The 44,334-nt window shown below is 65.9% G+C and carries 35 protein-coding genes; 20 read left to right on the forward strand and 15 right to left on the reverse strand.

What is annotated here, in order from left to right:
• Window positions 1–74: 74 nt before the first annotated feature.
• Window positions 75–326, forward strand: a complete 252-nt coding sequence (locus tag EII35_RS09980; protein WP_125228325.1) for a Txe/YoeB family addiction module toxin — start codon at window positions 75–77, stop codon at window positions 324–326.
• Between the two features lie 178 nt (window positions 327–504).
• On the opposite strand, the gene EII35_RS09985 is transcribed toward EII35_RS09980, so the two are convergent.
• Window positions 505–2,895 carry a glycogen debranching protein gene (locus tag EII35_RS09985; protein ID WP_125228326.1) on the reverse strand — a complete coding sequence of 797 codons (2,391 nt, stop codon included), beginning with the start codon at window positions 2,893–2,895 and terminating at the stop codon, window positions 505–507.
• 233 nt (window positions 2,896–3,128) lie between these two features.
• Here EII35_RS09985 and EII35_RS09990 point away from each other — a divergent pair, with 233 nt between their 5' ends.
• The 3 genes from EII35_RS09990 (at window position 3,129) to EII35_RS10000 (ending at window position 5,722) form a co-directional block, all read left to right on the forward strand.
• Window positions 3,129–4,391 carry a Mur ligase family protein gene (locus EII35_RS09990; RefSeq protein WP_221739728.1) on the forward strand — a complete coding sequence of 421 codons (1,263 nt, stop codon included), beginning with the start codon at window positions 3,129–3,131 and terminating at the stop codon, window positions 4,389–4,391.
• The gene (locus tag EII35_RS09995) at window positions 4,388–5,110 is read left to right on the forward strand and encodes a type 1 glutamine amidotransferase (protein ID WP_125228328.1); all 723 of its coding nucleotides are present in this window, start codon (window positions 4,388–4,390) and stop codon (window positions 5,108–5,110) included. Before EII35_RS09990 ends, EII35_RS09995 begins: the two co-directional genes overlap by 4 nt.
• 261 nt (window positions 5,111–5,371) lie before the next feature.
• Entirely contained in the window at window positions 5,372–5,722 is a 351-nt protein-coding gene (locus EII35_RS10000; RefSeq protein ID WP_125228329.1) for a Fe-S protein, read from the forward strand.
• Here EII35_RS10000 and EII35_RS10005 read toward each other — a convergent pair.
• Window positions 5,694–7,433 (reverse strand): WD40 repeat domain-containing protein, encoded by a 1,740-nt coding sequence (locus tag EII35_RS10005; protein WP_125228330.1) that lies wholly within the window; start codon window positions 7,431–7,433, stop codon window positions 5,694–5,696. The two genes, EII35_RS10000 and EII35_RS10005, sit on opposite strands and share 29 nt — an antisense overlap.
• A gap of 266 nt (window positions 7,434–7,699) precedes the next feature.
• Between EII35_RS10005 and EII35_RS10010 the strand changes: the two genes are divergently transcribed.
• Window positions 7,700–8,998, forward strand: a complete 1,299-nt coding sequence (locus tag EII35_RS10010; protein WP_125228331.1) for a nucleotide sugar dehydrogenase — start codon at window positions 7,700–7,702, stop codon at window positions 8,996–8,998.
• Complete coding sequence (locus EII35_RS10015) at window positions 8,998–10,092, forward strand: glycosyltransferase family 4 protein (RefSeq protein WP_125228332.1); 1,095 nt, start codon at window positions 8,998–9,000, stop codon at window positions 10,090–10,092. Before EII35_RS10010 ends, EII35_RS10015 begins: the two co-directional genes overlap by 1 nt.
• A gap of 4 nt (window positions 10,093–10,096) precedes the next feature.
• Here EII35_RS10015 and EII35_RS10020 read toward each other — a convergent pair whose 3' ends face one another.
• From EII35_RS10020 to EII35_RS15940, 3 genes are all read right to left on the reverse strand, one after another.
• Entirely contained in the window at window positions 10,097–10,366 is a 270-nt protein-coding gene (locus tag EII35_RS10020) for a ribbon-helix-helix domain-containing protein (RefSeq protein ID WP_221739729.1), read from the reverse strand.
• Between the two features lie 34 nt (window positions 10,367–10,400).
• Window positions 10,401–11,036, reverse strand: a complete 636-nt coding sequence (locus EII35_RS10025) for a class I SAM-dependent methyltransferase (RefSeq protein WP_260465087.1) — start codon at window positions 11,034–11,036, stop codon at window positions 10,401–10,403.
• A gap of 72 nt (window positions 11,037–11,108) precedes the next feature.
• A complete protein-coding gene (locus EII35_RS15940; RefSeq protein WP_185744266.1) occupies window positions 11,109–11,276 on the reverse strand; it encodes a hypothetical protein in 168 nt (55 codons plus the stop codon).
• Window positions 11,277–11,373: 97 nt separating this feature from the next.
• Here EII35_RS15940 and EII35_RS10030 point away from each other — a divergent pair, with 97 nt between their 5' ends.
• Together EII35_RS10030 and EII35_RS10035 are read left to right on the forward strand one after the other, a co-directional pair.
• Complete coding sequence (locus tag EII35_RS10030) at window positions 11,374–12,012, forward strand: PIG-L deacetylase family protein (protein WP_125228334.1); 639 nt, start codon at window positions 11,374–11,376, stop codon at window positions 12,010–12,012.
• Window positions 12,009–12,683, forward strand: coding sequence for a WbqC family protein (locus EII35_RS10035; RefSeq protein WP_185744267.1), 675 nt, complete (start codon window positions 12,009–12,011; stop codon window positions 12,681–12,683). Before EII35_RS10030 ends, EII35_RS10035 begins: the two co-directional genes overlap by 4 nt.
• A gap of 35 nt (window positions 12,684–12,718) precedes the next feature.
• On the opposite strand, the gene EII35_RS10040 is transcribed toward EII35_RS10035, so the two are convergent.
• Window positions 12,719–13,729 (reverse strand): hypothetical protein, encoded by a 1,011-nt coding sequence (locus EII35_RS10040; RefSeq protein WP_125228336.1) that lies wholly within the window; start codon window positions 13,727–13,729, stop codon window positions 12,719–12,721.
• A gap of 480 nt (window positions 13,730–14,209) precedes the next feature.
• On the opposite strand from EII35_RS10040, the gene EII35_RS10045 reads away from it, so the two are divergent.
• Together EII35_RS10045 and EII35_RS10050 are read left to right on the forward strand one after the other, a co-directional pair.
• Complete coding sequence (locus EII35_RS10045) at window positions 14,210–15,463, forward strand: glycosyltransferase (RefSeq protein ID WP_125228337.1); 1,254 nt, start codon at window positions 14,210–14,212, stop codon at window positions 15,461–15,463.
• Complete coding sequence (locus tag EII35_RS10050) at window positions 15,460–16,797, forward strand: O-antigen ligase family protein (RefSeq protein ID WP_125228338.1); 1,338 nt, start codon at window positions 15,460–15,462, stop codon at window positions 16,795–16,797. Before EII35_RS10045 ends, EII35_RS10050 begins: the two co-directional genes overlap by 4 nt.
• A gap of 1,148 nt (window positions 16,798–17,945) precedes the next feature.
• Here EII35_RS10050 and EII35_RS10055 read toward each other — a convergent pair.
• Complete coding sequence (locus tag EII35_RS10055; protein ID WP_125228339.1) at window positions 17,946–19,349, reverse strand: O-antigen ligase family protein; 1,404 nt, start codon at window positions 19,347–19,349, stop codon at window positions 17,946–17,948.
• 9 nt (window positions 19,350–19,358) lie between these two features.
• The gene (locus EII35_RS10060) at window positions 19,359–20,579 is read right to left on the reverse strand and encodes a lipopolysaccharide biosynthesis protein (RefSeq protein ID WP_185744268.1); all 1,221 of its coding nucleotides are present in this window, start codon (window positions 20,577–20,579) and stop codon (window positions 19,359–19,361) included.
• Between the two features lie 325 nt (window positions 20,580–20,904).
• Between EII35_RS10060 and EII35_RS10065 the strand changes: the two genes are divergently transcribed.
• Both EII35_RS10065 and EII35_RS10070 read left to right on the forward strand, forming a co-directional pair.
• Window positions 20,905–22,053: a DegT/DnrJ/EryC1/StrS family aminotransferase gene (locus EII35_RS10065; RefSeq protein ID WP_125228341.1), complete on the forward strand. Its 1,149-nt coding sequence runs from the start codon at window positions 20,905–20,907 to the stop codon at window positions 22,051–22,053.
• Complete coding sequence (locus EII35_RS10070) at window positions 22,050–22,646, forward strand: sugar transferase (RefSeq protein ID WP_125228342.1); 597 nt, start codon at window positions 22,050–22,052, stop codon at window positions 22,644–22,646. Before EII35_RS10065 ends, EII35_RS10070 begins: the two co-directional genes overlap by 4 nt.
• 70 nt (window positions 22,647–22,716) lie before the next feature.
• Here EII35_RS10070 and EII35_RS10075 read toward each other — a convergent pair whose 3' ends face one another.
• The 6 genes from EII35_RS10075 to EII35_RS10100 all read right to left on the reverse strand — a co-directional run bounded on the left by EII35_RS10075 (window position 22,717) and on the right by EII35_RS10100 (window position 29,814).
• The gene (locus EII35_RS10075; protein ID WP_125228343.1) at window positions 22,717–23,805 is read right to left on the reverse strand and encodes a glycosyltransferase; all 1,089 of its coding nucleotides are present in this window, start codon (window positions 23,803–23,805) and stop codon (window positions 22,717–22,719) included.
• A gap of 29 nt (window positions 23,806–23,834) precedes the next feature.
• On the reverse strand, window positions 23,835–24,956 hold the full coding sequence (locus EII35_RS10080) for an N-acetyl sugar amidotransferase (protein WP_125228344.1): 1,122 nt from the start codon (window positions 24,954–24,956) through the stop codon (window positions 23,835–23,837).
• A gap of 341 nt (window positions 24,957–25,297) precedes the next feature.
• Entirely contained in the window at window positions 25,298–26,056 is a 759-nt protein-coding gene (locus EII35_RS10085; protein WP_125228345.1) for a HisA/HisF-related TIM barrel protein, read from the reverse strand.
• A complete protein-coding gene (gene hisH / locus EII35_RS10090) occupies window positions 26,053–26,682 on the reverse strand; it encodes an imidazole glycerol phosphate synthase subunit HisH (RefSeq protein ID WP_125228346.1) in 630 nt (209 codons plus the stop codon). The genes EII35_RS10085 and hisH overlap by 4 nt, the downstream gene beginning before the upstream one ends.
• Before the next feature lie 65 nt (window positions 26,683–26,747).
• The gene (locus EII35_RS10095; protein WP_125228347.1) at window positions 26,748–28,049 is read right to left on the reverse strand and encodes a glycosyltransferase family 4 protein; all 1,302 of its coding nucleotides are present in this window, start codon (window positions 28,047–28,049) and stop codon (window positions 26,748–26,750) included.
• Window positions 27,967–29,814 (reverse strand): polysaccharide biosynthesis protein, encoded by a 1,848-nt coding sequence (locus EII35_RS10100; RefSeq protein ID WP_260465088.1) that lies wholly within the window; start codon window positions 29,812–29,814, stop codon window positions 27,967–27,969. Before EII35_RS10100 ends, EII35_RS10095 begins: the two co-directional genes overlap by 83 nt.
• 227 nt (window positions 29,815–30,041) lie before the next feature.
• On the opposite strand from EII35_RS10100, the gene EII35_RS10105 reads away from it, so the two are divergent.
• The 4 genes from EII35_RS10105 to EII35_RS10120 are packed head-to-tail and all read left to right on the forward strand — an operon-like array spanning window position 30,042 to window position 35,018.
• A complete protein-coding gene (locus EII35_RS10105; RefSeq protein WP_125228349.1) occupies window positions 30,042–31,571 on the forward strand; it encodes a sodium-dependent transporter in 1,530 nt (509 codons plus the stop codon).
• Window positions 31,568–31,723 carry a methionine/alanine import family NSS transporter small subunit gene (locus EII35_RS10110; protein WP_125228350.1) on the forward strand — a complete coding sequence of 52 codons (156 nt, stop codon included), beginning with the start codon at window positions 31,568–31,570 and terminating at the stop codon, window positions 31,721–31,723. The genes EII35_RS10105 and EII35_RS10110 overlap by 4 nt, the downstream gene beginning before the upstream one ends.
• Window positions 31,720–34,119: a transglycosylase domain-containing protein gene (locus EII35_RS10115; RefSeq protein WP_260465089.1), complete on the forward strand. Its 2,400-nt coding sequence runs from the start codon at window positions 31,720–31,722 to the stop codon at window positions 34,117–34,119. The genes EII35_RS10110 and EII35_RS10115 overlap by 4 nt, the downstream gene beginning before the upstream one ends.
• Entirely contained in the window at window positions 34,116–35,018 is a 903-nt protein-coding gene (locus EII35_RS10120; RefSeq protein ID WP_260465090.1) for a metallophosphoesterase, read from the forward strand. Before EII35_RS10115 ends, EII35_RS10120 begins: the two co-directional genes overlap by 4 nt.
• Window positions 35,019–35,173: 155 nt before the next feature.
• On the opposite strand, the gene EII35_RS10125 is transcribed toward EII35_RS10120, so the two are convergent.
• On the reverse strand, window positions 35,174–36,892 hold the full coding sequence (locus tag EII35_RS10125) for a glycoside hydrolase family 3 N-terminal domain-containing protein (protein WP_185744270.1): 1,719 nt from the start codon (window positions 36,890–36,892) through the stop codon (window positions 35,174–35,176).
• Between the two features lie 416 nt (window positions 36,893–37,308).
• Here EII35_RS10125 and EII35_RS10130 point away from each other — a divergent pair, with 416 nt between their 5' ends.
• The 4 genes from EII35_RS10130 to EII35_RS10145 all read left to right on the forward strand — a co-directional run.
• Window positions 37,309–38,340: a LacI family DNA-binding transcriptional regulator gene (locus EII35_RS10130; protein WP_260465091.1), complete on the forward strand. Its 1,032-nt coding sequence runs from the start codon at window positions 37,309–37,311 to the stop codon at window positions 38,338–38,340.
• 104 nt (window positions 38,341–38,444) lie between these two features.
• Window positions 38,445–39,608 (forward strand): L-rhamnose isomerase, encoded by a 1,164-nt coding sequence (gene rhaI, locus EII35_RS10135; protein ID WP_125228352.1) that lies wholly within the window; start codon window positions 38,445–38,447, stop codon window positions 39,606–39,608.
• Entirely contained in the window at window positions 39,601–42,063 is a 2,463-nt protein-coding gene (locus tag EII35_RS15945; protein ID WP_185744271.1) for an FGGY-family carbohydrate kinase, read from the forward strand. Before rhaI ends, EII35_RS15945 begins: the two co-directional genes overlap by 8 nt.
• 295 nt (window positions 42,064–42,358) lie before the next feature.
• A partial coding sequence (locus EII35_RS10145; protein WP_148098940.1) for an Ig-like domain-containing protein occupies window positions 42,359–44,334 on the forward strand: 1,976 nt, incomplete at its 3' end.

Raw genomic sequence — 44,334 nt, forward strand, 5'->3', positions numbered from 1 at the left:
ACACCCACTCCGTCACCGATGTCCTGACACAAGAAACGTCACCGATGTCCTGAGGCAGAACTGTCACCGATCTCCTGAGACATCACACGGCCTGGGAGGACTACACGCACTGGCAGATCGCAGACCGGAGGGTCCTGAAGCGGATCAACACCTTGATCGAGGCCTGCCTGAGGGATCCGTACACCGGTATCGGCAAACCGGAGCAGCTCAAGTTCGGAGCCCAAGGAGCATGGTCCCGTCGCATCACCGAGGAACACCGACTGGTGTACCTGGTGATGGGCGACGACCTGGTGATCCTGCAGGCCAGATACCATTACGAACGGTGACGCCCCGGGCTGTGGACCTTCCCGGTTGCCACGCTCCAGTGCACTCCTCGTACCGTGACGATCCTCATCACGATCCCCCGATCCGCGCCCTCTCGGCGGACTGAGAGGGGTCGGGGATCACTCCTCGGGGGCGTGGATCAGGTCAGTCGGTCCAGGCTCGGGTCCGATCCTGCTTGGATCACTCCTCGGGGGCGTGGATCAGGTCCGTCCAGACGGGGATCTCGCGGCTGCCATCGGGGGCCGGGGTGTCGTGGAGCACCACGATCGACCACGGCTGCACGGTGATGGTCCCGTCGAGGATCATCCCGGTTCCCTCCTCCCAGTGGTTGCACGACGGCTCCGCCCACGAGGCCGTGTCGATGAGTCGACGCCAGACCCGACCCTCCCCCGCACCGACGGGCTGGAACTCCACCGGCACGTCGGCCATGTTGAACATGGCGAAGAAGTTGTCACACGGGGAGTTGATGTGGACGCTGAGGGCCCGATCCCCCTCCTGCGGGTGGCCGCCCAGCATCGGGGTGTGGAAGAGATAGCTGACATCCGTGTCGTCGGGGATGAAATCGCCGTACTGCTTCGAGCGGAGGGCCTCATGACGCTGCCTCAGGTTGGCCAGGAAGGTCGTGAAGCGGAACTGACCATTGACATGCGGCTCCGTCTCATAGGTGCCCAGATTGTCGTGGTAGTGGGCGTCATCCATGCCCGGGGCGACGGGCACCCGCTGCGGTGCATTCGTCGGGATCATCTCGTAGTTGTTCCACATCGCGAGTGAGTGGAGCTCCCACGGGTTGTTGTTGCCGTTCTGCGTGCGGGCGAACTCGTCCCCGGCCACGAACATCGGCAAACCCCGCGACAGGTACAACGTCGTCATGAAGTTCCGCAGCCGCTGGCGACGCAACGCCTGATCCCCACCGGAGTTCCAGGACAGGTTGTCGTCCGAGCCGCCGTCGGAGGGGCCGAACGGGTAGGGCTGATCGTTGACCTTCTCCTGATAGCTCACCAGGTCGGCGAGGTTGAAACCGTCGTGGGCGTCGATGAAGTTGATGGTCTTCTGCGGCCCGCCGTTGTCGGCGAAGTGGTGGTGATCGCCGTTGACCATGTCGAGGAAGACCGACGTGTTGCCGTCGCCCTTGCAGAACCGACGCACCGCGTCGCGGTAACGGCCGTTCCACTCACCCCAGCCGCGGGGAAAGTTGCCGACCTCGTAGCCCCACAGGTCCCAGGCCTCCGCGATGACCTCGATGTGCTCCCGCTCCGCGAACTCGGCGATGGCGACGAGCAGCGGATGGTCGTTGAAGAAACGTTTCTGGTTGGCCCAGTCGTCGCGATCGGCCTCGTTGGGCTTGCGTCCGAGCACCGTCGCGAGGTCGAACCGGAACCCGTCCACCCCCATCTCCTGGGTCCAGTGCCGCAGCGAGTCGAGCACCATCTGCTGCGCCGCCGGGGAGGAGTAGTTGAGCTGGTTCGAGGTGCCCGTCGCCCCGTCGACCATGGCGTGTGAGGAGGTCATCACGTAGTAGTCGGCCGCCGCGAACCCACCCAGCGAGGTGAATCCGACGGTGTTCGGGTCGCCGTTCCAGTTGCCACCCTCGGCGGTGTGGTTGTAGACGACGTCGAGATAGACCTCCATGCCAGCGGCGTGGAAGGCGCTCACCATTTCCTGGAACTCGGCGGTGGGGCCGCCCGGGGACTTGTCATGGGAGTAGTTCCTGTTGGGGGCGAAGAACGACAGGGTCATGTAACCCCAGGAATTCGTGTGCCCCTCACGTGAGGACTCCGAGTTGTTGGTCTCGTGGATCGGCAGGAGTTCGAGTGTGGTCACCCCCAGCGCCTTGAGGTACGGCACCATGAGGCCGACTCCCTTGTAGGTGCCGATGTACTCCTCCGGGATGTCGACGACGTCCTCGAATCCCGGTTCCCGACGCAGCAGGCTGCCGAGGTGGACGATCGACGGGTGCCCGACGAGCTGCGAGACCGACGCCTCATAGATCGCCGCTCCCTCCGGCGCGAGGCGGGGTTTGGCGAAGGTCGGGCTCGTCAGGGCGATGACAATGCCCTTCGGGGCGATCCGGGCCGTGTCCGCCTGGCGACGGGGCAGGCCACGGTAGTCGTCGCCCCCGGTACCGAAGGCGCCACCGTCCAGCCCCGTGGTCAGGATGGAGTCCGAGTACATGGAGTGGGTGACCTCGAGGGCGTAGGGGTCGAAGAGCACCTTGTTCGGGTTGAAGCGGTTGCCGCGCTCGTCGATGTCGGCGACGAACCCGGCGTCGCTTCCCGGCACCCAGTCCTCGGTGTGGGGCCAGTTGGAGCCCCAGACCCGGTAGCCGTACAGGGTGAGCGCCCCGGCGCCGTCAATGTTCGCCCGCCACACCCCGTCGCTCCCCTTGGCGGGCAGGAAGGTCGCGATGGCGTCGGCGCCCACCGCCTGGTCGAAGAACTCCAGTTGGAGCCTCGTGGCGTCGGGTGCGTAGACGGCGAAGGTCGCGCCGGAGCCCGTGACATGGGCGCCGAGCGGCCAGGTGGCCGTGGCCCATGTCTCGGGGGCGACCGGGGTCCAAGGAGTGACGTCCATGCCCACATCCTCCCATGTCCCATCCCCGATGGTCGGTTGTGAAGCGGCCTGTCCATCATGTCGGGTAGGCCCCGGAGGATGAAAAGAATGTCAGCCGAAAAGACAATGTTCGCCTTCCGGTGGCGACGCGTGACACGGGGGTCGGAACCGGGTCCCGGCAGGGATGTCACCTGCAGCCCGGCCCCGTCACACGCATCACTGCGCCCTGTTGGCCAGGGTGTATGGTTGGGGCCGTGCCACGACAGATCCTGACGACACTCATCGGCAAGGCAGTGCGCGCCGGGATGCGCCTGCGTGGGGGCGGTTCAGCGCTGCCCGGACTGGTGGTGGAGAAAATCGACCGCACATTCGTCGCCCGGACCCTGAAGGATCTGCCGTACGGCGTGGTGGTGATCTCCGGGACCAATGGCAAAACCACGACGACGAAAATCGTTTCGGAAATCCTTGAGGCACGGGGCCTCAAGGTGTTCACGAATCGCACGGGAAGCAACTTCTCCCGCGGCGTTGCAGCGGCCCTCCTGGGCGAGATCAGTCTGCGCGGAAAGCTGGACGCCGACATCGCGGTACTGGAAATGGATGAGGCGTGGGCGGTCAAATTCGTCCAGATGGTGCCGCCGCGTTATTCACTGCTGTTGAATGTGATGCGCGATCAGCTGGATCGTTTCGGGCAGATCGACACGACGGCCGGATTCCTGGGGAAGATCGCCGAGGCGACGACCGGGAAAGTGGTGCTCAACCGTGATGATGCCCGGGTGTACCGGCTTCGGGAGCAGACAAGGGCCGAGGTCCACTATTTCGGCCTGACGACGGAACTGCTGCAGGTCATGCCCACCGACGATGCCCTGAAGGCCGGTGGCGCGGTGGCCAACGACGACGTGCCGACTGAGGTCCTGCTGACGCACATCGGCAATCAGGAGGCCGGTTTCCTCATCGATGGCGAGACCCACCACGTGTCGGTCTCCTTGAAGGGCGTGCACAACCTGCTCAACGCGGCGGCGGCGCTGAGCCTGGTCCGCGTCATCACTCCCGAGACCCCGATCGAGACCTTGCTCACAGCGCTCAGCCGCGTCCAACCGGCCTTCGGGCGCGGCGAGAGCATCATGTACCGCGGCACGCCGATCGATCTGCTGTTGGCGAAGAACCCCAGCAGTTTCCGACTCAACCTTCTGTCAGCGGCCCAACGACAGCACGCGACGATGATCGCCATCAATGACAACTACGCCGACGGACGGGACATGAGTTGGCTGTGGGACGTCGACTTCAGCGCCCTGTCGCGGGTGTCGCTGGTCACCGGTGCCCGTGCACACGACATGGCGCTGCGTCTGAAGTACGACGAGGTGCCGCTGGGGGGCGTCGAGGAGGACCTCGAAACGGCTCTGGACAGGTTCCTCAAGGAGCACCCCGCGGAGCCGAAGCAGATTCTCTGCAGCTACACCGCCATGCTGAATCTGCGAAAACTGCTGGCAGCACGGACAGAGGTGGAGCACATCTCATGACACACATCCGGATCATTCAGCTCTATCCCCGTCACATGAATCTGTACGGCGATCAGGGCAATGTGCTGGTACTCAGGAAGCGGCTTGAGTGGCGCGGATTCGACGTCGAGGTCATCGATCACGACCCGGGGGATGAAACGGATTTCGCCACGGGCGAGATCTTCGTCGGCGGCGGCGGACAGGATTCAGGCCAAGAGATCATCCAGGACGATTTGCAGGCACACGGCGAGCAGCTCCGTGAGTTGGTGAACGGCGGCACGCCGATGCTGCTGGTGTGCGGGATGTACCAGCTCTTCGGTCGGCGCTTCGTGACGACGGAGGGCACCGAGCTCCGCGGCATCAACGCCCTGGGGGTTGAAACCCGCGCGGGTGAGGAACGTCTGATCGGGAACATCACGCTGGAGAACGAGCAGTTCGGCCGCATCGTCGGCTACGAGAATCACAGCGGCCAGACCTTCCTGGACGAGGGAGTGACCCCACTCGGAAAAGTGGTGCGAGGTGTGGGGAACAACTCGATCGACGGCCACGAGGGCGTGCTGCAGAACAATGTCATCGCGACGTATCTGCACGGCCCCGTCCTGCCGAAGAATCCCCGGCTGGCCGACTTCCTGATCGAGGCGGCTCTGAAGCGTCGAGGCATGGATTCCGAGCTGGCACCGCTGGACATCGACACCTTGGCCGGCGAGGCACAACGGGTGGCGATGGGCCGGACTCGCTGAGCCCCGGAAGCACCCCCACCCCACAAACCCGGGCCAGCATCCCCAGAAATATCCCGCGCGTTATGTCATTTTAGGCGTTTTCTGGGCTTGGGACCCCAATAATCCATAACTACGGGGCCCGGAGGCGACGCCCCCGGCCCGACCTCCGGCAGGTCGGGCTGCACGCGAGCTTTTGGAGACTGGCTGTCCCTAAGATACGATGGGTGACACCGGGTGCACGGTTCAGGTGTCGCACCCCTGACCAGAACAAGGAACCCGACCATGGAGATCCTCCGCGGCATCGTCATCATCGCCCACTTCGTCGGCTTCGCCCTGCTCTTCGGCGCCTGGGCGGTGGAGGCGTTCAATCGTCGCCTCCGCATCTCGACGATGATGCAGTGGGGCATGGCCCTCGCCCTCCTCACCGGCCTGATCCTGGCCGCCCCGTGGGCGCTCTCCGGGCCCCTCAACTACACCAAGATCGGCATCAAGCTCGTCGTGCTCATCACCATCGGGGCTGCCCTCGGGATCGCAGCCGCCAAGCAGAAGCGCAACCAGGACGTCCCCGCCGCCCTGTTCTGGGCCATCGGCGGCCTCACCCTCGTCAACGCCGCCATCGCGGTGTTGGTCTGACCACGACCAGCCCGTCGAGGAATCCCACCCCCAGGTGACCCTCCGGGAGGGTGGACAGGGCCTCCGGCATCCCGTCGACAGCGATGCTGCCCGCAGGTTCACCCTCCCGGGTCCACAGCCTGACCACCGGCTCGCTCCCCGCCGTCGCGATGAGATCGCCGACGCTGGCCAACAGGGCGACGTCGCCGTCGGGCTCCGGGCGGAACTCGGCCGCGAGACGCCACGGCTGGACGTCCCACAGGCGCAGCCAGCCGTCGTCCCCGACGCTCGCGAGTTGGTCGCCCAGCCGGGCCAGGTCGAGAACCCCACCCTCGTGGGCGTCGAAGGGCTCCCCGGCCGCCCGACCCTGATCGAGGGACCACAGCCGGATACCACCCCATCGTGAGGCCGTCGCGACGAGGTCGCCGGGAAGCGCCACGACGCCGTCGTCCCACTGCCCGACCTCGAACCGTGCGATCTCCTCCAGCCGGGCGTTCCACACCACGGCCTCGCCGTCACCGACGGTGATGATCCCGTTGCCGGACAGGGGCGAACAGTCCTCGATCAGGCTCCCGGTCGGCTCGGAGAACTCATCCGACGGCGCCCCGTCGGCGCCCAACACGACGAGCTGATCCGCCACCGGGACGACGTGACGTCCCGCCGCGACGACGAGTCCGGCATGCCCAAGCGTGGCGCCGACCACCCGGGCGAGCGGCCTGCTCGGATCCCACACCCGCACCACCCCACCGCTGTCGATGGAGGCGAGCCGGGCGCGCGAGTCGGCACCGGTGAAGACCGTGAGCCCACGGACCTCCCGGTCGTTCCAGGAACGACGACGACCCCGCAGCACCTGCGGCGACTGCTCGGTGAGCGCTGGATCCCAGATGCGGATGTCGGCGGCATCGCTGCCGGTGGCCAGCCGCAACGCCCCGTCGTCGGCGTGGAAGAAGGCCGCCGAGCACAGCCCGTCGGGGACGTCGAGGAGACCGAGCCCCGCGTCCTCCAGCTCCCGGGAGACCCCCGATGCGAGGTCGTGGACGGCGACGGTGCCGTTGCGGCTCACCGACGCCACCTGGACCCGACCCTCGGCGTCGGTGTGGACGGCGGTGGCGGTGATGAGGTCCTCGTGGTCGAAGTCGGGGAGCGGGAGTTCCTCACCGGTGAGCGGGTCCCACAGCCGAAGGGTCGAGAAGTCGCGGGTGAGGATCCGAGGTCGGTCCCCGTCGAGGAACACCGACGGCTCCCCCAACCAGTGTCCCGGCGTCTCGATGACCCGGAGCTGTTCCCCGGTCCCTGGGTCCCAGATCCTCATCGTGTGGTCGTCGCTGACGGAGGCCAGCCGCGGCCCGTCGGGGCTGGGGAAGGCAACGACGTCCGAGACGTAGTACCCGTGCCCCGCGAGCGGTGCGCTGACCGGTTGGCCGGTCATGGGGTCCCAGAGCCACACCCCATTGCCGCCATCGTCGCCGACGGTGGCGATCCGCGGCTCACCGTCCGCAGTCAGCCACGCGGTGATGCCCCGCATCGTCTCGCCGTACCCGGTGATCGGCTGGCCGACGGCACCACCCAGAGGGTTCCAGAGACGGATCACCTCGTCGTCGCCGCAGGTCGCCAGCAGCAGTCGGCCGTCGGGGGTGGTGAAGTGCGTGATGGCCCGCCCCGAGCCGTCGTGGGAGCCGACGACGGTGTGGGGCGAGACGGGTAGGCGGTACCCGATGACCTCCTCAGGCATGCGGGGAGTCTACCGCCCGGTCCACGGCAGGGTTCGCCTGCCCTGGGTGCGGTTCGCCTGCCTTTTCGGCGGCTCGCCTGTCAAACGAGACAGGCGAAGTGAAACAGGGCAGGCGTTCTCGACCCAAGGCAGGCGAATCCGCGGTGAGGCGGGGCCTCGGGGCCGGACGGGGGCGTCCACGACAGAGGGACCCGGCCACGTCAAGGAACGACGACGGGCGCGCATGGGTAGACTCAGGCCAGCATCACGTAGGGAAGGAAACAGTCGTGAAGATCGCTGTCATCGCGATGGGGAAGATCGGCCTGCCGCTGGCCGTCCAGTTCGCCGACATGGGCCACGAGGTCGTCGGCGTCGACGTGCAGCAGAGCGTCGTTGACAAGGTCAACGCTGGTCAGGAGCCCTTCCCCGGCGAGGCCCATCTGCAGGAGAAGCTCTCCGAGCTGGTGCCCGCCGGCAGGCTTCGCGCCACCACCGACTACTCGGAGGCCATTCCCGGCGTCGATGCGATCGTCATCGTCGTGCCGCTGTTCGTCAACGACGAGACCTGGCAGCCCGACTTCGGCTGGATGGAAGCCGCCACCCGTTCCTTCTCCGAGCACCTCACCCCCGGCACCCTCGTCTCCTACGAGACGACGCTGCCCGTCGGCACCACCCGCAACCGCTGGAAGCCGATGATCGAGGAGATCTCGGGACTGACGGAGGGCAAGGACTTCCACCTCGTGTTCTCCCCCGAGCGGGTCCTCACCGGGCGCGTCTTCGAGGACCTCAAGAAGTACCCGAAGCTCGTCGGCGGCCTCAGCCCCGAGGGTACCCGCAAGGGCATCGAGTTCTACGAGCAGGTGCTGACCTTCATCGACCGCCCCGACCTCCCGCAGGGCAACGGGGTCTGGGACATGGGCACCGCGGAGGCCGCCGAGATGGCCAAGCTCGCCGAGACCACCTACCGGGACGTCAACATCGGGCTCGCCAACCAGTTCGGCAAGTTCGCCGCCGCCCACGGCATCGACGTGCACAAGGTCATCGACGCCTCCAACTCGCAGCCCTACAGCCACATCCACCGGCCCGGCATCGCCGTCGGCGGCCACTGCATCCCCGTCTACCCGCGGCTCTACCTGTACACCGACCCCGAGGCCACCATCGTCCGCACCGCCCGCGAGGCCAACATGACGATGCCCCAGTACTCCATCGGCCTCGCCGAGGGCGCCATCGGCGACCTCACCGGCAAGCGGGTCGTGGTGCTGGGCGCCTCCTACCGCGGCCGTGTCAAGGAGACCGCGTTCTCCGGGGTCTTCCCCACCGTCGAGGGCCTCAAGGCGCGCGGCGCCGAGGTGCTCGTCCACGACCCGATGTTCACCGACGAGGAACTCGCCGGGTACGGCTTCACCCCCCACCACCTGGGTGAGCCCGTCGACGTCGCCATCCTGCAGGCCGACCACCCCGAGTACCTGGAGCTCACCCCCGCCGACCTGCCGGGCGTGCAGGTCATCGTCGACGGCCGTGGCTGCCTCGACGCCGCCAAGTGGGAAGGCGTGACCTACCACGCCATCGGCAACGGCCAGCGTTGATGAGTCGACGGATCCGTCACCTCTCCAGCGTCCACGACATCACCGACACCCGCGTCTCCTACAAGGAGTGCGGGTGCCTTGGCGATGCCGGGTACGAGGTGGCGCTCATCAACACCCACGATGGCGACAGCACCGTCGCCGGGATCCCCGTGATAGGTGTGGGTGCGCCCCGAAACCGCATCCACCGGATCCTCATCAAGACATGGGTCATCTTCATCAGAGCTCTCAGGGAAAAGGCGGACATCTACCACTTCCACGACCCCGAGCTGATGGGGGTCGGCCTGGCGCTCAGGCTGCTCGGGAAGAAGGTCGTCTACGACGTCCACGAGGACGTGCCGTTGCAGATCATGAACAAGACGTGGATCCCCGGGTGGGCCAAGCGCCCGCTGGCCGGGATCGTGAAGGTGCTGGAGGGGGTCTCGGGTCGGCTGCTGAGCGGGGTCGTCGCGGCCACCCCGTCGATCGCGGAGAAGTTCCCGGACTCCCGCACCGTCGTGGTCCAGAACTTCCCGGAGAAGGGGCTTGCCGTCGAGCACAACGACCGCCCCTTCCACCAGCGACGCCACGCGTTCATCTACATCGGCGGGCTGTCGGAGCAGCAGGGCCTGTTCGAGATGCTCGACGCGTTCGCGCGGCTCGACGAGGCCACGCGGGGCTGGATCGCCGGACGGTTCAAGCATCATCGGGACCGCGCGGAGGCGCATCCCGGCTGGAGCCGCGTCGACTACGCGGGCCTGGTGCGGCGCGAGGAGATCGTCGCGGGGCTGCGGGACGCGCAGGTCGGCATCGTGCTGGACCATCCGATCAGCAACTACGTGGAGGGCTACTCCACCAAGATGTTCGAGTACATGGCCTGCGGGCTGCCGGTGGTGTGCTCGGACTTCGAGCTGTGGCAGCGGATCGTCGGGGAGGCCGACTGCGGCATCACCGTCGACCCGTTCGACACCGACGCAGTGACGCAGGCCCTCACCCGGCTGCTGTCCGACCCGCAGGAGGCGGCGCGGATGGGCGAGAACGGCCGCCAGGCCATCCTGAGGCGCTACAACTGGGACGTCGAGTTCGAGAAGCTGCTGGGGCTGTACGAGCGGCTCTGAGCGATCAACCGTTCGAGGTCACCCCTTCGAGGGCCTGGTCCACCGCGCGACGGAGGAACTGCGACCGCGACTCCCCCAGCCTGTCGGCAGCATCGTCGACGGCACGGATGCGGGAGGCACCGAGCCGGAATGAGATGGTCTCGAGTTCCTCGTCACAGAGCCGTGGCCGACCCGGGATGGGGGTTGACGTGTGTCCCGGCCACGTTCCGGCCTCGTGCTGAGCTGCGATCTCCTCCAGCTCGCCCTCGGTCAACTCGACGTTGTGACCAGTCATCCTCATCTCCTTTCGGCTCCGACCCGGGCGGGAATCAGCCCGGGCGGGTCCACTCAATCGTGTGGCGGAAGGCAAGACGTCTTCGAAGTCTCGCTCCCGGCATCACACGGGCAAGGGCAGGACGCAGTTCCGCGATCCCGAGGACGGGCTCACGCATCGGTACGGAGTCCGGCACCGCCTCACGCCGGGGACGGGGATGCCTGAGCAGACCGATCATGGGGTTGGTCACGGCGGAGGCGAGGTCCCAGACGCGGTCGACGGGGGTCTGAGTGGCGGCCAACCCAACGGCCAGGAACCGACCGCCGGGGACGAGGAGTTCCCTGACCCGCCAGAGCGCCTGCTCGACATCGAGATGGTGCAACACCGCCACCATGCAGACGAGGTCCAGCCCCGGAGGCAGATCAGCCAACTGCGCCGACGTGACCGTGACGTTCGGCAACACCTGGGTGCGCTGCGATGCCTCTGCCAGCATCGCCTTGTCGACATCGGTGCCTGTCACGTGCTCGAAATATGGAGCCAACGCCGCGAGCAGCTTCCCCTCCCCACAGCCGACGTCGACGGCACGCCTCCTCCCTGAAGGCAGGTTCCGCAGGATCCATGGGTGGAAGTGCTCGTTGTGGTTCCAGGGATGTCGGGCATTGAACTCCCGCAGCCTTCCCGTGACGACCAAGACCAACTCCTTCCCACCCACCAGCGATTCTGCATGACGATGCACCCATGATGCGTGTCGTAGCGCCTCCCGTCAGGGGACCACGGAGCGTCCCGCCACGGCGATGAGGGTGTGACGCGGGAGCAGCCACGTGACCAGCCTGGCGACAATCTCGACGTGGACGCGATGTCGTTCCTGAACTTCATCAGCCACGGCGGTCAGCCGTTCGACGTCGCGGGCGAGCAGGATCAGGTATCGCACCCACGCCAAAACCGACCATTCGGTATGTCAACTCCGTCGCGCCGACGAGGCACTCCGCGGGGTAGAGTTCGAACGACCCTGATACGAGAGGTTCCTCATGCTGCTTCCGAACCGGATCCTGGTGCTCGCCCCGCACACCGACGACGCAGAGCTGGGCGCCGGCGGCTCCATCGCCAAATGGCTGGAGGCCGGGGTCCACGTGCACGTCGCGGTGTTCTCCACCGCAGAGGAGTCGCTCCCCGCGGGGTCACGACCGACCCAACTGGCCGACGAGTGTCACGAGTCCCTCGACGCGCTGGGGGTACCGCGGGAGAACCGGACGATCCTCGGCTACCCCGTCCGAAAGCTCGGCTATCACCGCCAAGAGGTCCTCGAGCACATGGTTCAACTGGCCCGTGACATCGACCCGGATTGGGTGCTGGTCCCCTCCGGCGCCGATCTCCACCAGGACCATGCCACCATCCACGACGAGGCGATGCGCGCGTTCAAGCACAAGACCCTTCTCGGCTACGAGCTACCGTGGAACCACATCACCTTCTCCGCATCGGCCTTCGTGACCTTGGAACGTCGCCACCTCGACGCCAAGTGGGCCGCCCTGACGAAGTACGCGTCGCAGTTGGAGTTGGGGCGTCCCTACTTCACCCCGGAGTTTCACGACTCACTGGCCCGCGTGCGTGGACTCCAGGTCAAGAGCGAATGGGCCGAGGCCTTCGAGTTGATTCGGATCGTGCTGTGATCGTCACCATTCACCAACCCAACTTCGCCCCCTGGACCGGCTACTTCGACAAGATGACGAAGGCTGACGTCTTCGTCCTCCTTGACACCGTCCCCTTCACCAAGGGCGGCTACCAGAACCGCGTCAGAATCAAGGGATCCGACGGCCCGCAGTGGCTCACCATCCCGATCCAGAAGAAGGGCAAGTTCGGCCAACTCACCAACGAGGTCGAGACCAACGAACTCCTGCCCTGGCGAGAGAACCACGTCAAGACCCTCCAGACCCTGTACGGGCGCTGCCCCGGCCACGAGGCCGCCTCGACGCTGCTCAGCGCGGTCTACGCCAACCCGTCGACGAACCTCGCCGACCTGTGCATCGACCTCATCACACGGCTGCGGGACCACTACGGCATCGACACCAAACTGGTGCGCTCCTCCGAACTCCGAGCGAACGGCTCGTCGTCCCAGCTGCTGGTCGACATCGTTGCGCAGCTGGGAGGAACCACCTACCTGTCAGGTCCCTCAGGCCGAACCTACTTGGACGAGCAGCTGTTCCGGGACCGAGGCGTCGGGGTGAAGTACCACTCCTTCACCCCGGTGCCATATCCGCAACCCCACGGCGACTTCATCGGCGGGCTCAGCATGATCGACCACTTGGCCTGCGGCGCCAGCCCATGGTGGAACCGCAACTGATCGATCCAAGGACCGAGCGCAGGGTCCCGCAACCGTCACTGCACGACGAGGGCGGCAATGTCAAGGTTGGACGCCTCGACCAGATTCAGGGCTTCACGAACCTGACTACGTTTCTCGCCGGTGGCGAGAACCAAGAGAGTCGTGGCCGCCAACCTGCTCGCCAGCACACCGTCGCTCGCCTCACACAGCGGCGTCGTGTTGAGCAGAACCCAATCGTGGGTGTGCCTCAGCTTCTCGAGCACGGCCGCGAAGGCGGTTCGAGTGAGGAAATCACCCGGGTTGGGAACCCGACCGCCTGCCAACAGCTGCGTAATGGGACCTTCGTGCCCCACCGCATCCTCAAGGGGCACATCCCCGGCGACAACCTCCGCAACGCCCGTGCCTCCTGAGCCCATCGGACGATTCCTGAGGTCGAGATCGACCACGGCCACACGCCTCCCCGACGCCCCCAGGGCACGAGCCACATCGTCAGCGACGGACACCGCAGAATGGGCGATGCCGCTGAACGCAACCACACGGCCCGTCCCCTCCGGCACGAGGTACGGAAGCCCCGAAGCGATCTGCTGGGAGACGGGGCTGTCCCCGAGCGGCGCGAGAACTGCGTCGTCGGTCAGTTCGGCAAGGTCCTCAGGCGTGCGGATGGTGTCGTCCAGGAACACTCGCACCAGGACGTAGGTCAACGTCACCAGGACGCCTATACCCGCCACGACGAGCAGGAGGGACATCTTGCTGACCTCGGACTCCGGGTCCACTTCAACGGAGTAGCTCACCTCGCCGACGGTCAGCTTGAGCCCCTCGTACTCAGGTAGCGCCCCCTCCGCCACAGCCGCCTCAAACTCCGCGACGACGGCTTCCACGAGGTCCGTGGCCTGGTCCTGCTCTCCGGTCAGGGCGATCCAGAACACCAAGGACTGGCTGGGGTTGGCGACCTTGAGCTTGCGGAGCAGTGCTTGGGAATTGATCTTCGGCTCAACGCTCCGCCCGGCAGGAATGATGACGCGAGGAGAGGTGAGGAGAGTGCCGGCGGAGGCCACCAGGTTGTCCAATGCGGCTGGATCGTGAGCGACCTGAGCCTCTGAACCGATCACCTGTAGCGGGATGGTGGCGGAAACAGTGTGCTGCTCGGTGCTCGACGAGACCAACCCAAAGCCGCCGAGAGCTCCCGCCACAGCTCCCAGAAGCAAACCAATGGGCACATGTCGTATGGCCGCTCTCAGCAGCAAACGCAACGATCTCACGTACAGCACCTTTCACTGAGCGTCGAAGCACAGCTTAGCGTGAGGATCCTGCGACACGACCCAGCCCACGACACCATCACCGCGCCCCTCCGGACACGGGGGCCTTCAACTCATAGACTACTGAACGTGTGATGTGGAAGTGTTCGTCCAAGCGAGGCCGACGAACGGGGCGGGACCGCCCCGTCGTCCACCTCTCGTGGCTCATGACGGCTGGAATCACTTGATTCAACCTCATGTCCTGAACAACCTTCACGGAGCCCAGTGGTACAGACAGGCAGGGAGGACCCCATGGAGAAGCAACCAACGGTCGTCTGGGTCACCTCAGGATTCCCCTACGGCCGCGGAGAGCAGTTCATCGAGACCGAACTGCCGTACTGGACCGCTTTCAGCGGACGCCTCACCCTCCTCCCCGAGAACAGCCAGGGTGCCCCGGCACGCCCCGTCCCGGACCCGGTGGAGGTGGACACCCGCCTGCTCAACTCGTGGCATCGACGCGGTCCCCAAGCACTCGCACTGCTGAGGACGCTCGGTTCAAGGTGGTTCTGGCGCGAGATCGTCTCCATTTTCCGCAACCGCAAGGTCACGACGTACCGCCTGAAACACGCGCTCCTCACGGGGACGCGGATGACAATGGAACTTCGCACCCTCCGGGAGATGTCCCGTGATTTCGGCCACCCCATTGACGTGGTCTACTCCTATTGGATGTCTGTGAGCGCGTGGGCAGCCTGTCTCGCGAAACGCCGAGGGTTGGTGCGCCGTGTGGTCTCCCGCGCCCACAGCGGGGAGTTCTACGAGGTCGCCCGGCCGGAGCAGTACAACGCCTACGTCAGACAGTTCGCCCCCGAACTCGACACGCTCGCCCTCATCTCGGAGGATGCCCTGGCCCAGGCCCGTCACTACGGATTCAGTGAGCAGCAACTGCAGATTTTCCGCCTCGGCGTTGAACCCGGCCCCCCGGCCTCTCCGACGCCGCCCGGGCAACTCTCCTTGATCTCAGTCAGCACCATGAGCGCTTTCAAGCAGCTCCATCTCATGATCTCGGCCATCCGGGCAGTCGCCGCCGCCCTACCGTCCGTCCAGATCACCTGGCACCATGCGGGCGACGGCCCCCTCCGGGATGAGCTGACCACTCAGGCAGAACGAGAACTCGGCTCCATCCCCAATCTTCGGTACCATTTCCTCGGCCATGTCCCCAACGAGGAGTTGATGAAGTTCTACGAGAGCCGTCCCGTGGACCTCTTCCTGAACTCCAGCAAGCAAGAAGGCGTTCCCGTCTCCATCATGGAGGCCATGACACGATCAATTCCGACCATCGCTCCCGACGCCGGCGCCATACGGGAAGTGGTGGCGCCGGAACTCCTGATACCACGCGATGACATTGTCAAGGACCTCACCGAGCGGATTCTCTCCTACCACACCAAGGCCAAGGAGGATTCCTTCAGAGCATACATCCGCGACTACGCCTCCTCCCGCTACTCCGCCGCATCGAACTACGGAGCTTTCGTGGAGTTCATTGATTTCCCAGGAAAACCACAAGCATGAACGTCGACGCATCATCGACCGGCATGACCCGCGGGCAGATGGTCGCAGCCGCCTTCTTCTTCGGGACGCCCTTCCTGGCCTCCTTGGGCTCAGTTGTGACCTTTGCCGGTCTGGCTGCCGCACGCCCCTGGACCCTGGCAACCCTCGCCGCCGTCCTCTTGGCAGCCCCGAAGATGAATCGGACCACCAGGTGGGTACTCTTCCTGGCGGTTCTCTGGACCTTCTCGGGACTCATGAACATGCACACCCCGAAGGCCGTCCGTTCCTTCCTCGGACTCCCTCTCAGCCTCCTCGGAGTGCTGGCCACCACCCTGTTCCCCTGGAATCTGGACCGCCTGAGGTGGCTGTCCCGAGGATGGTTGGCCGCTTGGTTCACTGCTGTGCTACCCGCCCTGGTTGAGTTGGCGACAGGACGCCACCTTCCGAACTATCTTTCCGGATCACCCGCCTGGATCCGGGAGCGTTCCGACGACATCGCCTCCTACTTCGTCAACCCGAATCCCTTCGCATTCTTCCTGTGTTCAGCCATGATTGTGCTGATCGCGACCGCCCCTCTGGAAGGACCACGACTGCGAAGGATCATGTTGGCATGCGCAGGGATCACCCCCGCACTGATCTACTTCACCAACAGTCGCGCCATCCTGGCCATCTCCTTGGTTGCTCTCGTGTGGCTGGCCCTGACGACCACCCAGCTGAGGCGCCACGCCCGAAACGCCGTCGTCGCCCTGGCCCTCGTCATTGCGTTCGCAATGATCTTCCTGATGACCAACTCGACCTTCACGACAAAACTGTTGGCAGGGTTCGAGCGCTCTGGCTCCTCCCGCCTCGCCCTGTATCTGAACGCGTTGTGGATGTATCTCCAATCGTGGGGTCGAGGCATCGGGCCGGGTATGTTCGAGGAGGTGATGAGATCCGGGGAGTTCCCCTACCCGACGGATGGAGCCATCAATCCACACAGTGGCGTCTTCGAGATCCTGAGCCAGTACGGCTTCCTGATCTCCGCCCTGGTGGGGGCAGCCCTCGTCGCCTTGACAATCCGCTGCTTGCGTCTCCTGTCCAGCAGTTACGCTGACAACCGCGCCAAGCCCCTGCTGCAAGGCGTCCTCGTGGCGGCCGTCACTCTTCCCGCCCTGTCCTTCGGCGACAGCCGCTTCCTCGACTCCCCGATCGCCTGGGCAAACATCTGCACCATGTTGGCGATGTGGCTCACGTTCACGAACACGATGAAACCTCTGCCCTCGTGGGCACATCGTCCAGCATCCGAGCTGCCCCCTAGGTTCCGCGTCGCACGGCGCGCGCTGGGCAGAGAACTAGCTGCGGAGCCCTCCTCATGACGGGGCCCCGACCGGGGTCGACCACGACTTGGGCGTCCGCGCTCATCGGCGTGGGGCTTGCCGGGATGGCCGCGCTCATGCAGATTTTTCGCACCCGGCAGTGGCGGATCGCGGCAGGCGTCCCATTCACCTTGGACGGGCTACTGTTCATCGGGCTGATCGTCGCGTGTGTCGTTCCCGCTGTTCGCCGACGTCACGATCTGCACCGCATGGGCTGGCTCGTCGTCGGCGCGGGAACCCTCTTCTTCGTCTGGGGCGCTCTGTCCGCCCTTCGCCACCCTCCCCCTACCATCGTCACCTCCACCCCCTACGAGATCCCTCTCAGCTTCCTCGTCACCCCCCAGCTCCACGGAGCACTCTGCATGTTCGCCGCGCTGTTTCTCGCCCTCGCCCTGGGCAGGTACCAGCGAACCGGTGTCGTGGTGGCAGCGGGGGCACTGGTGCTCGTCGGTTTCATCGCCTGGCCTCGTCTCGTAGGGGTCAATCGTTCCTGGCGCCTGGCAACCGCGCTCGGGGGATCAGCAACCATTCATGTGGTTTTTCTCGTCGCGACGGCTGTTCTTCTGGGCTTCACCCTGACGCCCCCTCCCGCGACGTGGAGTCACCGCGCGCGGTTCACACGCCTGCTCAGTTGGGGGTTGTCCTTCCTCGGATTCGTCGGGGTCATCGCGACAGGCTCGCGCGCGGGTCTGCTGTGCCTCATCGTCTGGGTGATGATCCTTGGTCTTTCGCGGGCACGCCGCGCCGTGACGATCGGCGTCATCGCTCTCGCCTGCCTTTGGGGTGTGCTCCTGCTCCTGATCCCGGACCTTCGTCACTCCCTACTCACGGAGGATCCACTCCGTCAAGCAAACGCGGCGACCGCCTGGAGCTGGTGGACCCAGGAAATCGGCACCATCATTGCGGGTAATGGCGTCGGCCAGGTCTGGCCATGGGTCGGGTTCGACGCTGGTCTCGTACCGGTCCCGGGAGATGGGATGATCCCCACCCCCCATGGCCCAGTACTCCTCAGCCCCCACTCCACGGTCCTCGCCGCCGCAGCTGAATCCGGACTGGTGGGACTTGTCCTCCTCCTCGTGGTCATGGGACTCATCGCGGCCCGGGGGTTCACCGCCCGACGTGATCTGTTCACCCTCGTTCTGTCTGCATCAACGCTGGCGACCTCGGTGGCCTTCCTCTTCGACACCTACCTCATCAAGGAGTTCGGTATCTCCTTCTGGTGGTGGTTGGCCGTGTTCATCGTCCTCACCCGAACCCCCGTCGAACGTGTGGAAGGCTGCAGCAACCCCCGCCAACAGCAGGACCATGAAAGCTGAGTGGAGCCCCATCATCGGTTGATTCAGCCATGTCGAGTGCGCACTGCTGCATGGGATGAAACACACCACCATGACGACGACGGTGTGCCCCACCATCCTCCCCTGCGCATCGCAGCGGCGGCTCCACCCCAGAGCCGCAACCCCGGAGATGAGAAGCGCAGCGAGGGTGATCACGAAGGTCACCACTCCATACTCGACGAGTATTTCAGCCATGCCCGCATGCGCGTTGTTCAATCCCTCGAACTGGTGCGGGTTGTCCGGATGGAGTGCCCAGTACTCGAACCCTCCGGGCCCAGCTCCCAGCAGGCCGGTGCGTTGCCACGACCAGACCGCCGAGCGGAGCAGCAGCATCCGCACCCATTCCGAACTGCCCACGAGATCGACGCGGGACCAGTCAACGAATCCCCACACGGGCTCCAGCCAGGAGACCTTGCAGCTGGCTCCGACGACGGCGAGCACGACCCCCAGCAGCGGCACCCAGCGAAGCACCCGATGGAACAGCAGCCAGCACGACGCGCCGAGGATCACGGTCAGGAGGGACAGCCGACTCCCCGTATGCCAAAGAAGCCCGAGCTGCCACACGCCGAAGAGCACCAACAGCCAACGAATAAGGGTCCCGCTCCGCGGCCACAGCACCGGTAGGGCCAACACCCCGACCACGATGTGATAGGCGTAGAGGTTGGGGTTGTCGAAGGTCGCGGCGATGAGGTCGTAGTCCGGGTAACTGGGTTTGAAGTAGACCGCCGGAGTGTTCCCTGGGAGGTACCCCCCGGTGACGACCTCCCAGGTGCCCACCGCACCGGTGATCAGCAGGGACAGGACCCAACCGATCACGGCGAACCGGACCATACCTGCTCGCGCGCCGACCCTCACACTCGTGATGACCAGAAGTAGTGCAAAACCGACGACGGCTGCCTGGGCCGGGACAACGCCCTCCGGGAAACGGATCCAGCCCATGGCCCCGAACAACACGAAACACGACGTCACCGTCCCGACCCCGACAAGGACATTGCGGATCTGCGGTGCGGCGGGGAGCCGCCTCCCGAGCCCTGTCCACATCACAACGGCCAGCGCCAGGGTCGCGATGCGGGAGGGCATCAGGAGTCCCCCGGGTAGATAGATCGCCAGGGAAACCAGCGAGGGCAGCACCAGGAGGAGCACCTGCATGCAGAGCGATGTCACCCGTTCCACCGGTTGCAGCCTCCTGCCAGCCTGCTCAAGGGTGGTCGCGCTCACCGTGAATCCTCACGATCGGTTCTGGCGGATCAGCCGGAGCATGACGGGGGTTGACCACGCCAGCCACCCGAGCCCGAAAACCACGGCAACGGCGATGTCGATCCACAGGTTCGGGGAGAACCGTTGCACAGCCCACGAGGCAACGGCGATGAGGACACAGGCAACGACCATCTGCACGGACACGTCGACCCATTTCTGGCCGGTCAGTCGCCACGCGACCGCGTACAGGAAACAGGCGCAGACGATGGCCCCGAAGGCGTAGCCCGCAGCCACCGCAAAGACCCCGATGTGCGGCACCACCGTGAACCACACGATCACCGCGCACAGCAGCCCACCCTGCGATGCGAGCATCGGGTACCACATGTATTTGTGCTCGCCGGCGGTGATGGCGCTCACCGAGGGCGTGGCCACATTGTTGACCAGGAGGGCAAGACAGAAAACAGGGATCAGGATGGCAGCGGGAGCGTAGTCGTGCCTGCCGCTGACCGCCGAGTAGACCACGTGGATCACAGGACGGGCCGCGATCGCCACTCCGCCGAAGAAGGCCACGAGAACCGCCACGAAACCTCGAGTGGCCATGTCGGTGTGCCTGCGCAGGGTCTCGTGGTCTCCAGCCCCGTGCGCCTTGGCAAGTCCCGGATAGAAAACCATGATGAGAGCCGTCGTGATGAGCGACATGGGGGTGACCAGTTGGAGCGCCACCCCGTAGATACCAGAGGTCGCCTCCCCGAACTGCTTCGTGACGAGCTGCGACATCTGCAGCATGCCAGCGCTGGCCACGGAACCGATCGCGGAGAAGGTGACGAACTTGTCGATCTCGCTGCGCAGGGCCCGTTCAGGACGTCCATGCGCGGTCCAGGGCCAGCACAGCAGCGAGTAAACGCCCAACGAAAGACTCAGGGGGAGGGTGAGCAGCATGTTCCGCACCCCCAACGCCAGCAGGACCCCTGTGGCCGCGATCCCGACGACACTTGCGATGATGTCAACCCGGGTACCACGCGCCACCTGATCGGCCCCGAAATGAATCCCTCGCGCGTACTGGGAGGTGCACACCGTGACGAGGATCGCTGCGACACACAGCCCCTCCCACCACTGCCCCTGGAACAGCACCACCCATGCGATGACGGAGACGACGGCGAGGAACGCCGTCACCTGGACAACTCGCAGCGACAGCTGTCGCGCCACGGCATGGACCTCGACGTCGTCCTCCTTGCCACGAGCGCGAGCCACGAACTTGGATGCCGCGCTCTGCGTGCTCGAGGGCCAGAAGGTGTGGAGCAGAAACGCCAAAGACGTTGCAACAGCGACCGTCCCAAACACAACCTTGCCCGCGAACGAGGCGATGAGCCAGTTAGAAGCGAACCTCGTCCCCCCCTGCAGCCCAAGGGTAACCACCGACAACAGACCTCGCTTGGCCCCTGATGTGCCGGCCGGCGCATTGAGAGGAACTGGCTTGAATCCCATTCAGCCTCCTTGAGGTACCTGCTTCCAAGGCGAGACTACCCCTTCGTGCAGGACCAGCGGCAACGCTGGCAACGCATGTAGGCTGGGCGCCATGGCTTTCCTTCCCTTCGCCCGTCCAGACATCACCGAGGCCGAAATCGAGGCCGTGACCGAGACGATGCGCTCCGGCTGGTTGACGACTGGCCCGAACGCGGCTCAGTTCGAGAAGGAGTTTCTGGAGTTCCTGGGAGCGGAGGGACACGCCATCGCCACCAACTCCGCCACCGCTGGGCTCCATCTCGCCTTCGAGGCGATCGGAGTGGGTCCTGGGACCGAGGTTCTCGTCCCAACCTGGACCTTCACCGCGACGGCTGAGGCGGTGAGATACCTGGGGGGAGACCCGGTCTTCGTCGACGTCGACCCGGCGACCCTGTGCATCAACCTGGATGACGCCGCACGCAAGGTGACGCAGCGGACCGTCGCGATCGCCCCCGTGCACTTCGGCGGCCTGGCGGTCCCCAACGGCGCCCTCTCCGACTTTGCCCGAAGTCATGGCCTGAAGGTGGTCGAGGACGCAGCCCATTCCTTCCCCACCCTCAACGAGGGAACCCTGGTTGGGGCGCATGGGCACGAGGCAACCGTCTACAGCTTCTATGCCACGAAGACCATGACCACCGGTGAAGGCGGAATGGTGGTGACGCCTGACGAGAAACTGGCTTCCCGGATGCAGACGATGCGCCTGCACGGCATCAATCGGGATGTCTTCGACCGTTATTCGTCGGAGAAGCCGAGTTGGAGCTACGAGGTCGTGGCTCCCGGATACAAGTACAACCTGCCCGACACGGCCGCGGCTCTGGGGCGGGTGCAGTTGCGTCGCACCCCCGAACTTGTCGAAAGACGGACCGAGATCGCCAGCCGCTTCGATGAGGCCTTCCAGGACCTCCCCCTCGCTCTGCCCGCACAGGCCCCTGAAGGGTCGAGCCATGCCTGGCACCTCTACGTCATTCGCCTCACCGACAGCACCCCGGTGGGACGAGACCGCTTCATCGAGCTGATGGCCGAACATGGGGTGGGCACAAGCGTGCACTTCATCCCGCTCCATCTGCAGCCCTACTGGCGGGACCGCTATTCACTCACACCGCAGGACTTCCCGGTCGCCTCGGAGGAGTTCACCCGTGTGGTCAGCCTTCCGATCTTCTCGGCCATGAGCGATGCCGACGTGGATCAGGTCATCTCGGCGACCCGGATGATCCTGTCATGAACGCCCTGGCCAAGCGTCTTTTCGACATTCTCGCCTCCGCCTGTGGCCTCGTTCTCCTCGCTCCACTCTTCCTCGTCCTCGCCATCCTGATCTGGATCGGCGACCGGGGCCCGGTCTTCTTCAGGCAGGAGCGGGTGGGACGGCACGGGAGAACCTTCCGGATCCACAAGTTCCGCACGATGAGGGTGGCAAACACCGGATCGCTCGTGACCCAATCCAACGACAACCGCATCACCCCCGTCGGAGCCGTCCTCCGGAAGTGGAAGCTGGACGAACTGCCACAGCTGATCGACGTGCTCAAGGGGGACATGAGCATCGTCGGCCCCCGCCCCGAGGTGCCGAAGTACGTGGCCCTGTGGGATCCGGTTGCTCGGGACGAGATCCTGCAGTTCCGGCCGGGGATCTCGGATCCAGCCGCCATCGCGTTCCGCAACGAGCAAGAGGAACTGGCTGCTTTTGACGACCCTGAAGCCCACTACGTGAATGTCATCCTTCCCAAGAAGGTCGCCATGTACCGCGATTACGTCCGAAACCAGAGCTTCCCAGGCGACCTGAAACTGATCCTCGGCACCTTCGTAGCCATCGTTCGTTGAGACATGATCCCGGGGCGGGTGGCTGTCGGGTTTCGTCCCTCCACAGCGGGTGCCACCCACCTGTCCACACCTACCGTACGAGAAGCGCTTGGTACTCCGTGACCAGCGGTTGAACTCCCTGCTCCCATGTCGGCAACGGCTTCAGGGAACGACGGATCTCCAGCGCAGTCGGCCGATCCAAGCTCTCCAGCAACGGGCCCAGTTGCGACCGCGGATCACGAAGGATCAGCTGCGGTGCTTCCTGCCCGACTCGTCGTCGCGCCTCCGGAAGGTCGGAGCACACGGGCGGAGTCCCGGCGGACAGCGCCTCGAACAACTTGTTGGGTGAGGACCAGGCATAGGACTGCGCAGTCGTCTCGATGAGCGACAAGGCGAGATCCGCTCCTTTGACGACTGAAACCACGTCGTCGGGGGGTACCGGAGGCATGTGGTGGATGAAACGCAACCGACTCGCCGCCTCCTGCACCGCGGGTTCAAGGTCACCGCCGCCGACGAACAGCAGATGATGTTTGGCAGCTCGCTCGAACTCCTCAAGGATCAGCGGAATGTTGCGTCCCGCAATGAGATGCCCCGTGTGAACGAAGAGAAGTTCGTCCTCGTCAAGTCCGAGTTCGTTGCGCAGCGGACGCGCGGGTCCCTGGGTGCGCTCCGAGGGGAAATTGCAAACCACGACGGGGCGATCAATGCGGTAGCGCTTCGCATACCAGTCCGCGATCTCATCATTGACCGCAGACACCAGGCGGCAGCGACGGATGAAACGTGCCTCGATCCGTTCCGCCAGGAACCGTTTGACACCCACCATGGTCGGCGTTCGGGTCTCAAGCTCGTGCGGGTTGTACACCAGCGGAACCCCGGCACGTCGAGCCAACGCCCAGGCAACGGGAAGCGCCCAGACGGCATGGGCAGCCACCACAGCGAGATCCTCATCGCGGTAAGCCCGGTAGACCTCCCGAAACCAGCCTCCCACCTTCTGGAAGCGGCTGGCCAAGGTGTCCTGTTTGGGTTTTGCATCACCCACCCGATCCACCACGATCCCCGGTTCCAGAGGCTGTAGCCCCGAGCGTTCATCCACCTGCATCCCGACCAGACGCACCTGGACCTTGGGGGTGATGGCTGAGATGCTCCGCGCCATACGGATCAGGCGGGACTCGTTGTCCATGGGGGATTGGTACAGGTGCAGCGCAAGTTTCACTTCGGGTACCACCCCTTCTTCCTGAGCCCGTTCACGGAGTTCCTGAGGAACTGGACGAAACCGTACGAGTTCTTGTAGTCCCGGAACGACTTGACAGGGGCTTCCATCATCTGACGGAACTCGTCGTCCGTGAAGTTGAGCTTCTTGCAGAAGAACTCTTGGTCACGCCGGATCAGATCCGGTGTGTAGTCGTTGCGTTCAATCTCCTCGCAGGCCTGCTCGCGAGTCATCTGTCCCGAATTGATGAGATCTGAGAGATGCCCTCGCCGCTTGTCGATGTTGAACTTGACCGGGAGGATGTAGCCTTGGAAGAACCGGGTGAAGATGGACTCGAAGTGCTTCCCCGGGTAGGGGCGCCACCCAAGCTCCTCCTGCATCTGCTTCACCGCTTCGGCCTTGTTGTAGTCGAAGTAATTGAGAATCGAGACGATCCTCACGCGAGCGATGGTGTTCGTGTATCCGAGCTCCGCGAAACCAAAATGGGGGTAGCTGGTCAACTTCTCGCGCCCAAAGATGGCATGAACATTCTTGATGTACCGCCAGTCCGAATGCCCATAGGACCATGAGGGGACGCTGATGGCCTCGGTGCGGAAATTCATCCCCGAGATGATGTACTTGATGCCATACTTTCGAGCGAACTTCCACATGCACGCCTGGATCGCGTGATCCGTCGGCACATCAGCGTCAGGGGTCGACGCCAGCAGAAAGGATCGCTGCAGGTCGTAGAACTGGCGAAGGTCGAGAACCTCGGTGACCAGGTCAAGGTCGAGGGCCTTGACGGTCTTCTCCACGTTGCTGACCGCAAGCTCGGTGTTCCATCCGTTGTCGACATGGAAAGCAAGGGGTCGTAGACCGAGTTCGCGCACCTTCACGGCCACGGAGGTTGAGTCCACGCCGCCCGACAGACCGATGAGGCAGTCGTAACGGTGCTTCGCCCCCGCTTCCTTGATCTCTCGAACCATGGCGGCCAGCTTCTCCTCGCCATCACGCCCGGTGAACACGCGGCTGGGCAGGAGTTCCTGGTATCGGCGGCAGTGATTGCAGACCCCTCCGACCAGCTCGAGTTGGGGGTCATCCGTGCTTCGCATGATGCAGCGGCTACACTCCAGAACGGTCATGGTGCTCTCATTCCTCTCCCTGATGGCTGGTTCGCGACGTGGGTCGGCGGTTGATTCTGGCCTCGCTCGGCCCGATCAATGATGCGCAACGACTCCCGCCGCCACCAGAACGGCTGTTTCCTGTTTCACGATCCTCCGCGCCACTGTCGACGTCACATCGTCGGATGCGGATCCATCCGTCACGGCTGAAGCCGATACTACGGCACGCCGCTGTCCCGACACCATGCTTCCGGTATGGGTACCCACACCCTCTCGCTCCGCTCGTGGAGCGGGACACCGAGGCTGGAAACCCCACCGTCACGTAGTTCACAATCAACGGTCCCATGCCGTTCTGCGCCGCATCAGATGGAGGACAGGGCTTCTTCAAGCTCCTGCTCCGTGGGATACGTGATGAGGACAGCCCTGTAGGGACCGTGGAAGGTGAACATTGATCCGGCCGCAACGGCAGAAGCCCCGGCCTCCAGGGCTGCTCTGAAATGTCGCACGGAGCCTGCACCTGCGTTGGCGACAACGGGGACGGAGACCTCGGCGGACACCTGACGGATGAGGTCGAGGTCATAACCGTTGCACTCTCCCTCACGCGCCATGTCGGTGACGATCAGCTCCCCCACTCCCAGCTCGCAGGCCTCCTTGGCCCACTCGACGGCAGTCATGTCGAGCGGACGTCCACCGCCCCCCGGGTAGGGCCGGTGGATCCCGCCCTCACAACGGACGTCGATGGCCCCGACCACCGCCTGAACCCCGAACTGCTGGGCCGCTCTCCTCACTGTGTCCTGAGCATCCAGGAGGCCCGAACCGAAAATGACCTTCTCAACGCCAGCCGACAGGACCGACCGCACTTGGTCATAGGATTTGACCCCCCCACCGTATGCAACAGGCATGAATGCCTCGGTGGCGATGTCCTCGATCTGCGAAGGAGTGACCACCGGAGCACCGTGCCGCGCGGAGATGTCGACAATGACGAGTTCATCGACGCCTTTGTCGTTGAAGATCTTGACTGTGTTGATCGGGTCCCCGATGTAGGTCGTCCTGCCGTAGCCGCGGGATTTGACCACGAAACCATCAAGCAACTGCATCGTGGCGATGACACGACTCCTCACGGCCTCCACCCCACAAATGCGGTGAGCGCCGCCATGCCAAAGCGGTGGGACTTCTCCGGATGGAACTGCATTCCGATCACGGATCCCTGCCCCACGACCGCGCTGAAGCGGATTCCGAACTCTGCCTCGGCATAGGTGCACTCCCCTCCACCGATCGGCAGGAAGTAGGAGTGAGCGAAATAAAAGCGGGCGGGGCTCGGAAGCTCCAGACGGACAGCCGATGCGCGCCCCGTCGGGAAAACCTCCTGCCACCCCATGTGGGGGATCCGGCGATCCACCACGTGATCGGCGAAGGCTTCACAGCGACCCGGGATGAGTCCAAGACCTGGCAGCTCTCCCTCGGCACTCCCTTCCAGGAGCAACTGCATGCCCAGGCATATCCCGAGAAGTGGTTTTCCCTTGGCGCAGTGCGCCAGCACCGCATCCGCCAGACCTGCGTCGCGCAGTCCGGTGACACCGGCGTCATAGGCCCCCACCCCGGGAAGGATCAGGTGGTCCACGCGATCGGCCTGCTCCGCGCTGGTCACCATGACCGGCGCGAGTCCGAGGTAACGTAGCATGTTGACCACGGATCCGAGATTCCCCACTCCGTAGTCAACGACACCGATCTCAGTGGTGGACGTCATATCACAACCCTTCTTGGCCGACGGGCACCGGAACGCATCCCCTCACGTTACCACCACGAATAGGATCAGCCTGCTTGAAGCACATCAAGGAACTGTCTCGCAAGCACCGACATCGAGTGGTGCGAGCGTACCCACTCCTGGGCCAGCTCCCCGCGCTGACGTCGCTCCTCCAAGGGCAACGCTGCCGCCTCCCTGATGGCGCGCGCGATATCCGCGGGGTCCTCACCCTCGGCTCGGATGGCGCAGCCTGCGTAGACGAGCGGCGAGTGGTCCGAAGCGAACGCATTGATGATCGGAACGCCCGTGGCCATGTAGTCAAAGATCTTGTTGGCGGAGACCCCGAACTCGTAGAGCCTGCTACGCTTCGACCCGATGTAGAGCGCGTCGCAGAGCCGAAGACACTCATGCACCTCCGGCTTACGGACAGTGCCGGCGAACACGATCCTCGCACCGAGTTGCTGCGCCCGGGCCTCGAGTTGCTGGCGGTAGATCCCGTCCCCCAGCAGCACGGCGGTGATGGGTTCCTCCCTGAGAAGGCCCATCGCTTCAACGAAGTCATCCATCGCGTTGGCGTTGGTGAAACCGCCCGCGTAGCCGATCACGCTCTGTCCTCCCGCCCTAGCCTCCTGCACAAGGGCAGCGAAGGATGGCGGCGCGGGCTCGTGGGGACCGTCGCTCTCGATCCCGTTCGGGATGGGGATGACCGGAGTTGAGATGCCCAGTGAACGCACGTGAGGCTCGGCATTGGGCAGGATGGAGACGATGGCATTGCTGCGCCGGTACGCCGACCGCTCAGCACGCGCCATGGCCCACATGAGCGGATGCCTCGGCGAATGCCCCCCCAACTCGATGGGGGTCAGCGGCCACAGGTCATGGATCTCGTGCACCAACCGGGCCCCCGCACATCGCGCAATCCGTTGGGCCATCCATGTGTCAAACGGATACGTGGAGGACGCAATCACAGCGTCCGGACGCAGTTCACGCGCAATGGTACGCGCAGCGACCCAGCCCTTGGAGACGAAATCGATCATGCTCAGCACACGCCCAAGGCCGTTGCCGTCGTAGGCCCGGGTTCGGATGAAGCGAAACTCGACGCCGTCCACGTCCACGGGTGCGCCCGGACGGACATCAGGAAAGTTGACCTTCCTCAGGTGACTGAAGGTTCCCGCGAGCAGAACGGTCTCGACGCCGAGTCTCCGCCACTCCGTGGCCATGGCGTGGGGACGATATTCCATGCCTGCACTGGGCGAACCCGCGTAATGGTCGATGTAGAGGACTCGCATCTCACTCCTCCGGGCGTTCCAAGGTGATCCCCTCCAGACCCTCCTGCGACTGTTCCACAGCACGACGCGCTGCCTCCGCAGCATCCCGTTGGTTTGTGAGGCGGGTAAGGGTCTCCGGATCAGAACCGTCCACGGTGGCAAGCAGGTCCGGGTCGAGGGCAGGCACGCTGACCCGGCTGATGAGTGCGTGGCTCGTCGGGGTGTACTTCTCATCCCCGCTGAAGAGCACCTCGTGCATCTTCTCGTTGGGCCGCAACCCCGTGAAGATGATCTTGATGTCCTTACCGGAACGTTTGATCAGATCGTTGGCGACATCCAAGATCCTCACCGGCTCCCCCATATCCAGTACCAGGACGTCAGCAGGCTCCCCGATCGCGCCGGCCTGGATCGTCAGCTCACAGGCCTCCGGAATAGTCATGAAGTACCGAGTGATGTCCGGGTGCGTGACGGTGATGGGACCCCCCTGCTCGATCTGCCGGGTAAAGGTGTGCAGCATCGACCCCCTCGACCCCAGGACGTTGCCGAACCGCACCGACAACCAGGTCCGGCCGGTCCGGCGGGCGAAGTGTGCAGTCAGTTCCTCAGCGAGGCGTTTCGTCTTGCCGAGAACGCTGGTGGCATCGGCGGCCTTGTCCGTTGAGACGTTGACGAATCTCTCAACTCCATACTTTTCCGCGGCATGCAACACGTTGAGGGTACCGAGTGTATTGGTCTTCCATCCCTCCAGGGGGTACTGCTCCAACATCGGCAGGTGCTTCAGCGCGGCAGCGTGGAAGACGACATCCGGCCGGTGGTTTGCGAACACCTTGTCCAAGGCCTCGACGTCCCGGATGTCGCACAACACCATGTTCGGGGTGTCCAAGAGGCCTTGGTTGTAGATCGTAAGCTGGGTACTGTGCAGTCCTGACTCGTCGCGATCCAACATGACGAGTTCCTTGGGGCCGAACCGGTGCACCTGCCGGGCCAGTTCGGAACCAATGGACCCTCCAGCGCCGGTGACCAGAACGACGCGGCCGGACAGGTAGCTGGCGATCTCAGTGAGATTGGTCTCGATCTGCGCGCGCCCAAGGAGGTCCGTCACGTTGAGTTGGTGCAGATCCCCCAGCCCGACCCGCCCAGCCACGAGCTCCTTCGTGGGGGGCATCACGAGGGTCTCGAGCCCCACTTCGTCGGCGATCGCGGAGATGTCACGCATGAGTTGTCGATCAGCGGTTGGAATCGCCACGATGAGCTTGCGCACACCCTTCTCGGCAGCCACGGCCCTCACCCGGGTCCGATCCCCGAGCACCCTCGCTCCGGAAAGGTGCAGGTTTCTCTTGGAGGGGTCGTCGTCGAAGAAACCGACGATCTCGTACGGAGCGTCCGGATCGTAGGACAGCAGCCGCGCCAGCTGCTGCCCGGCGTTACCCGCCCCGTAAACCAGGATGGGTTCAGCCCCCTCCCGGTGCGTGGAACGGGTGACCGCACGGAACAAGAACCGACCCGCCGCCATGAGGATGAGAGCAGCCAACGGGACCGTGAAGGTCACCACCCGTGGATACCCAATCGGCGCCCAGAAGGCGGAGGAGACCCCGAGCACCAGGCCGATCCCGAGACTCACGAAGGCCAGCAGCGCGGACTCCTCGAACGAAGCGATGCTGTGTCGACCGCGGTAGAGCTTCGTGACGACTCCCACCAGCAATTGAAGCCCAATCGCCGTGACCGCGTAGGTCACGACAAAGCGCGCCTCAGGCAGCGCCAGATTGAGGTTGTAACGCGCCAGCACCAGCGCCAGCGCCGCGAAGGCCCAACTGGCCCCATCCCACAGGGCGAGTCCGACTCGCAGCAGACCTGCTCGCTTCCTGGACACCAGCCACGCTCCTTAGGTGAATGCATCGTGGTTCGTGGAGCGGTTCAACTCCCCTCAGGATTGTAGCCCTGAGCAGGAACCTCTCCCGAACACCCGGGGCGGTGACCATGCCGTAACGCTGACCCGTCAACCCGCGTTCACACAACACCTGTCTGCGTAGCGGGACGACGATCCACGCCACCAACCTCAGCGCTAGCCTGCCTTCAGACGCTCTGAGGGGAACAAACATGGCCAAACCGCACCAGGAGATCTTCTCGACCCGCAGCTTCTTCATCCTCGCCGCCATCGGATCGGCGGTCGGGCTCGGCAACATCTGGCGTTTCCCCTACGTCGCGTTCAAGAACGGCGGCGGGGCGTTCATCATCCCCTACCTCGTCGCGCTGCTCGCGGCGGGCATCCCGCTGCTGTTCTTCGACTACGCCATCGGGCACCGCTACCGCGGCTCGGCACCACTCGCGCTGCGGCGCCTCGGTCGGTGGACGGAAACCCTCGGCTGGTGGCAGGTGATGGTGTGCGTGATGATCGCCATCTACTACGCCGCCGTCGTCGCATGGGCCGGGATGTACACCCTGTTCAGCATCAACCGGGCGTGGGGCGACGACCCGAAAGGATTCCTCTTCGGCGAGTTCCTGCAGGTGGCCGAGGCCCCCGGCGTCGGCCTGGACTTCGTGCCCTCCCTGCTCATCCCAATGCTGCTCGTGTGGCTCGTCGTGCTGGCGACGATCGCGCTCGGCGTCAACAAGGGGCTGGCACTGGCGAACCTCGTGTTCATGCCGCTGCTCGTGGTGATGTTCCTCATCCTCGTCGGCCAGGCCCTGTTCCTGCCGGGCGCCGCCGAAGGCCTCAACGCCCTGTTCACCCCCGACTGGGGACAGCTCGGCAATCCCGGGGTCTGGGCCGCCGCTTTCGGGCAGATCTTCTTCTCCCTGTCGTTGGGCTTCGGGATCATGGTGACCTACGCCTCCTACCTGAAGCGCCGCACGGACCTGACCGGCTCCGGCCTCGTCGTCGGGTTCTCCAACTGCGGGTTCGAGCTGCTTGCCGGGATCGGCGTCTTCGCCGCCCTCGGCTTCATGGCCTTCCAGGCGGGAAGCACCGTCGACGAGGTCGCGGGGCAGGGGCTCACCCTCGCCTTCGTCGCCTTCCCGACGATCATCTCCCAGGCCCCGCTCGGCTCCCTCATGGGGACGCTGTTCTTCGGCTCCCTCACCATCGCGGGCATCACGTCCATGCTGAGCATCGTCGAGGTGATCGTCGCCGCCGTCCGGGACAAGATGAACATCCCCAAGGCGAAGGCCACCCTCGTCGTCGGGATTCCGATGGCGACGGTCTCGATCGGGCTGCTGGCCACGACGACGGGGCTGTACTTCCTGGACATCACCGACGAGTTCGTCAACAAGTTCGGCATCCTCGCCGGGGCGTTCTCCTGCATCGTCGCGGTGGCGTGGATCGTGCGGAAGCTGCCGACCCTGCGTCGTCACCTGGACCGGTTCTCCAGCTTCCCGACGGGCCGGTTCTGGCTCGTGATGGTGGGCGGTGTCGCGCCGCTGGTTCTCGGCTACATGCTGGTCAGCGACATCATCGCGAAGATCCAGTCGCCCTACGAGGGCTATCCCTTGGAGCTGCTCGGCGCCTACGGCTGGGGCATGTCGATCGGGCTGGTGGTCGTCGCCGTGATCCTCGCTGCGCTGCCGTGGCGACGGGGCGTGGCCACTGATTTCGACGAGACCGACAACGAACACGAGGTGACGGCATGAGCATGCCTGCCGTGGTGATGATGATCGTCGCGATGGCGACGCTGTGGGGCGGCTTGGTGGCTGCCCTTGTCAACCTGCTCCGCCGCCCCGATCTGTCCGCGATCGACGACCCGGGGACCCAGTCCGGGAGTCACGTAGAATCGGGGTCATGAAACGACCCGCCCTCAGCCGCCAGCTGTACTCGTTCGGGATGTTCCTGGCAGTGAGTGTCCTCTGTGGACTGCTGCTGTCGGGTCTGGCCGTGCCGGGGGCAGCGCTGTTGGCAGCCAGCACGAAGCTCGCCTCGGACTCCATCCAGTACCTCCCGGCCGAGCTGGAGACCCCGCCGCAGGCGGAGCGTTCCCGCGTCCTCATGGCTGATGGGTCGGAGCTCGCGAAGTTCTACGACGACAACCGCGTCTACAAGCCACTGGCGGAGATCGCCGACATCATGAAGAAGGCACAGATCGCCATCGAGGACCACCGCTTCTACGAGCACGGTGCCATCGACGTCCAGGGTCTGGGGCGCGCGGTGTTCAAGAACCTGTTCGGTGACAGCCAGGGCGCCTCGACCCTCACCCAGCAGTACGTGAAGCTGGTACAGGTCGACGCGGCGAAGGCCCGCGGCGACCAGGAAGGGGTGCAGGCCGCCCAGGCCCCCACCATCGAGCGGAAGATCCGCGAGATGCGTTACGCCATGGCCATCGAGAAGAAGAAGACCAAGGACGAGATCCTCGAGGGCTACCTCAACATCGCCTACTACGGCGATCAGGCCTACGGGGTTGAGGCGGCAGCCCATCACTACTGGGGAACGACGGCAGCGGAGCTGACCCTGGACCAGGCGGCGATGCTGGCGGGGATCGTGCAGAACCCGAACGCCTACAACCCGGCGAAGTACCCGGAGAAGGCGATGGAGCGCCGCAACCACGTGCTGAACCGGATGGCGCAGCTCAACATCATCACCAAGGAGGAGGCCCAGGCCGCCTCGGAGGTGGTCTTCGACCCGAGCAAGATCCAGCGCACCCCCAACGGCTGTGTGGCCTCCCCGTTCCCGGTGCTGTGCGACTACGTCTACCGCACCCTCATCTCGGACAAGATGCCCACGTTGGGGTCGACCCCTGAGGATCGCAAGAACCTGTTGTTCCGTGGGGGCCTGACCATCCAGACCCTCATCGACCCGAAGGCGCAGGCCGACGCGGAGGCGGCGGTGGCGGCGGTTGTCGCCCCCACCGACCCGGTGTGGGGTGGCACGGTGCTCATCCAGCCGTCGACGGGGCTCATCGTGGCGATGGCGCAGAGCCGCACGAAGCTGGGCAACGAGGCTGGCCAGACCTTCTACAACGTCAACGTGGAGACGGACATGGGCGGCATCGAGGGATTCCAGGCGGGGTCCACCTTCAAGCCCTTCGTCGTGGCGGCGGCACTGGACCAGGGCATGTCCCCCGGAAAAACGATCTACGACTCCCCCGAACGGCTCGACGTGGCGGGGATGAGGATGCGCTTCAAGGACTGCAACGGCTCGTTCACGTGGACGGATGCCAACTGGAAGCCGAAGAACTACGACAAGGGCTGGGGCCCGATCGACATGGTCAAGGCCACCGCGAAGTCCGTCAACACCTATTTCATCCAGCTGGAGGCCGCGGTGGGGATCTGCAACTCCATCGACATGGCTCAGCGGCTGGGGGTGAAGCTGGCCTCGGGTCAGGACATGCGCTCCGAGGCAAGTTTCCCGTCGTGGGTGCTCGGCACCTCGGACATCACCCCACTCTCGATGGCGGAGGCCTACGCGACCTTCGCCAACCGGGGGGTCCACTGTGACCCGATCATCCTGCAAAGCGTCACGGCGCGGGACGGCTCCCCCATCGACGTGCCCTCCGCGAACTGCCAGGAGGTCCTCAGGCCCGAGGTCGCGGACGGCGTCAACCACGTGTTGCAGTCCGTCATGCAGGGTGGGGGCACGGGCTCCATCGCGCGGCTGCACGGCGTCGCCGACCAGGCGGGAAAGACCGGTACCACCGACAGCGCCAAGGCCGTGTTCTTCGCCGGGTACACCCCGAACATGGCCGGGGTGGCCTACGTCGCGGTGGACACCAGCGCCGAGTACTGGGAGGGACGCAACCAGAGCATCGACAAACTGGTCACCGGCGCTGGCGTCCAACTCCAGGGTTCCGGCGGTAAGGACGCAGGCACGATCTGGAAAAAGGCGATGACCACCGCCTTGGCAAACATCGAGTCCGGGTCCTTCACCCGGCCCACGGACAAAGTGCTCGAGGGCGAGAAGGTGCCGATCCCGAATGTGAGTGGCATGAGCTACGAGCAGGCGAAGATCGCCCTGGAGGATGCCGGCTTCATCACGGCCAAGAGCTACACCTTCGATGCCGCGCCCAACGGCCACTACCTGGGCAGGACCTCCCCCAGCAAGGAGGCCGCGCGGGGCTCGACGGTGTTCCTGGTGTTCTCGAGGGGCGCGAAACCGCCGGAGCAGCCGACGGTCGTGGGCGAGGGGACCACTCCGCCACCGCAGCCCGAGCAGCCCGGCACCGACCCGCCGCCGCAGGAGGATGAGTGAGGCGGGTTGCCCGGCTGACCGCCGCTGTGGCCGCGGTCGGCGCCGCCTGCTTCGCGTGGGGGCTGGCGGAGGCGACGATGTTCCGGGTGCGGCGCGTCACCGCGCCGGTGCTGCCGACCGATGGTGAGCCGCTGCGGGTGCTGCACATCTCGGACCTGCACCTGCTGCCCTCCCAGGAGTTGAAGCTGAACTTCCTGCGCGCCCTGGCGGATCTGGAACCGGATCTGATCATCACGACGGGGGACAACATCTCCAGTGATGCCGCGATCCTGCCGCTGATGTCCGCACTGGGCAGGTTGCAGGACGTGCCGGGTGGTTTCGTCTTCGGCAGCAACGACTTCCACGTCCCGGAGTTCAAGTCGCCGCTGCGCTACGTCCTCAACGGGCGTTCGACCCCGAGCGCGGAGCCTCCCGCACGGTTGGCCATCGACCAGCTGCGGGCGGCGTTCACCCGCAGCGGCAGCTGGCGCGACCTCAACGAGCGGCGGGCCGTCGTCGAGGTGAAGGGCCACCGGATCGAGCTTCGGGGCACGAGCGACGCCCACCACGACCTGGACGACTACTCCGAGGTGGCGGGTCCCGCAGCCGACGGCGTCGATCTCAGCCTGGGTGTCACGCACGCCCCGTACAGGAGGATCCTCGACGCGATGACCGACGACGGGGTGGACCTGATCCTCGCGGGCCACACCCACGGCGGCCAGGTCTGCGTCCCGGGTTACGGCGCCCTGACCACGAACTGCGACATCGACCGTCGCCGCGCGAAGGGCCTGTCGGAGCACCACACGGCCACCGGAAGGTCATGGCTGCACGTCTCGGCGGGCCTGGGGACCTCCCCGTTCGCGCCGTACCGTTTCGCGTGCCCGCCGGAGGTCACCCTGCTGACCCTGGTCCCGGCCTGACCTACCGCCCACTTGTCGGGTTCGCCTGCCTTGGGTCGGAAACGCCTGCCCAATGCCGGTTCGCCTGCCAAAAGAGACAGGCGAACCGCAGAAATGGCAGGCGAACCGACATCAAGACAGGCGAACCCATCCAGCGACCAACGGGGGCAACGATCTCACCAGGTGAGGCCGGTGCTGATGGGGAGTTCCCCACCGTCAGCCGTCGGCACGACGACCGGCAGCTTGCCCTTCGGCGCGAAGGCCCCCGTGAGGACCTCGGCCAGCCCCTTGGCGACCACCGGGCGCGAGGTGTAGGTCGCGACCTTCGCGGCCGCATCGAGCAGCCCGACATCCTGCGGCAGGCCGACCGCCACCGCGACAACCTTCCGCCCCGCGCCCACCAGGGCCTCGACCAGCTGCTTCTGCGCCGGATGAGCGGTCACACCGTCGGTGAGCACGACGACGACCGCTGCCCGACCAGCGGCCTGGACCGCAGCGTCGATCTGCTGCTGGCTCGGGTCCACACCGACCGGGACGAAGTCCGAACCACCGCCCAGCTGAGCGGTCAACTCCTTGCCGAGCCTCTCATGATGACCGACGACGACGGCCCCCGCCTGGCTGAGGGGCAGGACCCCGTCGTTGTGCACGACGGTGACACCGCCGCGGGCCGCCGCCTCGGCGACGCGCCGCGAGGTGTCGTCGTTGATCCCTCGCAGGCCCCAGGCATCGGGCAGGAAGTCCGCCGTCGGCAGGTACCGCTTGGCCCGCAGGATCCGCTTGACCTTGACATGGATGTCATCGGCGCTGAGCCGACCGTCGCGGATCGCCGCATGGATCGCCTCGATCGCCGCGACCGGGTCCGCCGAGTCATGGAGCTGATCCGCCCCGGCCTCCAGCGCCCGCACCGCCAGCTCGCCGTCGCCGTGGAGGGCGCGCAGTGCGGGATCCGCGAGGGAATCGGTGACGACGACTCCGGAGAACTGCAGCTGGCCCCGCAGGATGTCACCGATGATGGTCCGGCTGAGCGACGCGGGGGTGCCGGAGGGATCCAGCCCCACAGCGACGATGTGCCCGACCTGGATGATCTCCACGCCTGAGGCCAGCGCCTTGAACACCGCCCCCTCCCGGGCGTCCCATTCCTCACGGGTGCGCTCCGAGGTCGGCAGACCGTTGTCCCCGACGGTGACGTCCCCCGCTCCGGGGAACATGCGCACCGCGGCAAGTTGGACCGCGCCACGGCTTGCCCCACCCTCATCGACGCGGGCCCGGGCGGTGACGAGCTCCGGGGTACCGCCGTAGACCTGGGTGCCGAGCACCGGATTGTTCGGGTTGGAGGAGACGTCAGCCCTGACCCCGAACCAGGTGTTGATTCCCAGGTTGAGGGCCTCCTTGGGCTGGGTGTCGTTGAGCCCCCATCCCTGGAAGCGCAACCCCTCGTGGGCACCGAGGGCCATCGGTTCGGGGAACTCGGTGACGGGGATCCCCGCATCGACCAGACCGCTCAGATGTCCCTCCCAGACCACCTGGAGGGGGACGCCGCCTCGCGCCTGCGCCGCGCGCTGCAGATCATTGGTGAAGTTGAGGACGGCGCGGGTGCTGGTGAACTGTCCCGCATCTGGCCTGAGGATGACACCACCGAAACGGTGTCGACGCAGCACCCCGGCAGGGGTGGCCTCCCCGTAGAGCTTCGTGTTCCGGGAATCGGCGGACCGGGCGCTGCGCCCGTGGACGGGCTGGAGGAAGAGCTGACGGATCTTCTGGTCCAGGCTGAGCGAGTTCACCAGCTGTTCATAGGGCTCGACGTAGGCGTTGGCGCGGCTGGGCCAGGCGATGGCGGCTGCGGCAAGTGCTCCAGCGCCGCTGCCGAGCAGCGCCCGTCGTGAGAGTCGGGACATGATCCACTCCTTCGTTGGTCGTTGGGCCTGCATGGAACAGACCTCCGGATCCCCCCCAGAGATACTGACTCCTCGATCCTTCACGTCCCCAAGATATTTGAAAAGAAAACTAACCTTTCGGTGGACACCTGCCGGACAAAACGCTCATTCAGCGTGTTCATCTCCTGATCGAGAAGGGCTTTCACACTCCCCCAACGGGGACCCCGCCATCCCGGGACGGAATGGCCACCCCTCTTCCGCTTCACCAACCCCGACCACCAACCCTCCTTCGAGGACGCCACGCAGAGCATCGGCCTCCTGACCCAGCCGGGCGGGGCGATGGTACGGGTCGCCCGCCACAGCGAGGACACCGGTTCGTGGCTGACCGTGCCCGCTGACGGATAAGGTTGAGGCTGGAGAGAGGAGGGAGGATCTCGGTGAAGCGGCAGGCTCGTCTCAGCATGCGTGACGTCGCGCTCCACGCGCAGGTCTCGGTGGGGACCGTCTCCCACGTCGTCAACCACCCCGACCGGGTGCAGCCCAAGACCCGGCAACGCGTCGAGGAGGCCATCGCCGAACTCGGGTGGGTGCCGAATCCGCAGGCCCGCGCCCTGAGGTCGGGACGCTCCCGCACCGTCGGCATCGCCGTCATGGACGTCGCCAACCCGTTCTTCGCCGATCTGCTGCGCGGGGCCCAGGCCCGATTCGAGGAGGCCGGGTACACCGCCACCATCGGCGACGCCGACAACCGGCTGGCCCGGGAGGCCCATCTGCTGCGCTCCTTCCTCGGCCAGCGCCTCTCCGGGGTCATCCTCGGCCCCATCGGCGCCCTGCCCCCCGAGGTCGCCGCCCTCACCGACGCCGGGGTGCCGACGGTGCTCGTGGACCGGATCGGCGGGGAGGACTGCTGCACCATCGGGGTCGACGACATCGCGGGCGGCCACCTCGCGGGCGAGCACCTCGTCGAGACCGGTCACCGTCGGATCGCCTTCGTCGGGGGTCCCGCCGAGTTGCCCCAGGTGACCCAGCGACTCACGGGGCTGCAGCGGGCCTGCCGCAACGGCGGCGTCGAGGTCATCGAGGTGCCCACCCCCACCCTCGACTTCCCCTCCGGTCGTGAGGCCGCGGATCGGATCGCGGCCATGGACCCGGCCTCCCGACCCACCGGCGTCCTCTGCGCCAACGACCTCGTGGCCATCGGGATGTTGCAGGGCTGCGTCGCCCACGGGCTGCGGGTTCCCGACGACATCGCGCTCGTCGGCTACGACGACATCGAGTTCGCCGCTGCAGCGGCGGTGCCACTGTCGTCGGTGGCGCAGCCGCGCCGCGACCTCGGTATCCGGGCCGCCGACCTGCTGCTGCAGGAGATCGAGGATCGCAACGAGGGCCGGGAGCACACTCACCGTCAGGTCGTCCTCGACCCGCACCTGGTCGTGCGGGCCTCCTCCGGAATCCCCGCCACCGATTGACCCCCGTCGGCCCCGGGAGTAGGCTCTACCCACCAGGATTGAAACGATTCATTCCGGATCTGGGGCACCTCTTCCCCAGCCCCACCCCGACGCAAGGAGGCGCCATGTTCGACGACCCCACCCGCGCGATCCTCGCCGCCCAGGAGATCGAGGTCCCATCGTGGGCCTACGGCAACTCCGGCACCCGGTTCCGCGTCTTCACCACCCCCGGCACCCCTCGCAGCGTCGAGGAGAAGATCGCCGACGCCGCCCAGGTCCACCGATACACCGGCCTGGCCCCCAAGGTGGCCCTCCACTACCCGTGGGACAAGGTCGACGACTGGGCAGGGCTGAGCGAGTACGCCGCCTCCCAGGGGGTCGGCATCGGCACCATCAACTCCAACACCTTCCAGGACGACGCCTACCGCTTCGGCAGCCTCGCCCACCACGACCCCGGCACCCGCCGCAAGGCCATCGAGCACCACCTCGAGTGCATCGAGGTCATGAACGCCACCGGCAGCCGTGACCTCAAGGTGTGGCTCGCCGACGGCACCAACTACCCGGGCCAGGGCGACATCCGTCGTCGTCAGGACTGGCTGGCCGAGTCGCTGGCGGAGATCTACTCCCACCTCGGCCCCGAGCAGCGTCTCGTGCTGGAGTACAAGTTCTTCGAGCCGTCCTTCTACCACACCGACGTCCCCGACTGGGGCACCGCACTCACCCAGGTGCTGGCCCTCGGCGACCGCGGCGTCGTCTGCCTCGACACCGGTCACCACGCCCCCGGCACCAACATCGAGTTCATCGTCGCGCAGCTGCTGCGGCTCGGCCGACTCGGCTCCTTCGACTTCAACTCCCGCTTCTACGCCGACGACGACCTCATCGTCGGTGCCGCGGACCCGTTCCAGCTCTTCCGGATCCTCTGGGAGGTGCGTCGGGGCGGTGGCTTCGACCCCGCCTCGGGCGTGGTGTTCATGCTGGACCAGTGTCACAACATCGAGGACAAGATCCCCGGCCAGATCCGCTCCGTGCTCAACGTGCAGGAGATGACCGCCCGCGCCCTGCTCGTCGACGCCGCCGCCCTGGCGGACGCGCAGCAGGCGGGGGATGTCCTCGGCGCCCACGGCATCCTCATGGACGCCTTCTACACCGACGTGCGTCCGGCGCTGGCCGCCTGGCGCGAGGAACGCGGCCTCCCGGCCGACCCGATGCGCGCCTTCGCCGACAGCGGCTACCTGGCCCGCATCGCCGAGGAACGCCTCGGCGGCACCCAGGCCGGCTGGGGTGCGTGACCCCATGGCCTGCGTCATCGCCGTCGACCTCGGCGCGACGAGCGGCCGGGTGATCCTGGCCCGCGTCGGTGAGCGCATCGAGCTGGAGGAGGTGCACCGGTTCGACACCGCCGCCGAGCAGCGCCCCGACGGGCTGCGCCTCGACGTCGAGCGTCTCCTCGCCGAGGTGCAGGACGGGTTCGTCCGGGCGATGGCGGCGGCCCCTGACGGCGTGGCGGCGGTCGGGATCGACTCATGGGCCGTCGACTACGGTCTGCTGCGGCAGGGCAGGCTCCTCGACGACCCCTTCAACTACCGCGACGAGCGTTGCGTCCGCGCGCGGGAGCGGGTGCGCCACCTCATCGACCCGGCGGACCTGTACTCCCGCACCGGCATCCAGGACCTGCCGTTCAACACCATCAACCAGCTGGTCGACGACCTGGACCGCGGTCGGCTGGAGGGGGCGGAGCAGCTGCTGCTGCTCCCAGACCTGCTGGCCTTCCTGCTGACGGGCCGGGCGGTGGCGGAGGTGACGAACGCGTCGACGACGGCGCTGCTCGACCCGCGCACCCGGCAGTGGGACTGGCCGCTCATCGACCATCTCCGGCTGCCCCGCCACATCTTCCCCGAGCTGGTGGAGCCGGGCACGGTCATCGGCACCATCACCCACGGCCCCGCGGCCGGGATCCCCCTCGTCGCGGTCGGCACCCACGACACCGCGTCGGCCGTCGTCGGCGCGCCGCTGCAGCATGCCGACGACGTCTACCTGTCGTCGGGCACGTGGTCGCTGCTGGGGCAGGAGCTACCCGCCCCCGTCCTCACCCCGGAGGCGCGGGCCGCGAACTTCACCAACGAGGGCGGGGTCGACGGCACCACCCGGTTCCTCAAGAACATCAACGGCATGTGGATCCTCTCCGAGTCGATCCGCGCCTGGGGAACCGGGACGGTACCGGAGCTCGTGGAGCAGGCCAGGGCAGTCACGCAGGCCCCCGTCTTCGACGCCACCGACCCCGGCCTCATCGCGCCCGGGGACATGCCGGCCCGGGTGAGGGAACTGACCCGGAATGACCCCCGCATGACCGATCCCGCCGTATTCACCCGCTCGGTGTTGGAGTCGTTGGCCCTGGCCTACGCCCGCACCGTCGACGAGCTGGCGACCCTCACCGGCAGGCGTCCGCAACGCCTCGTCGTCGTGGGCGGCGGGTCCGCGAACACGCTGCTCAGCCAGCTCGCCGCCGACCGGACCGGCCTCGAGGTCACCGCCGGGCCCATGGAGGCCACGGCCATCGGCAATGCCCTCATCCAGGCGCGCGCCGTGGGACTCATCGAGGGAACCCTGGAGGATCTGAGGAGGATCGTGACGAACTCGACCGACATCCGCACCCATCGCCCCGGCCCCGCGGCGGAGCTCGCCGCCATCACCGCGCTGTCCAACGAGTTCGGCGCCGACCCGGCGTTCACCCGGGCGGGCGGCGGCAACTCGTCGGCCAAGCGCGACGGGGTGCTGTGGATCAAGCCGAGCGGGGTGTCGATGGCCACGATGACGGCCGACGACCTGGTCCCGCTCGACGTCAAGGTCCTCGTCGACGCCCTCGACGCGCCCGACCCCGACCCGTCGCTGGGCGACCCCGTCAACCACCTGGCCCAGCTGGCCCGCCTCGACGACGGCCCGCGTCGCCCGTCGGTGGAGATCCTCTTCCATGCCCTCATCGAGGACACCTACGTCCTGCACACCCATCCCCTGCTCGTCAACGCCGTGACCTGCAACATCCGTGGTGAGGAATTGACGCGTTCACTCTTCGGTGACGAGGTCCTGTGGGTCGACTACGTGGATCCGGGGCTGCCGCTGGCGCGTGAGATCGCTCGACGGCGTCGCGAGTACACGGAGGCCACCGGTCAGCAGCCACCCAGGGTGACCTTCCTCATGAACCACGGTCTCATCGTCTCCGGGGAGGACCCGGCTGAGATCCGAGCGGCCAGTCTGCGGGTGGTGGAGGTGATCCAGGCAGCGGTCACCAGCCGCTCCGGGATCACGGAGGTGGCGCGCCGTTTCGCCGCCGCCCTGAAGGCCCGGGCCGTGGCGATCGACGCCTCCTCCATCGCGGCGGACTTCCCCCTCACCCCGGCCGGACAGGCCTTCATCAGCCAGGGCCCCCTCATCCCGGACCAGATCGTCTACTCCGGCTCCTTCGCAATGGTGGTGCGTCCCGAGGACGACATGGCCGCGGCGATCCGTCACCACGAGCAGACCCATGGCCACTCACCGAAGGTCGCGGTCATCCCGGGGGCGGGGGTCGCGGCCGTCGGGAACAGCAGCAAACAGGCAGGAACGACCCTTGAGGTTTTCCTGGATTCACTCACGGTCGCACGTTCCGCATCCATTCTGGGCGGAGTGAGAACCCTGGACGAAAGAGAACGAACTTTCATCGAGAACTGGGAGGCCGAGGCCTATCGACAGAAAATCGCCGAAGAATGATGCCGAACGCGTCGCCACGCTCCCAACGTTGAGGGCAGCCCCGGACGCGACGTCATGAAGTGTGCAACTCGCAGCGACCGGTTGCCGCGGGAGGAAACACGGGTACCCGAGCGACCGAAACGGATCAAAGATCCTTGTCAAAGCCGATTGGTTCCGCACACTTCCCGCTCCCGCCCTGGCCACGGAGAGCCGAAGGGACCACAGCTGCACGTTCGTCATCCATTCGGCTAGACGTTGGCGGGGTCGGAGAGATATCTTTCACTGAGATCCATGTCCCTTCGAACACGGGGGTAAAATGAAGAAACCCACAGTTCACACCGTCGGGAGGCGTGCGCTCTATGCACTCCTCGCCGCGGTGATTGGCGTGAGCGCCAATCTACAAGCCTCACCGGCCCATGCGGCTCAGGTGGAGGCCATCAACGCTGACAGCATCACCATCAGCAATGAGACCCGACCCGGCCAGAACATCAACGTCAACGACACCGTGCGTGTCGAGGCCGCCTGGTCGATCCCCAACCAGACCGGCAGGGCCGGTGACACCTTCACCCTGGGGCTGCCCGTCAACGCCCTCGAGGGCAAGGTCGGCTCCTTCAACCTGACCCCGGAGGGGCAGGACGCCCCGGTCTACGGCACCTGTCAGGTGACCAAGACCGACATCGAGTGCACCCTGAGCGCCGAGGCCGAGAACAAGGACAACGTGGGCGGCCGGCTGTGGTTCACCTCCCGGGCCCACCAGGAGTACAACGAGGCCAACCTGACCTTCACGGTCAACGGCAACACCCCGAAGGAGGTGCCGCTGCCCAACGGCGCCCAGGGCATCGGCTACGACCCCTTCACCCCGCAGGAACTCATGAAGATGGGGTACTTCATCGACGACGACACGCTCACCTGGCGGGTCATCGTCCCGGGCAAGGCCCTGGCCGACAAGAGCCAGCTCAGCATCTCGGACCCCTACGCCACCCCGGGCACCAACTTCACCCTCGAGGGCGCATGGTTCTACAAGATTCCGAACACCCCGAAGTGTTGGAACAACCTCTACAGCGATGAGTGCCGCACCGAGCTGTGGAGCAAGGAGGGAGCGGCCACCGAGGGTGTGAACGTCGCCTTCGATGACGCCAAGGACACGATCAACGTCACGGTCGGGGCTCCCTTCCAGATCCAGGAGGACAAGATCTACACCCTGCACATCGACCTCAAGGTCGATGGCACCGTGGTCAACGGCAGCGAGTTCGAGAACACCGCCACCGTCAACGGCCAGGTCGTCACGCAGACCGCCACGAAGGAGGCCGCCGGAGGCGGCACCGGCAGCGGTGACGCAGCCGGCCACATCCGGCTGGTGAAGCGGCTCGACGGCGCCAACACCGTCCCCGCGGACACGATCTTCCCCGTCGAGTTCTCCTTCGAGCGCGCGGGCCAGCCGGTCACCGGCACCCTGTCGCTGAAGGCCGACGGCACCCCCGTGCTGCTGCGCAACATCAGCAACGGCGTCGTGGTCACCTTCAAGGAAGGGGTCCCCACGGTTCCCGGCAACACCTTCGGCGATCCGGTCTTCTCCGGCGAGGGTGTCAACGACGGTGGGGGCGCCTCCACCTCGGCCACCGTGACCGCCCAGGGCACCAAGACCGTGGAGGTGACCCTCACCAACCCGGTCCAGCCCGCCCCCGAGCCGCCGAAGGTCGTCCTGGCGGCGCCGGCCCTCAACCCGGGTACCTGCACCCCGGGATCGCTCACCCCGAGCAACCCGACCGTCGAGGTCGCCCCCACCGAGGGCATCACCTACTCGCAGCCGCAGCTGACCCCCCGCCCCGGGACCAACATCGTCGACGTGACCCTGACCGCGACCGCAGAGGCCGGCAAGGCGATCGACGCCGCTCAGCTGCCCGCCGGATGGGCGATGAACCCGGACGGCACCGCCACCTTCACCGGCCAGATCGAGCAGCCGGTGTGTGAGGCCACCAAGGTGATCCCCGTGGATCCGACCTTCCAGGTCGGCCAGTGCACCCCCGGCGAGGTCGAGCCGACCGACCCGACCATCACCGCCGCCACCACCGAGGGCATCACCTACTCGGCCAGCTGGGCAGTTGACGGCGACGAGGTGGTCTTCACCGCCACCGCCACCGCCAAGGACGGCTACGTCATCGACAAGGACAAGCTCACCGCTGGCTGGACCTGGAACGACGAGAAGAAGATCGCCCAGTTCGAGAAGCGCGAGCCCAAGCCCGTCTGCGCCCAGCTCGTCGTCCCGGTCTCCCCGACCGTGACCCCGGGCGT

Source organism: Arachnia propionica (genome assembly GCF_003932785.1).
In the GTDB taxonomy this organism is placed as follows: domain Bacteria; phylum Actinomycetota; class Actinomycetes; order Propionibacteriales; family Propionibacteriaceae; genus Arachnia; species Arachnia propionica_B.

Coding starts and splice junctions, on each gene's coding strand:
- EII35_RS10070 (WP_125228342.1), top strand. CDS start 22,050: ATGAACGCCCTGGCCAAGCGTCTTTTCGACATTCTCGCCTCCGCCTGT.
- EII35_RS10005 (WP_125228330.1), bottom strand. CDS start 7,433: ATGCCTGAGGAGGTCATCGGGTACCGCCTACCCGTCTCGCCCCACACC.
- EII35_RS10015 (WP_125228332.1), top strand. CDS start 8,998: ATGAGTCGACGGATCCGTCACCTCTCCAGCGTCCACGACATCACCGAC.
- hisH (WP_125228346.1), bottom strand. CDS start 26,682: ATGACGTCCACCACTGAGATCGGTGTCGTTGACTACGGAGTGGGGAAT.
- EII35_RS10020 (WP_221739729.1), bottom strand. CDS start 10,366: ATGACTGGTCACAACGTCGAGTTGACCGAGGGCGAGCTGGAGGAGATC.
- EII35_RS10000 (WP_125228329.1), top strand. CDS start 5,372: ATGGAGATCCTCCGCGGCATCGTCATCATCGCCCACTTCGTCGGCTTC.
- EII35_RS09985 (WP_125228326.1), bottom strand. CDS start 2,895: ATGGACGTCACTCCTTGGACCCCGGTCGCCCCCGAGACATGGGCCACG.
- EII35_RS10045 (WP_125228337.1), top strand. CDS start 14,210: ATGGAGAAGCAACCAACGGTCGTCTGGGTCACCTCAGGATTCCCCTAC.
- EII35_RS10080 (WP_125228344.1), bottom strand. CDS start 24,956: ATGACCGTTCTGGAGTGTAGCCGCTGCATCATGCGAAGCACGGATGAC.
- EII35_RS09995 (WP_125228328.1), top strand. CDS start 4,388: ATGACACACATCCGGATCATTCAGCTCTATCCCCGTCACATGAATCTG.
- EII35_RS10030 (WP_125228334.1), top strand. CDS start 11,374: ATGCTGCTTCCGAACCGGATCCTGGTGCTCGCCCCGCACACCGACGAC.
- EII35_RS10050 (WP_125228338.1), top strand. CDS start 15,460: ATGAACGTCGACGCATCATCGACCGGCATGACCCGCGGGCAGATGGTC.
- EII35_RS10125 (WP_185744270.1), bottom strand. CDS start 36,892: ATGTCCCGACTCTCACGACGGGCGCTGCTCGGCAGCGGCGCTGGAGCA.
- EII35_RS10115 (WP_260465089.1), top strand. CDS start 31,720: ATGAAACGACCCGCCCTCAGCCGCCAGCTGTACTCGTTCGGGATGTTC.
- rhaI (WP_125228352.1), top strand. CDS start 38,445: ATGTTCGACGACCCCACCCGCGCGATCCTCGCCGCCCAGGAGATCGAG.
- EII35_RS10105 (WP_125228349.1), top strand. CDS start 30,042: ATGGCCAAACCGCACCAGGAGATCTTCTCGACCCGCAGCTTCTTCATC.
- EII35_RS10110 (WP_125228350.1), top strand. CDS start 31,568: ATGAGCATGCCTGCCGTGGTGATGATGATCGTCGCGATGGCGACGCTG.
- EII35_RS10095 (WP_125228347.1), bottom strand. CDS start 28,049: ATGCTGCGGAGGCAGCGCGTCGTGCTGTGGAACAGTCGCAGGAGGGTC.
- EII35_RS10065 (WP_125228341.1), top strand. CDS start 20,905: ATGGCTTTCCTTCCCTTCGCCCGTCCAGACATCACCGAGGCCGAAATC.
- EII35_RS10075 (WP_125228343.1), bottom strand. CDS start 23,805: ATGGACAACGAGTCCCGCCTGATCCGTATGGCGCGGAGCATCTCAGCC.